Here is a 57,671-nt window from a genome sequence, read left to right as displayed (position 1 = left end):
TTTCAGGGCCATACTGAGCTGAGACGCCTGCGCGCCAGCGCTGTTCAGGGGACAACAGGTTTCACAGCCTAATGCACCAGCATAATATTTTTTCGCCTGGAGGATAGCGGCATTCGCCTGATAGAAACTGCCAAGAAACAACCGGTTGTCGATGTCCGGCAGATGAGGACATCCCGCCGCATGCACCACATGATTGTTGTTATAACCTGACTGTTTATTCACGTAATAGTAGAGAGCCATCGGCGATCCTTGTTGCCAGAGAGGAGGGCAACACAATAAAAATTCACGATAAATTCGATTATAGCGGGAAAAATGCATTTTGTTTGACGTGGATCTGAATCCTCAGGCGGCAGTGTTAGTAACAAGGCCCGCGATGCGCTGCGGGCCTCTATCGTCGCGCAGTAAACGCCGCGTCTCAGAGTTTTTTAATGTGCAGACGCCACGCAACTGCCAGTGCCAGCAGCAGCAGCACGCTGATAAACAGCGTAATCCCGCTCCAGCCAAAGTTATGCCAGAACAGGCCGCCCAGCGTACCCGCCACGCTTGACCCGACGTAGTAGCTGAACAGATAGAGGGAGGAGGCCTGGCCGCGCGCGCGTCGCGCCCGTGGGCCGATCCAGCCGCTGGCTACCGCATGCGCGGCAAAAAAACCGGCGGTAAACAGCATCATGCCCGGCAGGATCAACCAGAGGGAGTTGAACGCCGTGATCAGTAACCCCAGCAGCATGATCGCCGTGGCGCCCAGCATCACCGGACCGCGGCCCAGCCGACCAGTGAGCGCACCCGCTTTCGGCGAACTCCAGGAACCGGTGAGATAGACCACCGACAGCAGCCCGACCACCGCCTGGCTCAGGTGCCAGGGGGCCGCCAGCAAACGGTAGCCGATATAGTTAAACAGGGTGACAAAGGCCCCCATCAGCAGGAAACCTTCGGCAAACAGCCAGGGCAGTCCTGAATCGCGCCAGTGCAGCCGGAAGTTAATCAGCAGATTACGCGGGCGCAGCGCGATAGGGCGAAAATGGCGCGACGGCGGCAGGATTTTCCAGAACATCAGTGCCGCGGCCAGCGAAAAGCCACCAATCACCGCCACCGCAATCCGCCAGGAGAAGAGATCGGTCAGGACGCCGCTCAGCAGGCGTCCGCTCATCCCGCCAATCGAGTTACCGCTGATATAGAGCCCCATGGAAAAGGCGACGACCCGCGTATCCATCTCCTCGCTGAGATAGGTCATACCCACCGCCGCCACCCCGCTCAGTGACAGGCCGGTCAGCGCCCGCATCATCAGAATGCCGTGCCAGCTGCTCATGGTGGCGGAGATCAGCGTACAGATAGCCGCCAGCGTCAGCGCCGTCACCATCACCGATTTACGGCCAATCGCATCAGAGAGCGGTCCGGTAAACAGCAGGCCCAGCGCCATCAGCCCGGTTGAGATGGAGAGCGACAGGCTGCTGGTGGCCGGAGAGATGCCAAACTGCTGTGACAGCACCGGCAAAATCGGCTGTACGCAATAGAGCAGGGCAAAGGTAGCGAGACCCGCGGAGAAGAGGGCCAGGGTTACACGCATAAACTGCGACGTACCCCGGCGGATATAGGAGGGCGCTACCGGGATCTCAGGCGGTACACACTCCTGATCCTCATCGACGGTTCCGGCCTGGACTGAACGACTCACACATTATCCTTAAAAATGGGAAACAGGTCGTCAGCTTAGGAAAGGGCGATTATGATGTCTAATAGATTAATAATCTCAAATGAGACGTTTAACATATGAATATCGAGCTGCGTCATCTGCGCTACTTTATCGCGGTAGCGGAAGAGTTACATTTTGGCCGGGCGGCCCAGCGTCTCAATATCTCTCAGCCACCGCTCAGCCAGCAGATTATCCAGCTGGAAGCGGAAACCGGGGCCAGGCTGTTTAATCGCACCAACCGCAGCGTGCAACTCACCGCGGCCGGTGCGCAGCTGCTCAGTGATGCCCGAACCATTCTGTTGCAGGTTGAACAGGCCGCCGGGCGGGCCGCCCGACTGCATCGCGGTGAGGAGGGCGAACTGCGCTTTGGCTTTACCTCCTCCGTTCCCTTTACCCGCGTGTTCTCCGATGCCTTGTTTCAGTTTCGTCAGCGCTGGCCGCAGGTACATATCCAGATGCAGGAGATCAACACCCGTCAGCAGCTGGCCCCGTTACAGGATGGCCGGCTTGATCTCGGTGTCATGCGCAACACGCCGCTGCCGCCCGATCTGCGTCACCAGCTGCTGCTGAGTGAACCGCTCTATGCGCTGGTGCACCGGGCACATCCGCTGGCCAGCGCCAGCACCATCTCCGTGACCGCGCTGGCGTCAGAACCCTTTGTCTTTTTCGATCCGCAGGGCGGCACCGCCCTCTACAGCGATATTCTGGCGCTGCTGCATCGCTACCAGATTCAGCCCTATATCACTCAGGAAGTGGGTGAGGCGATGACTATTCTGGGGCTGGTGGCGACCGGGCTGGGTGTCTCGATTCTGCCCGCGTCGTTCCGGCGGGCAGAGCTGGCCGATCTGGTCTGGCTGCCGCTGACCGAAAAAGACGCTATCTCTGAGCTGTGGCTGGTCTGGTCCGCCAGACGCGAAATGAATGCGCAGATGATGAATATGATGGCGCTGCTGCGCGCCAGTCAGCGGTAAAGCGTCAGCGACATGCCATCATTGTGTGCGATAAATCACATTTCTAATCAAATATTTGACGCTGTTGCCTGATCTGGCTCACCATGTCACTTCTTTATTTAGAAGCGCGAAAATAACCGGGAGCAGGGTAGTGAATCCGGACAGTCAACCTGGACATATTGACCAGATTAAGCAGACCAATGCGGGTGTCGTTTATCGATTGATTGACCTTCATGGTCCGATTTCGCGTATCGAGCTTTCACGCCGGGCGCAGCTTGCCCCGGCCAGCATTACCAAAATTGTGCGCGAGATGCTGGATGCCCATCTGGTGCAGGAGACGGAATTTCAGGACCCCGGCAGTCGTGGCCGTCCCGCCATCGGTCTGATTCTGGATACCGAAGCCTGGCACTATCTGGCGATCCGCCTGCATCGTGGCGCGATGACCTTTACGCTGCGCGACCTCAGCAGCCGGGCGCTGGTGGAAGATAGCCTGCCGCTGCCCGACGAAGCCGAGCAGCCGCTGCTGACCGCCCTGATCCAGCAGGTCGACGCCTTCTTTATCCGTCATCAGAAAAAGCTGGAACGCCTGACGGCCATCGCCATTACCCTGCCAGGCCTGATCAACGCCGCCTCCGGCGTGGTGCATCGTCTGCCAGGCTATCAGGTGCGTGATATGCCGCTGGGCGACGCGCTGGCGACCCGCACCGGCCTGCCAGTGTTTGTCCAGCATGACATCTCTGCCTGGACTCTGGCGGAGTCGCTGTTTGGCGCCTCTCGCGGCGCGCAGGATGTGATTCAGATTGTCATTGATGAGACGGTGGGCGCGGGCGTCATCAGCGGCGGACAGCTGCTGCATAAGAGTGGCCGGGCGCTGGTAGAGATCGGCCATACCCAGATCGACCCCTATGGTCAGCAGTGTTACTGCGGCAATCATGGCTGTCTGGAGACCGTGGCCAGCACCGGCAGTCTGCTGGCGCTGGCGGCTCAACGTCTGCCGGCGCAGCCCGACAGCCTGCTGAATAACCAGCCGCTGACGCTGGAGTCGCTGTGTGCGGCGGCGCAGGCGGGCGATCGTCTGGCGCGTGACAGTATCGCCAGCGTAGGTCATCACGTTGGCCGCATCCTGGCGATGATGGTCAACATCTTTAATCCGCAACATATTCTTATCGGTTCGCCGCTGAACAGCGCGGCTGACGTGCTGTTTCCGGCGGTCAGTAACACCATCCTGCAACAATCTTTGCCCGCCTACAGCGCGGAAATTCAGCTTGCCCCGGCGGCGTTCAGTGAGCCAGGGACGCTGGGCGGGGCGGCGCTGATTAAAGATGCGCTCTACAATGGCCACCTGTTAGTGAAACTGTTGCAAGGTTAAGCGGGACTAATCTTGCGCTAACGCAATCTGTTCTCATCCTCCATTCCTTAAAATGCCGGTTCGCAGCAAGGTTAATCATCGATTAACCGCAACGGGTTTGAGAGGAGAAGTTGAGTGAACAGACTATTTGTTACCGGCACCGATACCGCAGTCGGCAAAACGGTGGTGTCACGCGCCCTGCTACAAAGTTTTATCCAGATGAAGCTCAGTGCGGTCGGGTACAAGCCCGTGGCACGCTGCGCCGTGAAAACCGCCGAGGGGCTGCGCAATAAAGATGCCCAGGTGCTGCAAAGTGCCTCATCCCTTGACCTGCCTTATCAGGCGGTCAATCCGCTGGTCTTTCAGGAGGAGGAGATCTGCACCCATCCCAGCCAGATTATCCAGTATGAGCTGCTGACGCAGGGCTTAAGCAGCCTGACGCAGCAGGCGGATCGCGTGGTGGTCGAAGGCACCGGCGGCTGGCGCAGTCTGATGAACGACGGGCGTCCGCTCTCCTGCTGGGTAGTCGAGCAGCGGCTGCCGGTGGTGCTGGTGGTGGGCATTCAGGCGGGCTGTATCAGTCACGCGCTGTTGACCGCCGAGGCGATAGAACAGGATGGGCTGCCGCTGGTGGGCTGGGTCGCTAACCGCATCAATCCCGGTCTGGCGCAATACAGCGATATTATCGAAGTGCTGCGCGAAAAAATCAGTGCGCCGCTGCTGGGAGAACTGCCTTATCTGCCGCGCGCCGAGCAACGCGATCTCACGCCTTATATCGATATTTCCCTGCTGACGCCCCAGGCGTTGCACGCTCTGAGTGCAAAGATCGCCTGATGATGAAACAAAAAAAGTCATTATTATCGGTGATGAGCCTAAAGTTTCAGGCTTATCGCCGCCTGCCGCTGACAATTTCCCCTTAAAATTGAACGACCTGACCCGGACAGCCCGCGCCAGCGAGGTTATGGCGCAGAAAATGCATTAACTCCGCTTATCTTCCAGAGCTGGAGTTTCATCATGTCGCACGCCAACCAGAAAGGTTTACTCTACGGGCTTGAGGCTCGCATCGCGCCGGCACCGGCGTTTTTTGCCGCGTTACAGCATCTGCTTGCCAGTGTGGTGGGGATCATCACGCCGCCGCTGATTATTGGCTCGGTGCTGGGATTGCAGGCCTACCTTCCTTATCTGATCAGTATGTCGCTGTTTGTCTCCGGTTTAGGCACCTTTATTCAGGCCAGACGTTTTTATGGCGTTGGCGCGGGCATGATCTGTTTGCAGGGCACCAGTTTCGCCTTCCTCGGCGTGCTTCTGTCGGGCGGCCTGATGGTAAAAGGGCGCGGCGGTTCGCCGGAAGAGATTATGGCGATGCTGTTTGGCTGCAACCTGATGGCGGCGCTGATTCCGATTCTGATCAGCCGCTGCGTCGGTTCGCTGCGTAAAGTGCTGACCCCGGTGGTCACCGGCACAGTGATCGCCCTGATTGGCATCAGTCTGATTAAGGTCAGCATCACCGACTGGGCGGGCGGCCACAACGCCACGGATTTTGGTGCGCCGGGCAATCTGGCGCTGGGTGCGCTGACGCTGCTGGTGATTGTGGCACTTAACCGTTCGCGTAATCGCTGGGCGCGGCTGGTGGCGGTGGTGGCGGGCATCGGTGTCGGTTGCGTGGCCGCTGCGCTGACCGGGCATCTCTCACTGACGATGCCGGCTGAAACCCACGGGCTGGTGCTGCCCGCTTTCTTCCGGTTCGGTTTTGCTTTTGACTGGACGATCTTTCTGCCGATAGCGCTGGTGTCGGTGATTGCGGTGATTGAGGCGGTCGGCGATCTGACAGCCAACTGCATGATCTCAGGAGAAGCGATCAGCGGTAAGCCGTTTCAGCAGCGTTTGCAGGGCGGGCTGGTCGCCGACGGCCTCAGCTGCCTGCTGGCCGCGATCTTTTCCGCCTTTCCAAACACCACCTTCGCGCAGAACAACGGCGTTATTCAGATGACCGGGGTCGCCAGCCGCTATGTCGGGATGCTGCTGGGGGTTATGCTGGCGCTGCTGGGGCTGTTCCCGACGGTGGGCTCGCTGTTGCAGCAGATCCCGCCTCCGGTGCTGGGTGGCGCGACGGTGGTGATGTTTGGCAGCGTGGTGGCCGCCGGTATCCGGGTTATGACACGCACGCCGCTGGGGCGTCGGGAAATGTTGATTGTGGCGATCGCCTTTGGCGTGGGTCTGGGGGTGGAAGCGGTGCCGGAGGTGCTGAAGCAGCTGCCACCGCTGGTTAATTCGCTGTTTGGTCACGCGGTGACCACCGGCGGCATTCTGGCAATGGTGCTGAATCTGGTGCTACCGGATGAGGCACCGGCGGTGGAAGAGGTTGAGGCGGAGACGCTGCCGGAAAGCTGAGAAGCGGGAAGCGTACCAGGGCTGATGTAGCGCTGACAGACGGTAAAAAAGCACAAAGCGATGGGAGCCTGCGCCTGTAGCAAAGCATAGCGGGCCAGGGATGGCCCGCGCTGAGCCCGCCAGGGATGGCGGTTTTGCGTCTTTGCGGAAGGCGCAGGCTCCCTGAGCCACAACGTTATTCACAGACAACAGGGCCGACACAGCCCTTTGGCCTGACCGGATTACGGGTTCAGACGGCGACGGGTACGTCCTGAACTGAGATAATCGGCGATATAATCCTGCGAAATCTCCCCGCTGTAGCGACCCTCTTCATCGACAATCGGCATCCAGACGGTGTTGTGTTCATAGAGTTTTGACAGCACCACGCGCAGGTTCTCTTCCGCCTTGCCGGTTACTTTAAAGGTGTGCAGCCGCTCTTCACAGCGGCCACTGACGTTACGCGCCTCACGCCGCTTCACGAAGCCCAGCGGTTTGCCATCCTCATCGACCACGGTAATTGAGCGCATATCGTTCTCATCCATGGTGCCAAAAGCTTCCTCCAGCGGGGTAGAACGGCGCACGGTAATGGTCGGCTGCTGATCGGTCACGTCACCCGCCTGCACCAGTAGCAGTCGTTTCAGCGTGCGGTCCTGACCGACAAAGGAGCCGACAAACTCATTGGCCGGGGTGGCCAGCAGTTCATCCGGGCTGGCGCACTGCACAATTTTTCCCTGGCCGAAAACGGCGATGCGATCGCCGAGCTTCAGCGCCTCATCAATATCATGGCTTACCAGCATCACGGTTTTCTTCAGCTGGCGCTGCATATCGAGAAACTCGTTCTGGATCACTTCGCGGTTGATCGGGTCGACGGCACCAAACGGCTCATCCATCAGCAGCACCGGCGGATCAGCGGCCAGCGCACGGATCACCCCGATACGCTGCTGCTGACCACCGGACAGTTCACGCGGATAGCGGTGCAGAAATTTAGTCGGGTCCAGCGCCACCATGCTCATCAGCTCGGTGGCTCGCTCGCGGCACTGCTTTTTATCCCAGCCCAGCATACGCGGCACCACGGTAATGTTCTCCTCGATGGTCATATTGGGAAACAGACCAATCTGCTGGATCACATAGCCAATGTTGCGCCGCAGCGTGGTGGTATCCTGGGTGCTGGTGTCTTCGCCATTGATCAGGATGCGGCCACTGGTGGCCGGGATCAGACGGTTAATCATCTTCAGCGTGGTGGTTTTACCGCAGCCGGATGGCCCAAGCAGCACGCACATCTCACCGGCGGGCACATGCAGGCTGACGTTATCGACGGCTTTATTGGTGGTGCCGTTTTTCTGGGTAAAGGTTTTCGTCAGGTTTTCCAGCGTGATCATTATCGAATCCCCTTTGGAGTCAGCGCCTGCTGCAAACGGTGCAGCAGCCAGTCAAGAAAAATAGCCAGCAGACAGATCATCAACGCCCCGGCAATTAACAGTCGGATATCGCTGCCGCTGATGCCATCCAGCAGCAGCTGGCCCAGTCCGCCCGCGCCAATCACCGCGGCAATCGCCATCACGCCCACGTTCATCACCACGGCGGTACGGATGCCGCCGAAAATTACCGGCAGCGCCATCGGGATTTCCACCCAGCGCAGACGCTGCCAGAAAGTCATGCCGATGCCGCGACCCGCTTCACGCAGCCCGTCAGGCAGATTCTCCAGCGCGGTATGGGTGTTGCGCACAATCGGCAGCAGCGAGTAGAGAAACACCGCGCTAATCGCCGGCAGCGCGCCAATACCGTGACCGATCAGCGAAAACAGCGGGATCATCAGGCCAAACAGCGCAATGGTCGGAATCGTCAGTACCACAGTGGCGATTCCGAGAATCGGGCCTGCCAGCCATCTGACCCGCACGATCAGAATGCCGAGCGGCACGCCAATCACAATCGCCAGCCCGACCGCCACCAGCACCAGCCAGCTATGCTGCCAGCTCAGGGTGAGCAGGGTGCTCCAGTTATCCATGATGTAGTGAAGGGTATCCACAGTGCCTCCTTACAGCATGTTTTTGGATTGAAGGAAATCACGCGCCACTTTTTCCGGTGACTGATGGTCAATATCGACCCGCTTGTTCAGTTCGGTGATCGCCTCATCGTTGATCTGCGCCGAGAGCTGATTCAGCGCCGCCGCCAGCCCCGGATGGCTCGCCAGCACATCCTGACGCACCACCGGCGTCACGTTGTAGCTCGGGAAGAAGTGCTTATCATCTTCCAGCACTTTCAGGTCAAAGCCCTTAACCCGGCCATCGGTGGTGTAGATCAGCCCGGCATTGACGAAGCCGTCACGAATAGCGTTATAGACCAGTCCCGGGTCCATCTGGCGGATCTGCGGGCGGTCCAGCGGCATGTTATAGGTCTTCTGTAACGGTTTCAGGCCATCGGAACGACCGGCAAACTCCAGGTCCAGCCCCAGCCGCCAGTTATGGTCCGGGTCGGTTTTGCGGATCTGCTCAAGCTTCGCAACCAGTTGCGACAGGGTGCTGATACCCTCTTTTTCCGCCTGCTCGCGGGTCATGGCAAAGGCGTAGGTGTTGTTCATCGGTGCCGGGTTAAGCCAGACCAGCCCCAGTTTCGCATCCAGTTTCTTCACCGTCTCATACGCCTGTTCTGAAGACATCGGCTGACTGATATGGTTAAAGATAATCAGCGAGGTGCCGGTATATTCCCACACCATATCAATCTGCTTATTCAGCAGGGCGTTACGGGCGATGGTAGTGGCGATGTTGCGTTTCGGCACCACCTCAAAGCCCTTTTTCTGCAACCAGAGCACGGTCATCGCTGACAGAATATGCTGCTCGGTAAAACTCTTGGTCGCCATCACCAGCGGTGTGGCAGCCGTCGCCGTCTGGCTTAGCGCCAGCGTCGCGGTCAGCGCAAGAACGCCTTGTTTAATCCAGCGTGTTAGCATCGCTTTGCTCCTTGTGGTCAGGCCGCTGCATGGGGAGAGAGAAAGCGGCCCAGGGCGGCCAGCAACATATCCAGCACCAGCGCCACCAGGGCGGTAGCCACTGCGCCGAGGATCAGCGTCGGGAAATCATTCAGATAGATGCCGGGAAAAATCAGCTCGCCAAAACTGCTGGCACCAATCAGGAACGCCAGCGGCGCGGTGCCGACATTGATGGCGGTAGCGATGCGGACGCCGGAGAGGATCACTGGCAGGGCGTTAGGCAGTTCCACCTGGCGCAGCCGCTGCATTTTGGTCATGCCGATACCGTTGGCCGCCTCAATCAGCGCGGGAGGGACGGCGCTCAGGCCGGAGAAGGTGTTACGGACGATAGGCAGCAGCGAGGCGAGAAACAGCGCGATCAGCGCCGGACGGTCACCAATCCCGATCACCACCATCGCCAGGGCCAGCACCGCCAGCGGCGGCAGGGTGTTGCCGACGTTAAAAATCTGCATCACATACTCGGCCCAGCGTCGGGCAAACGGGCGGCTGAGCAGGATACCGCTGGGAATACCGACCAGCAGGGCGAACAGCATGGACCAGAATACTAAGAAAAGATGTTGTTGCCCGAGATAGAGCAGATCGACTTTTCGTGCGACCAGCTGGTCCCAGCCGAGGCCCCAGATCAGCACACCGATCACTGCGGCCACAGCAAGCAGTGCCAGACCGGCGCGTCGGGCCAGTGAAGCATTTTGCATAGGAGTGTCTCCCTGATGACGATCTTGTTATCACAACCCTGAACAGTCCGACAGGCACGACCAGAACAGCCGCCGCGCCCAATACCGAAACTGCGATAAAATGTAGATAAAATGACTGTTTATCTACGCTTTTTCAGTGAATACCGAAAAAGATGCTTTAATCCTATAACAGCCCTTTAACAGGTACGCTAGTTTTTAAGCCATTAATCAGTGAGATAGGAACAGGTTAAAACGCTGTTAAAGCCGCGTGAATACTGGCCTGCTGCGACAATAAAAAATTTTCATCGACATCAGGTGACACCGTCACAGATAAGGCGAACAATGCGCACAGGCGGGAAACTGCGCTGGCCGGTTTTCAGCTAGTCTTGCTGATAAAAAAAGGAATCCTATGACTGAAAGCGCTCAACTCCAGACCAGCCATCGCCCCTGGATCTTAATCGCCTGCATGCTGGCAATGTTTATGGCGGCCATTGAGGTCACTATCGTTGCCACCGCCATGCCGACAATCATCGCTGACCTCGGCGGTTTCTCGCAGTTTGGCTGGGTCTTCTCCATCTATCTGTTAACCCAGGCGGTCAGCGTGCCGCTCTACGGGCGGCTGGCGGATCTCTATGGCCGCAAACGGATGTTTTTTATCGGCACCACGATTTTCCTCTGCGGCTCGGTACTCTGCGGCTTTGCCCACACCATGACCTGGCTGATCCTGTTCCGGGCGTTTCAGGGGTTAGGGGCGGGGGCAATCATGCCGCTGAGCTCCACCATCGTGGCGGACATCTACTCTCCACGTGAACGCGCCAGCGTGCAGGGCTGGCTCTCCAGCGTCTGGGGCGTGGCGGCGATCGTCGGGCCGCTGACCGGGGCCTGGCTGGTACAGCACTTCAGCTGGTCGGTGATTTTCTGGGTCAATCTGCCGATAGGGCTGATCAGCATGCTGATGCTGGCGCGCTGGCTGCCCGCGCACACCCAGGATGAGCAGCCTCAGCCGCTTAACCTGGCGGGCAGCGGCTGGCTGATGCTGTGCGTCACCGCCTTACTGGTGGCGCTGTTGCAGGCGGAGCCCCTGGGGTTCTGGCTGGTGCCGTTCCTGCTCTTCTCGCTGTTCGCTGGCTGGCGGCTCAGACGCCACGAACAGCGCGCGGCGGCACCGCTGTTTCCGCTGGTGATCTGGCGTAGTCGACTGATGATGGCGGGCAATGCCGGCAACCTGATCATCGGTGCCGCCATGATGGGAATCAGCGCGTTCCTGCCCACCTGGATTCAGGGGATCGGCGGCGGCTCGCCGTTACAGGCGGGCAGCGCGCTGGCGATGATGTCGATTGGCTGGCCGCTGGCGAGTACCCTGAGCGGGCGTCTGATGCTGCGCACCTCGTACCGCTTCACCGCCCAGCTCGGCGCGCTGCTGCTGATGACCGGCAGTGGATTACTGCTGCTGTTACGGCCGGAAAGCTCGCTCTGGCAGGCGGGCTTTACCGCCTTTGTGATTGGGACTGGTATGGGAATGACCAGCACCACCTTTCTGGTCTCGGTGCAGAATCAGGCGGATTACCAGATTCGCGGCATCTGTACCGCCTCGATCATGTTCAGCCGGATGATTGGCTCGGCGGTGGGCACGGCGATCATGGGGGCGGTGCTGAACCTCAATCTGCAATGGCGACTGCCGCAGGCGCAGGACCCGGTGCAGCAGATTATGTCCGAGCAGAGTCGTCGTCAGCTGTCGCCGGAAACCCTGCAACAGCTGGTGCAGTCGATTGCCGCCTCGCTGCATTGGGTGTTTGTGGTGGCTCTGGTGATTGCGCTGTTTGCGCTGGGTGTGGCGTGGATGATGCCGCGTCAGCGGCCGGAACAGGCGGAATAATCGCGAGGGCGACAGACGTCGCCCTGCGGGATTTACTGCGCGGGCGCGTCCTGAGAGCTTCCCGCACTGTCGGGTACGCTGGCCTCGTCGTCGCGGCCTGAGCGCTTATAAACAATCTTTTGTGTGTCGTTGTCACAATGTCCGACCACCTGACCGCCCGCCTGATCGACCTGATCGTTGGCGACGATGTCGAGACTAAAACCCGATTCGGGCACACCGTTCTGAATAATTTTCTGGCTGATGTCGGCTTTTACCGATTCACAGGATGCCTGCGCCATCAGCGGCAGGGCAAATAACGCCGCGGTTAACAAAACCCTCTGTCGTTTCATCACGTATTCCTTATGTTAGTCGTCGGTCATTACTATAGCTCAATTTTACGGCGTTACTGGGCGACCGGAACGGCGATCGAGGCAGCGCAGTGTGTTTGGCTCCCAGTAGGCGTTGAGATTCATGCTCTGCTCACACTTATCGCGGGTATCAAAAGCGCGATCGGTCTTATCAAACTCTTTCTCCACGCGGGCATTGACCTTGTTGCGCAGCATCCGGGTGTCATTCCACTGCTCTTTATCCTGACGCGCCGCCTCATTGCCCAGCGCGGTGCTGCCATCTTCAATGATCAGTCGGTTGGTATTGGCGGTCGCCGTCAACGCCGTAGCGGACAGCAGGACCAGAAGCACGGCGGGGATCATTTTTTTCATCACAATATCCTTTGGTTAATGCAGGCATCGCCCACAGGGACCGCTGTTGCAGTGGGTTTGCTTAGTATATCATCGCCGTTTCCTGGCTCACCAGCCGTGAGTCATTTGTTTACGTTCGGGAGAGGTAGCCGTGCTGATTAAAACCGCCTTGCTGTTTTTTGTTACCGCACTGGCGGAGATCACCGGCTGCTTTCTGCCGTGGCTGTGGCTGAAAAAGGGTGGATCGCCCTGGCTGTTATTGCCCGCGGCGGCCAGCCTGGCGCTGTTTGTCTGGCTGCTGACGCTGCATCCCGCCGCCAGCGGACGGGTCTATGCGGCCTATGGCGGCGTCTATGTGCTGACCGCGCTGCTCTGGTTGCGGGTAGTGGATGGCGTCAGGTTAAGCGCGTGGGACTGGAGCGGGGCGATTATCGCCTTCAGCGGCATGCTGATTATCGTGCTGGGCTGGGGACGCGGTTAGAGCCAGCCGGGCGGCTGGCTCAGCGGCCACTAAGGCTTGTGTACCTTCAGGCCCGCCAGCGTCTGGCTGACCGGCATCATCTCCAGGGTGTTGATATTGACATGCTTCGGCAGGGTGGCGACCCACCAGACCGCTTCGGTCACATCCTCTGGCGTCAGCGCCGTTGCGCCTTCATAGACCTGTCCCGCTTTGTCGTCGTCGCCTTTAAAACGCACATTTGAGAACTCAGTGCCGCCCACCAGACCCGGCTCAATGTCGGTCACGCGCAGCGCGGTGCCGTGCAGGTCAGTGCGCAGATTGAGGCTGAACTGCCGCACAAAGGCTTTGGTCGCGCCATAGACGTTACCGCCCGCATAGGGCCAGCTGCCGGCGATCGAGCCGATATTGATGATATGACCGACGTTACGCTCCACCATCTGTGGCAGCAGGGCGCGTGTCATATAGACCAGACCTTTGGTGTTGGTGTCGATCATATTCTCCCAGTCGTCCACGTTGGCCCGGTGCGCCGGTTCGATACCCAGCGCCAGACCGGCGTTGTTCACCAGCACGTCAATGTCACGCCACTCCGCCGGCAGCGCGCTTATCGCCTCGTCAATGGCGGCACGGTTACGCACATCAAGCTGCACCGTATAGAGATCTTCGCCCAGCTCATCCTTCAGCGCTTTGAGACGCTCGGCCCGTCGACCGCTGGCAATCACTTTGTGACCCGCTTTAATAAAGCGGCGGGTGATGCACTCACCAAAACCGGCGGTTGCGCCGGTGACAAAAATAATCATCTCACTGTTCCTTATGCCATTTTCGGAGTCGATGGCTTCACCATAGCATTTCATTTCTGCTTCTGCGCGTTGAAAAACCGATTGGCCTGTAAACGGATTTTACCGGGCGGGCTGCCGCACCCTTACAGGGCAGGCTGCACCGTTAATGCGCAGGCGCAGCGCCGCCGTAGCCGTAATTATGCGCACTGACAGGGCGAAGAAGAGATAGCAACCGTTTGCATCGGGTCCGCAAACGGTTGCCAGGCCGATGACTCTTTTTTTTGTTGCGCAACGACCGGGAAAGCAGGCTATCTGAATGAAAAATAAGAATTTATTTTAATTTTCATTCTGGCACGCTGGTTGCAATGCAATGGTAAGACATTTACCTGCACCATAATAAGAAGGCCAGCGGGCTTTCAGAAAGGAATGAGTATGCTTTCAGCCACAGAGACGGCGATTCGCGCCAGCTTTTTTGACTTTACCGCAGTGGTGGATCATCCCGAGGATCTGCCAGCCCAGGCGCGCTATCTTGAAGATGGTGTGCTGCGGCTGCGCGACGGGCGCGTGGTGGGGCTGGATAGCTGGGAGAAGAGCGAGGCGGCGCTGGCTGGCCAGCCGGTTATCGATCTGCGTGGCAAACTGATTGTACCGGGTTTTGTCGATACCCATATTCACTATCCCCAGACCGAGATGATTGGCGCGTTCGGGGAACAGCTGCTGGAGTGGCTCAATCACTACACCTTTCCGGTTGAGGCGCAGTATCACTGTCCCGATCACGCCGCCCGGATGTCCGCCTTTTTCCTGCATCAGCTGCTTGCCAACGGCACCACCAGCGCGCTGGTGTTTGGCACCGTACATCCGCAGTCGGTCGAAGCGCTGTTCAGCGCCGCCGAAGCGCTGAATATGCGCATTATCGCCGGTAAGGTGATGATGGATCGCAACGCGCCCGACAACCTGACAGAAACACCGGAAGAGAGTTACCAGCAGACGCGGGCGCTGATTGAGCGCTGGCATCAGCGTGGACGGCTGAGCTACGCCCTGACGCCACGCTTCGCGCCCACCTCATCCCCGCAATTGCTGGAAAAAGTGCAGCAGCTGCGTCAGGACTTTCCCGACACCTGGCTGCATACCCATCTCAGTGAAAACCCGCAGGAGGTCGCCTGGGTTAAAGAACTCTTCCCGGAGCGTGACGGCTACCTGGATGTGTATCACCACTATCAGCTGACCGGCAAACGCAGCGTGTTTGCCCACTGCCTGCACCTGGAAGAGAACGAGTGGCAGTGCCTGCACGATACCGATTCGGCCATCGCTTTCTGTCCCACCTCCAATCTGTTTCTCGGCAGCGGCCTGTTTAACCTGAAACGCAGCTGGCAGCAGGGGGTGAATATCGGCATCGGCACCGATGTCGGTGCCGGTACCACCTTCAGCATGTTGCAGACGCTGGGCGAAGCCTACAAGGTCGGGCAGCTCCAGCACTACCGGCTCAGCGCCGCCGAAGCCTTCTATCATGCCACGCTGGGCGGCGCGCGCGCGCTGGATCTTGACCAGGCCATCGGCAATTTCAACGTCGGCAAAGAGGCGGATTTCGTGGTACTCGACCCGGCCGTCTCCGCGCTGCAACAGCTGCGCATCGGCAACAGCAAAAATATCTGGGAAAAACTGTTCGTATTAATGACGCTGGGGGACGACCGCAATATTGCCCAGACCTGGGTAGCGGGCCGTCCGGTCTGGCAACGTGACGCAGGGGAGCAAGCCGCATGATCCAGTTTCTGTTAAACAACCAGCTGGTGAGCGAAAACGCGCTGGACCCGAATCTCACCGTACTTAACTACCTGCGCAGCCGGCAGCAGCGCAGCGGCACCAAAGAGGGATGCGCCTCCGGCGACTGTGGTGCCTGTAGCGTCACGCTCGGCAAAGCCGTTGACGGCAGAATGGAGTATGAAACGGTCAACAGCTGCCTGACGCTGGTCTCCGCGTTGCAGGGCAAACAGCTGATCACGGTCGAAGATCTGCGTCATGGCGGCGCGCTGCACCCGGCGCAGCAGGCGATGGTCGACTGCCACGGCTCGCAGTGTGGTTTCTGTACCCCTGGCTTTGTGATGTCGCTGTTCAGCCTGCAAAAATCCGCGGCGGGCTGGGATCGTCATCGGGCGGAGACCGCGCTGGCGGGCAACCTCTGTCGCTGCACCGGCTACCGGCCAATCATGGCCGCCGCCGAGCAGCTCTGCTCACAGCCGGTGGCGGACCTGTTCGATCAGCACGCCGCTGAGGTGGTCGCGCGGCTTGAGGCGCTGGGAAATGAGGAGATGCAGGAGCTGAGCGGGGAAGGACGGCGCTGTTTTCTGCCGAAAACCCCCTCTCAGCTGGCGGAGATCTATCTGGCCCATCCCGACGCCCAGCTGATAGCCGGAGGCACCGACCTCAGCTTGCAGATTACCCAGCAGCACCGGCGTCTGCCGCTGCTTATCGCGCTGGACCAGGTCGCCGCCCTGAAGATCTGTAGCGAATTTGACGACCACTATCTGCTGGGCGCGGGGGCGTCATTGCAGCAGATCAGCGATTTTCTGGCTACGCGCATCCCCGGCGTCAGCGAGATGTTCCAGCGTTTCGCCTCCTTGCAGATCCGCCTTCAGGGCACGCTGGGCGGCAACATTGGCAATGCGTCGCCCATCGGAGACGCCTCGCCGATGCTGCTGGCGCTGAACGCCAGTTTGCTGCTGCAATGCGGTGAGCAGCAGCGCAGCCTGCCGCTGGATCGCTTCTTTACCGGCTATCGCCAGACGGCGCTGCAACCCGGCGAGTTTATCCGCGCGATTCGCATTGACAAGGTGACAGTGTCACCCGACTTTGTCGCCTGGAAGGTTTCTAAACGGCTGGATGATGATATTTCGGCGGTGTTCGCCGCCTTTAATCTGCATATCGAGCAGGGCGTCATCACCCAGGCGCGTGTCGCCTTTGGCGGTATGGCGGCTACGCCGCGGCGTGCGCAGCAGTGCGAACAGGCGCTGACGGGCCAACCGCTGGACGCCGTGACGGTGTCACGCGCAGCCGCCGCGCTGGGTGAGGATTTCCAGCCGCTCTCCGACTTTCGCGCCAGTAGCGACTACCGTCTCAAGGTCGCCCGCAACCTGCTGCGTCGTTTCTTTCATCGCTACCACGGCGAATTAACCTGTATTGAGGTGGCCCGCTATGTCTCATAACCGTCCTGAACTCACAGAAGAGGTGATCAAAGCGCAGTACGCCGCCGATTTACAGAGTGGCGTCGGCCGCAGCAACCGCCATGAAAGCGCTGAAAAGCATGTGTCGGGTGAGGCGCGTTTTATTGACGACAAGCCAGCGTTGCCGGGTCTGCTGCATCTGGTTCCCCGACTGAGCGAACACGCCCATGCCCGCATCCTGCATATCGATGTGCAGCCGTGCTACGCCGTGCCGGGCGTGGTCAGCGTCTTAACCTGGCAGGATGTGCCGGGCGTCAACGATGTCGGACCGCTGGAGCCGGGCGATCCGCTGCTGGCCCATGAAAAGGTGGAGTACCTCGGACAGATTGTGATCGTGGTGGCGGCCGACACCCCGGACGCCGCCCGCCTCGGCGCAGCCGCCGCGCTGATTGAATATGAGGTGCTGGAGCCGCTGCTGGATGTGGAACTGGCGCTGGCACAGGGCAGTTTTGTTCAGGAGCCGCACGTACATCAGCGCGGCGACGTGGAGGCGGCGCTGGCGCGTGCGCCGCATCGGGTCAGCGGCGCGTTTCATATTGGCGGTCAGGAGCACTTTTATCTGGAGACCCAGACAGCGATGGTGATCCCCGGTGAAGATCGGCAGCTCCAGGTCTTTTCCTCGACCCAGAACCCGACCGAAGTGCAGAAACTGGTCGCGGAAGTGATGGGCATCAGCCTCAACCAGGTGACGATTGATATGCGCCGCATGGGCGGTGGCTTTGGCGGCAAAGAGACACAGGCCGCCGGTGTCGCCTGTCTCTGTGCGATTGTGGCGCGTCAGACCGGCCGGGCGGCGAAAATGCGGCTCTCACGGCGCGACGATATGCGTATCACCGGCAAACGCCATCCCTTCTTTGTGCGCTACGAAGCGGGCGTCGAGGAGGATGGGCGGCTGTGCGGCATCAGAATCGACCTGGCCGGGAACTGCGGTTATTCACTGGATCTCAGCGGATCGATTGTCGATCGTGCGATGTTCCACGCCGATAACGCCTATTACCTCGGCGACGCGCTGATTACCGGCTATCGCTGCCGCACTAATACTGCCTCGAACACCGCCTATCGCGGCTTTGGCGGGCCGCAGGGTATGGTGGCGATTGAGCAGATCATGGATCACATCGCCCGTGAACGGGGTCTGGACCCGCTGGCGCTGCGTAAACGCAACTACTACGGCAAGCAGGATCGCAACATCACCCATTACCACCAGCAGGTGGAGGATAACCTGCTGGATGAGATCACTGAACAGCTGGAGCAGAGCAGCGACTATCAGGCGCGCCGCGCGGAGATCACCGCGTTTAACGCCCGCAGCCCGCTGCTGAAACGCGGTCTGGCGCTGACGCCGGTGAAGTTTGGCATCTCCTTTACCTCCAGCTTTCTCAATCAGGCGGGAGCGCTGATCCTGATCTACACCGACGGCACGGTGCAGCTTAACCACGGCGGCACCGAAATGGGCCAGGGACTCAATACCAAGGTGACGCAGATTGTCGCCGAAGTGTTGCAGATTGACGTGGATAAGATTCAGATCACCGCCACCGACACCGGTAAAGTGCCGAACACCTCGCCCACCGCGGCCTCCAGCGGAGCGGACCTCAACGGCAAGGCGGCCCAGAACGCCGCGCAGATCCTGCGCGACCGTATGACCGCCATGCTCTGCCAGCTGCACCAGTGCGACGTCGCGGCGGTCACGTTCCGCAACGGCGTGGTGCGCGCCGCGGATAAACATTACACCTTCGCCGAGGTGGCAAAACTGGCGTGGCTGAATCAGGTGCCGCTCTCCGCCACCGGCTACTATCGGGTGCCGGGCATCCACTATGACCGGCTGGCCGGGCGCGGCAAACCGTTTTACTACTTCGCCTATGGCGCCGCCTGCTGCGAGGTGGTGATCGACACCTTAACCGGTGAATATCGCCTGCTGCGCGCCGATATTCTGCATGACGTGGGCGCGTCGCTGAATCCGGCCATCGACATCGGCCAGGTGGAAGGGGGCTTTGTGCAGGGTGTGGGCTGGCTGACCTGTGAAGAGCTGGTCTGGAGTAACAAGGGCCAACTGCTGACCGATGGCCCGGCCAGTTACAAAATTCCCGCTATCAGCGATGTGCCGGCGGATCTGCGGGTGACGCTGGTGGAGAACCGTAAAAATCCGCAGGATACGGTGTTTCACTCCAAAGCGGTTGGCGAGCCGCCGTTTATGCTGGGGATCGCCGCCTGGTGCGCCCTTCAGGACGCGGTCGCCAGCGTCGCCGACTACCGGCAGCATCCGCTGCTGGATGCGCCCGCCACCCCGGAGCGCATCTTCTGGGGTGTGCAGCGCCTGACGGGAGCAGACCATGATCTATCATGACTGGATAGCGGTACTGCATCAGCTGCGCGAAAAGCGCCAGAGCTGTGTGCTGGTCACTGTGCTCAGCGATCAGGGATCGGTGCCGCGCGACAGCGGCAGCAAGATGATTGTCACCGCCGGGCAGAGCTATCTCACCATTGGCGGCGGCCATCTGGAGTATCAGTGCATCGCTCAGGCCAGGGCGATGCTGCTGAACGGCGTCAGCGCGCCACACACCGAATCCTTCAGCCTGGGCGCGCGGCTCGGGCAGTGCTGCGGCGGCAAAACCACGCTGCTGTTTGAACCGCTGCTTCAGGCGCAGCCGGAGATCTACCTGTTTGGCGCAGGCCATGTCGGGCAGGCGCTGGTGAACCTGCTGTCGACGTTACCCTGTCACATTAACTGGATCGACAGCCGGCCGGGGCAGTTCAGCCGGGTGCCGGAGGGGGTGGTGACGCTCCAGCCGGAGGAGCCGCTCGACTGCGTCGCTCAGGCGGCCGCGGGCAGCTACTTCATCATCATGACCCATCACCATCCGCTCGACTTCGAACTGTGCGAAGCGGTGCTGAAACGCGGCGACTTTCGTTACGCCGGGGTGATCGGTTCTCAGACCAAAAATCAGCGTTTCCGCTACCGGCTGGCGGGCCGGGGCGTGGAGAGCGATCAACTGGCGCGGCTGCGCTGTCCGATCGGCCTGCCGGACGTGAAGGGCAAGCTGCCCGCCGAGATCGCGGTGGCGATTGCCGCGGAAATTATCAGCGTCTATCAGCAGCAGATCGCCTGAGTTGTCGCGTCTGCCGCAACCTGCCAGGATAAGAGTTTGCGATACCCATCAGGAGCGACCCATGAACGCCCGAGCCAATCCCTTCTTTAGCGCCAGCACACTGCCTTATCAGGCTCCCCCGTTTGATCAGATTGACGAGCAGGATTTCCTGCCCGCCTTGCAGGCGGGCATTGAGGAGAAGCGCCGCGAAATCGAGGCGATCGCCACCAGCAGCGAAGAGCCGATCTTTCTCAATACCTATGAAGCGCTGGAGAGGAGCGGCCAGTTGCTCAACCGGGTCAATCTGGTGTTCAGCGCCATGACCTCGGCGCACACCAGCCCTTATCTCCAGCAGGTGGATGAGGAGATTGCGCCGCAGCTCACCGCGCTGAATGATGAGATCATGCTGAACCGTCCGCTGTTTTCCCGGCTCGATACGGTCTGGCAGCAACGCGCCCGGCTGGATGCCGAATCGAAACGGCTGGTCGAGGTGATCTGGCAGCGCTTCCAGCTGGCGGGTGCCAATCTGCCGGAGGCGCAGAAACAGCAGCTTAAAGCGCTGAATCAGGAGGCGGCGCGTCTCAGTACCCGCTTTACCAACCGGCTGCTGGCCGCCACCAAAGCGGGCGGGCTGCTGGTGCAAGAGGCACAGCAGCTGGCAGGCCTGGCACCGGCCGATCTGGCGGTGGCGCAGGCCGCAGCGCAGGCGCGCGGGCTGGAGAATAGCTGGCTGCTGGTGTTGCAGAACACCACGCAACAGCCGGCGCTGCAAAGCCTGAGCGACCGCGCTACCCGCGAAGCGCTGTTTCAGGCCAGCATTACCCGCAGTGAAAAAGGCGATGAGAATGACACCCGGGAGCTGGTGTTACGGCTGGCCCAGGTGCGAGCGGAGCAGGCCAGGCTGCTGGGATTCGCCAGCTACGCTGAGTGGAAATTGCAGGATCAGATGGCGCAAACCCCGGACGCCGCCTTAGCCTTTATGCGCAACATCGTACCCGCCGCCCGCGCCCGTGCGGAGCGTGAAGCGGCCGATATTCAGCAGGCGATCGATCAGCAGCAGGGCAACTTCAGCCTGCGCGCCTGGGACTGGCAGTTCTATGCGGAACAGGTGCGGCGCGACCGCTACGATCTGGATGAGAGCCAGATCAAACCCTACTTTGAGCTTCATTCGGTGCTGGAGCACGGCGTTTTTTGGGCAGCCAGCCAGCTCTACGGCATCCGCTTCGCGGCGCGCCAGGATCTGCCGGTTTACCATCCCGATGTGCAGGTGTATGAGATTTTCGACGCGGACCAGACGCCGCTGGCGCTGTTCTACACCGACTTCTTTAAGCGCGACAGCAAGGGCGGCGGGGCGTGGATGAGTAACTTCGTCAACCAGTCAACGCTGCTCGACAGCAAGCCGGTGATCTACAACGTCTGTAACTTCACTAAGCCACCGGCCGGGGAAGCAGCGCTGCTGAGCTGGGATGAGGTGATCACCCTGTTTCATGAGTTCGGCCACACGCTGCACGGGCTGTTTGCCAGCCAGCGCTATCCGAGCCTGTCGGGCACCGAAACCCCGCGCGACTTTGTTGAGTTTCCGTCGCAGATCAATGAGCATTGGGCCAGCGAGCCAGCAGTGTTCCGCCACTACGCCCGTCACTACCAGAGCGGCGAGCCGATGCCCGACGCGCTGCATGAGAAGATCGTCCGGGCCGGGAAATTCAACAAAGGCTATGAGATGAGCGAACTGCTGGCCGCCGCCCTGCTGGATCTGCACTGGCACAGCCTGAGCGGTGATAGCGCTCCGCAAAGCGTTGATGCGTTTGAGCAGCAGGCGCTGGAAAGCGATAATCTGGCGCTGTTAGCGGTGCCGCCGCGCTATCGCTCCAGCTATTTCCAGCATATCTGGGGCGGCGGCTATGCCGCAGGCTATTACGCCTACATCTGGACCCAGATGCTGGCGGATGATGGCTATCAGTGGTTTGCTGAACGGGGCGGGCTGACGCGGGAGAATGGCGAGATCTTCCGGCAGAAAATTCTGTCGCGCGGCAACAGCAGCGATCTCAAAACGCTGTATGAAAGCTGGCGCGGTGCGGCACCGCAGCTGGAGCCGATGCTGAAAAACCGCGGCCTGGCGGAGTAGGCCGGTCGCCCTTACGCCGGGCCAATGCGCTATCGCAGCGGCCCGGCGTGAGCCTGTTTAGCCCAGCGGGCCACCTTCAATGGTTTCGCACATCCCGGCCAGCACCCGCTCACCGGTTTCGCTTTTCAGCGACTGATACCATTCCGCGGTCACCGCCGGGTCACGGGCGTGGGTCACATCGCAGCGCTTGCGCGCTTTCAGCACCAGATCCCTGACGCGCTCCACCCGGCGCGCCTGGTAGCGCAGCAGCGCATCTTCAATCCCCAGCGAATGGGCGGCCAGCGTTGCGGCCAGCACAATCGCGTCTTCCATCGCCGCACAGCCGCCCTGACCAATATCGGGCGTGGTGCTGTGAGCCGCGTCGCCGAGCAGCGCGACCCGGCCTTTAACAAAGCGGCTGAACGGTTCAATGTCGTGGATCTCAACCCGATTGGTGGTGTCGGGATTGATGGCGGCGATCAGCTGCTGCACCGGCGCTGCCCAGCCGTGAAAATAGTGGGTCAGATCGGCCTTCAGCGTGCTGCGATCCTGCGGCAACCCTTTCGGCAGCGGCACATCAAAGAAAAAGTAGAAGCGGTTGTTGCTGACCGGCATCAGTGACACCCGCTTGCCATCTCCGACAAAGGTGGTCCACTGATCGGCGGGCGCGATACTTTCATCAATGGTGACCAGGCCATTCCAGTTAACGTAACCGGCATAGCGCCGCTCCAGCCTCTGTTCCAGCACATAGTCACGGATCACCGAGTGGGTGCCGTCGGCACCAATCAGCAGATCGCCGTGGGCCTGGCTGTTATCAGAGAAGGTAGCGATGACGCCATGCTCATGCTGTTCAACCTGAATCACCCGCTTACCGAAGTTGACTCGCTCACGGCCAAAGGTATCGATCAGCAGCGCCTGTAACTCGGCGCGCGCCACCGGATAGGGAAACTCGCCCACCTGCTGCACCAGCGGTGCCAGGCTGAAGCGGGTAAGTGGCGTGCCGGTGGTGGCATCGTGATAGGCCATAAAAGCCATATTGCCACCCAGCTCGCGCAGCGCGGCTTTCATACCCAGTGCATTCAGGCACTTTACGCCGTTCGGCCAGATCGAAATCGCAGCACCGACCGGCTTCATCTCCCGCACCGCTTCGTAGACCTCAACCTCAATCCCGGCCTTCTCCAGCGCAATGGCGCTGCTCATCCCGCCAATACCGCCACCAATCACGATCGCTTTCATAGGTTTCTCCTGTCTGCATAACCCGATCGTTGCAACTTTCGTACCAGACGGGCGGCTGTGGAGGGATACGAAGCAATAGTCAGACTAATCAGCGTGATAAACCGGCAAATCTGTCGCCGCAGAGCGTGCGAAGCCGCCGTTTTGCACCTTTATAAGGCAGCGTGGTGGATTAAAAAGGTGCGACTGACCCTTTTGTTTCATGGCAGTGGTCGTTAATCCATCAGTTTCGACCCCGCTCAGCGGCTTTTTGAAGAAGGTTGCTGTTAGTTTAAAAGTTATAAACAAATTAGCCGCCCGCAGTTGCTATCTTTTTTAACAAAATATCAAACTTTATCACTTTAACTGGCGCGTTTTTTTCCGGTGAAAGGGCGGGCATATTAAACAACCGGTTAGCATTGGGGAATTAATCCTGTTTGTTAATTCAGAAGGTAAAATTTTACGTCTGGACGGAAAAGCGGCTTTTCATCCACACAGCAATCATTAATAAAATTGACCGATAAGCCTTCCGGCCGCTTTTTAGGATATTGCGCAGAGCGGCAGCCGGTTATCGCGTGATATATAACACCCCGGATATAAGGACTCTGGAAGACGCGCATGAAAATCGGAATCACCAATAATCACTATCCCGAGCAACGCAATATTTTAGTTAACCCGGAAAACAACTATATCAATCTGAAAAAGAGCAATCTTTTCTATTTTATTAACCCGTTTCGGACCCGGCTGCTGAAAAAAAATAAGTCATTTATCTTTTTACCGCTGCCATTCTCCAAAGCCTCGCAGACCGATGTACTGCATCTGTTTAATGAAGTGGCCATTACCCGCCAGAAATGGGTCGCCTCTTTTGAAACCGAGCTGCCGCGCGTCCTGCCGGTGCCTGGCGTGGCGAAGCAGGATAACCCGGAGCTGAAACGTCTTATTCCCCGTCTGCTGAAAGATAACTGTCTCGGCCTGATTGCTATCTCGGACGCCACGCTGAACATTCAGATGAAACTGTTTCGCTCCAGTGAAGTGGCGCAGCAGATCCGGCGTAAAACCGTGGTTATGCATCCGCCACAGCCGCTGTTTGTCCAGCATAAAGCGCCACGTCAGCCCGGCACCCTGAAGCTGGTGTTTGCCGGTAATGAGTTCTACCGTAAAGGCGGAGCCGAAGTGGTGCTGGCGATCAGCGAGCTGATTGAGGAGCGCAAACTTGAGGAGTCGCAGCTGGATGTGCAGCTGATTGGCGAACTGACCAAACGCCACAACGTCGCTCATCGGCAGTTTCAGGATGATGAGGCTTTCTGTCGCGGTATTGAGAGCCGCATCGGGCGCTATCGCTGCTTTACCCACCACGCCCGGATGGATAACGGCGCGCTGATGACGCTGTTCCGCAACAGCGACGCCGGATTACTGCCGACCTGGCAGGAGACCTACGGCTTCTCGGTCCTGGAGATGCAGGCCAACGGCTGTCCGGTGATCACCAGCAACGTGCGTGCCTTACCGGAGATCAACCCCGCCAGCGCCGGCTGGGTGATTGCGGGAGAGCTGAACGAGGATCGTGAATACAGCATCACCTCGCCGCAGCAGAAAGAGCAGCTGCGTCAGACGCTGGTAGCGGGGATTAAAGCCACGCTGCTCGCCATCCTGGAGCGGCCGGAGATGCTACAGGAGAAGGGGGAGGCGGCCATTCTGCGGATTAAAGAGCAGCATGACACCGCGCGTTATATCGCCCGGCTGAACGATATTTACCGTCGTGGTGTGATTAACAGCACTCAACATCCCCCGGTTGTCTCAATTTAGTAAGATTTCGCAGACGGCGCGCGCCAGACTGGCCATACTTAAGGCTGCGCCTCACTGGAGATCTGTTATGAAACTTATCATCACGCTGCTGCTGTCCGGGTTACTGGGCAGCAGCGCCTTCGCTCAGCCCGCACCGCTTTTCCCGGCACGTGCGCCGCTGGCAAAGTTCACGCCCGTCGCCGACCGCTGCGATCTCGCCACCTGTCAGACTAACTGCTATGTTGAGCGCTCCCGCTGCAACAGCCAGAACGGTGGCGCATGCAGTTCCGAAGCGCAGATCTGCGTGCAGGCCTGCGCCAGCCAATGCAAATAATCCGATTCAGTGAATAAATCTCTGGTTTATAATGAAAAAGTCTTTGTTTTATCTGGTTTTACTCTCTCTTTCCGCCCGCTGTGTCGCCGCTGATTTATCGTCACAGCAGGTCACTTCTCTGGTTAAAGCCGCGGTTGAACCGCTGATGGAGCAGCAGGCAATCCCCGGCATGTCGGTGGCGGTGCTCTATAAAGGCCGGGCGCAGTTTGTGAATTTTGGCGTGGCCGATCTTGAGTCACGCCGCCGCGTGACGGAAAACACCCTGTTTGAACTCGGATCGGTGAGCAAAACCTTTACCGGTACGCTGGCCGGGGTGCTGATTCGCAACGGTGCGCTGCGCCTCAATGACCCGGTTACAAAATACTGGCCGCAGCTGACCGGCGCGCAGTGGCGTCCGCTGCGCATGCTGCATCTGGCGACCTATACCGCCGGGGGGCTGCCGCTGCAACTGCCGGATGAGGTGACCGATCAGGCGTCACTGCTGCGCTACTATCAGCAGTGGCAGCCGCAGGCCGCGCCGGGCACGCTGCGGCAATACTCGAACGCCAGCATCGGTCTGTTTGGCGCGCTGATGGTCAAGGGCGACTACGAGCAGGCGATGGAGCGTAACGTGTTTCAGCCGCTGCACCTGACGCGCACCTATATCACCGTCCCCGCCCCGATGATGCTCAATTACGCCTGGGGCTACAAAGAGGGGAAGCCGGTGCGGGTTTCACCCGGCATGCTGGATGCGCCAGCCTACGGCGTGAAGTCGACCGCGCGCGATATGCTCACCTTTATGCAGGCGAATGCTGACCCGAATCGTCTGTCGGCGGGCAACGCCGTGCTGCGTAATGCGATCCGCACTGCGCAGTCGCGCTACGTTAAGAGCCGCACCTTTTACCAGGGGCTGGGCTGGGAGATCTACGACTGGCCGGTCAGCGTCGCCACTCTGGCTGAGGACAGCAGCAGCGAGGTGGCGCTGAAGCCGCAGCCCGCGACCCTGCTGACGCCGGTCCGGCCTTCGCAAAGCGCCAGCTGGGTGCATAAAACCGGCGCGACCAACGGTTTCGGGGCCTATATCGCCTTTATTCCTGAGCAGAATAGCGGCATCGTGATGCTGGCGAATAAAAATTACCCCAATCCGCTGCGGATCAAAGTCGCCAGGCAGATCATCGACGCCTTGCAGCAGTAGCCGGGGCCAGGCGGCGGAGTTTGCGTCGGCTGGATAACGCGGCCGGGATTGGTATCCGCTGTTCATTTGCGCTAAAATAAAAATCAAATGAACAGGAGGGCCACCATGTCTATCGCCATCTACACGCCCGGTCCGCATCGCCACGACCCGTCGTTGCTGCACGCCCTGAATCTGCCGGAGACCCTTTCCGACGCGCATCAGCGTATCGCGCTGGGGTTCAGCAGCGGGGTGCTGAAACGGACCGCGTCGCTCTCCGCCTTTGATGAAGCCTGGCTGTGCCGTCTGGCGGGCATCGATCGCACCACCTACAATCGCAAAGTGAAAGATCCGCAGCAGACTTTTTCACCCGACCAGAGCGGGCGGATCTATATGCTGATCCGCGTGCTCTCCGCCGCCAGCAAACTGTTCCGCGACGATCGCCAGCGTCTGGCGCAGTGGCTGGAAACGCCCGCCAAAGCGCTGGGCGGCAGAAAACCGGCGGAGATGACCACTACGGTCGCCGGGGCTGAGGCGGTGATTAACCTGATTGGGCAGCTTGAACATGGCGTGATCACCTGATGGCGGTACGCTTTTACCGGCTGGTGAAAAGTGAATATGCGACGACTGCCTTTGATGGTTTTGGTGCCCGCACCTACGGCGGGCGCTGGAATTCGGTGGGTACGGTCTGCGTCTATGTGGGATCGAGCCGGGCGCTCTGCGTGCTGGAGGCGCTGGTTCATCTGACCATTCAGGATCTGGCGCATGACTACACCATGCTGTCGATCAGCGTGCCCGAAGCCCTGATTACCGAGTTAGCGCTGGCGGCGCTGCCTGAGAACTGGCAGGCCGATCCCGCGCCTGCTTCGACGCGGGAAATTGGCGACGGCTGGCTGGCCAGCCCGGATAACGGCCTGATACTCAAAGTACCGAGTACCCTGACCGGTGAATGGAATGCGCTGTTTAATCCGCGCCATCCGGCGGCGGACGCGGTGATCCGCGCGGCCGTGGCCGAGCCGTTTTTCTTCGACCCGCGCTTCAGGCGGCAATAGGGCGGTGCTGCCCAGGCCCGTCAGGCTGAGTCGGGAAGCGCCTGTGCCGCACAGATCAGCGCCAGATGACTCAGCCCCTGCGGCATATTGCCGCGCCAGCTCTGGCTGCGTACGTCATACATCTCATTGAAAATATCGACGTTGCCCTGACCATCCAGCGTTTTCAGGATCGCCTGCATCGCCTCTTCCGCCTGGCGGGTTTCGCCCATCTCCGCCCAGGCCTCCACCAGCCAGAAGGCGCAGGCGAGAAAGGTACTCTCTTCCTCTCTGACGCCGCTGTAGCGGTAGAGCATGGCGCTGCCGTCACCCAGTTGCTGCTGGATAGCACGGTAGGTGGAGAGCATCCGCTGCCGGTTTACCGCGCTGCCGTAGCCATGCACCAGTCCCAGCGCGGCGTCGAGACGATCCTCACTGCCGGCGTAAAACAGATACGCCTGCTGTTGTTCTGACCAGCAGTGTGACTCAATCCAGTCGCGGATACGGTCGCGCTCCCGCTGCCAGCGTGCCAGCCAGGTCGGTTCAATATGCTTGCTTTCCGCCAAGGCCACCGCCCGATCCAGCGCCATCCAGCAGGCCATTTTGGAGTGGGTGTAGTGTTGCAGTTCCGGCAGCTCCCAGATGCCACAATCTTTCTGCCGCCAGTGATCGGCGCAGCAGTTGGCCAGCTCACCCAGCATGCGCGAGGTGGTAATATCCAGCACGTGGCCCGCCTCGATAAAGTGCTGGGCAGTGACCAGCATGTCGCCATACATACTGAGCTGAAGCTGATCGCGGGCGTTATTGCCGACCCGCACCGGCTGAGAGTGCTGATAGCCGCTTAACACCGGATAGCGCTCGCTGGGCACTTCATCGCCATTCAGGGCATAGCAGGCGCGCAGCCTGACGCCGTGGCGAATAATGGTCTGCGACAGCCAGGAGAAGGCCGCTTTACAATCTTCCAGCGCGCCCAGGTAGACAAAAGCTTTAATGATCAGACAGGCGTCGCGCACCCAGGCGTAACGGTAGTCATAATTTTTCTCGCCGCCGATCCCCTCCGGCAGTGAGGTGGTTGCGGCGGCGGCCAGCGCCCCGGTTGGGGAGTACCAGAGAAACTTCAGGGAGAGGGCAGAGCGCCTGACCAGCGCCGGGTAGCGGCCACGATAGCTCAGGCTCTCCACCCAGCTGGTCCAGCCGGTGTGGCTGGTCTCGATCCGCTGATCGATCGCTTCCAGCGGCGGCACCGCCAGCGGTTCGTTTTCGGTGATCAGCAGCGCGCAGAGCGAACGCGACCCGGCGGCGGTGCGCAGCGTGGCGCAGACCTGCTCATCATCCAGCCGGGTAATCTGAATATCCTCGCTGGTACGGAACATCGCCATAATATCGGCAATATGAAACACCCGGCCTTTTTCATTGTTGGCCACCCAGGGGGAACGGGTTTCGGCCGCGGTACCGAAGCGCAGGGTGATCGCTAATTCCACCTCGCCGCTCACGCCTTCGATGCGGCGCGCCAGTTCACACCACGGCAGGCGGCCCGCCAGGGTACTGTTGATCGATTCGGTCAGCAGCACCGTGCCGCTGTCGGTTTCAAAACGGGTTTCCAGCACGTTGCTGTTGTCGCGGTAGCGGCGTGATACCTGATAAGCGCCGCGCGGCACGATCTGAAAATAGCCGCCAATATCGGCGTCGAGCAGACGATCAAACAGCGGCTTAGCATCCAGATTGGGGGCGCACCACCAGTCGATCGAACCATCCGGTGCGATTAACGCCACCGAGCGTCCCTCACCGATGGCCGCATAATCCCCGAGGCCGGCGAACCCCGCCTCTCTGACGGGCGAATGAAAAGTCTGGTTTTCCATGGTCGGCATCCTTGTTTGCTGCTGCCAGCGCAGGGTGGCGCGATAAAAGCGGGACAAAAAAGTGGCCGCATTATGCGGCCACCAGGTCGGAAGGATCAGAGCGTGCCGGTGCCGCCATCAGAGCACCAGACCTGACCGGAAGAGTAGCTGCTCTCGGTTGAGGCCAGGGTAACGTAGAGTGGGGCGATCTCCACCGGCTGACCCGGACGGCCCAGCGGTGCATCGGCACCAAACTGCTTCACTTTCTCCATCGGCTGTCCGCCGCTGGATTGCAGCGGTGTCCAGTATGGACCCGGCGCGACCGCGTTGACCCGGATACCTTCGCCACCCAGCTGCTTCGCCAGGGATTTGGTAAAGGCGACGATCGACGCTTTGGTCTGCGCGTAGTCGAGCAGAATATCGCTGGGTTTAAACGCCTGTACTGAACTGGTGTTAATAATAGAGGCACCGCGTGGCAGATATTCCAGCGCCGCTTTGGTGATCCAGAACATCGCATAAACGTTGGTTTTAAACGTCGCGTCAAAATCTTCAGTACTCAGGGTACGGATGGACTCATTAAATTGCTGACGACCGGCGTTATTTACCAGAATATCCAGACCACCTAATTTCTCCGCCGCCTGTTTTACCAGCTGCTGACAAAATTCTTCTGAACGAATGTCGCCGGGAATAGCGAAAACTTTACGGCCTTCCGCTTCGATTAATTTAATCACTTCATCGGCATCGGGCTGCTCTTCCGGCAGGTAGTTAATCACCACATCGGCCCCTTCACGGGCATAGGCGATAGCCACCGCACGGCCGATACCGGAGTCGCCGCCGGTGATCAGCGCTTTGCGGCCGGTCAGGCGACCGGTGCCGCGGTAGCTGGTTTCACCGTGGTCAGGAACCGGGATCATTTTGCTGGCCAGGCCTGGCGCCTGCTGGGGCTGATCCTCAAAAGGAGGCTTAGGAAATTGATCCAGATCGAGCGTCTTGTTTGTTGGTGTTGTCATTGTTTGCTCCTTGAACAGGGTTATCTGAGACATTAAGCCTGGCACAAATGTGATATTTGTCACATCTGACTGCTGATTCATTGAGCAGATAAAACCAGATTAAATAATTAACGCTGATAAAGCGTAGACAGGAAAGCGCGATTATGGGGCGCTGGCGGGAATTATTTTTCGGCAACGGGAGCCGCTATTTAAAGCGAAGCGCAACGCCGGAAAGCGGCTATTTAGCGAGGCACTCAGCTGGCGAGATTAAATTACCCGAAAAAATGAAAACGGACCGGTACGAAATAGATCCGCACCGGCAGCAGAGAGCCGCTACCCGCCGCGTACCGAACTGCGCCAGACCACGTCTGGCTGGTAGAGGCGCTGCTCCGGCTGCTGTTCCGATTTCGGCCGCAGCGTATCCTGTTGCGCTTTCGTCTCCACCAGCCAGCGGATGGCATCGCGGGCAAACTGCTCCACCGGCTGTGCAAAGGTGGTGAGGTTATAAGAGGACCAGCCCGACTGGGGAATATTGTCATGGCCAATGATGCAGAGATCTTCCGGGATGCGCAGCGCAAAGCGGTGGCGCGCCTCATCCATAAAGCCGCAGGCGAGCAGGTCGGTGGCGCAGTACACCGCGTCGGGACGGATGTCGCGGGTCAGCAGGCGCTGCGCCAGTATCTGGCCGCTTTCGTAGGAGGTGGAACCAAAGCGCTCCACCTGCGCCGCGACGCCCGCTTTTTCTGCCGCCGCCAGAAAATCGCGTTCGCGCTTCAGCAGGCTGGAGGTACCCGCCAGCGAATTGACAAAGGCGATGCGGCTGCAACCGGCGCGCACAAAAGCTTTCACCGCCATCTCCGCTGATGGCCGGGCGTCAAGGCTGATATTGAGGGTGCCGGGCAGGGACTCATCACGGTTGATCAGCACCAGCTGCTGGCCATGTTTGTAGCAGAGGCAGGTGATGGCGCTGTCGGGCATCCCGGAGAGAATAATCGAGGCGTCGGCGCGAAAATTGATTGCCTGTTGCAGCGCCGCGGAGACGCTGGCGTCAGAGCGGTCGGTGTTGATCAGCATCGCGACTTTTCCCGCCTCCTGTAGATACTGCGTCATCCAGCGCACCAGGCTGGCGCGGTAGGGCGTATCCACCTCCGAGGCGATCAGACAGACGATGCCGCTGCGATTACGCACCAGGCCGCGCGCCAGATGATTGACGTGATACCCCAGCTCTTCCGCCGCCTTCATTACCCGTGCGCGGGTCGCGTCCGAAACGCTGGCACCGGGGGTAAAAGTACGCGACACCGCAGAGCGTGAGACGCCCGCCCGGTCTGCCACATCCTGCGCACTCACTACCGCCTTAAGCTGCTGCATGATTTCTCCTCGTCCCATCGTTATCCGCACTGAGTCTGCCTGAAATTGCAAAGCTGTGCAAAAGATTCGCAGCTGCAAATGTTTCAAATTTGTGACAGAGCCTGTCAATTGCGTAACAACCAAATTGACAGGCCAGTTGCTGCGCCGTACTAATTTGCACACACGTGCAAAACTGGCGCACTCAGGCGTCATCCCGCCTTTAAGGAGAACATCATGCGTTATTCCTCACTGCTCGCTGCGGTTATTGTCAGTTGCCCGGTCATCCCTTTCGCTGCCTCGGCAGCGGGCAGTCTCAACATGATCTGCTCGGCAGATGTGGTGGTGTGTGAGCAGATGACCCATCTTTTCAGCCAGTCTCATCCCGATATTAAACTCAGTATGGTGCGGCTCTCTGCCGGTGAAGCCTATGCCCGTATCCGCAGTGAAGCGCGTAATCCGCGCACCGATATCTGGTGGGCCGGCACCGGCGATCCCCATATGCAGGCGGCGGAAGAGGGATTAACCCAGCCCTATCAGTCGCCGCTGCTCGATCAGCAGCAGCCCTGGTCACAGAAAGTGGCGCAGATCTCCGGCTATCGCACCGTTGGCGTCTACGCCGGTGCGCTGGGCTGGGGCTATAACACTAAGCTGCTGGCGGAGAAAAAGCAGAAAGTCCCGGCCTGCTGGGCCGATCTGCTCGACCCTGGCTTTAAAGGTGAGATTCAGATCGCCAATCCCAACTCCTCAGGCACCGCCTATAACACTCTGGCGACCCTGGTGCAGATCATGGGCGAAGATGAAGCCTTTGCTTATCTGAAAAAGCTCAACGCCAATATCTCGCAGTATACCAAGTCGGGCTCTGCGCCGGTTAAAGCGGCGGCGCGCGGGGAGACCACCATCGGCATTGTCTTTATGCATGACGCGGTGGCGATGCAGGTGGAAGGGTTCCCGATTAAGGCCGTCGCGCCCTGTGAAGGCACCGGCTATGAGATTGGCTCAATGTCGATTATCAAAGGCGCACGCAACCTCGCCAGTGCCAAAGCCTGGTATGACTGGGCGCTGAGTGCGGCGGCGCAGTCCCATATGAAAGAGGCGAAATCGTTCCAGCTGCCCTCTAACCGTCAGGCGGAAATCTCTGAGTATGCGCCGCGCTTTGAGAACATCAGGCTGATCGATTATGACTTCAAAACCTACGGCGATTCGGCAAAACGCAAAGCGCTGCTCGGCCGCTGGGATAAAGAGATTGGTGCCAGCGCGCAGTAGGGTGGTTTTCCGCCCGGCGGGTGTCGCCGGGTCCATGCGGTAACGCGGTGGCATCAGCCTGGGGTCCGCTTCTCTGATCGAGGTGATTCATGAATGCGCACAATCGTCGTTTAACCGGCGCGCTGGTCACGGGCGCGGTGGCGCTGCTGTTGCTGCCCTGGTATAGCCTGGAGCAGGGCTTCTTCGCCGGTGACTGGCTGCTCAGCTTATGGCGTGATGAGAACACGGCCCCGGCGCTGTGGCAGCTCGGCCAGCATCGCTGGCTGCTGGTCGCGGTGGTGCTGTGGCTGCTCGCCGCCGCCTGTCTGTTTCTGCCTGCGGGCCGTCGCCGCAGCGGTCTGCTGCTGCTGTTCAGCCTCTGCGGCATCTTGTTTCTGATTGTGGAAGGGCATGCGATTGGTTTCAGTGGCTGGAACTGGCTCTGGCTGGAGAGGCTCTATGGGCCGCTTGACCAGGGACAGCCGGCGATGGGGGCCGGGGCGTTGCTGCTGCTGACGGTCTTTCTGCTGATTTTTGCCTTTGCGCTGGCGGAGCGCGGCGTGCTGAAAGGGGACGCCTTTGTGGTGGCGTCGATTGTGCTGCTGGTGGCGCTGGTCACCACTTTTGTCCTCTATCCGGTACTGAGCCTGTTTGTCGCCTCGGTGCAGGACATGGATGGCAGTTTCAGACCCGATGGTTTGATTGCCAATATGCAGGACCCGGCGATCTGGAGTCTCTCCTGTCTGACCGGCGGCAACTGCGGCACCGCCTGGCGCACGCTGGGGCTGGCGCTGATGACCGCCAGCGGCTCAACGCTGCTGGGATTAGCCTTTGCGCTGGCGGCGACGCGCACCCCACTGCCGTGCAAAAAGGCGCTGCGGATGCTGACCATTCTGCCGATTATCACGCCGCCGTTTGTCATCGGGCTGGCGCTGATCCTGCTGTTCGGTCGCTCCGGTGTGGTGACAGTGTCACTGGCTACGCTGTTCGGCATTGAACCGGGCCGCTGGCTCTATGGCCTGACCGGCATCTGGATTGCCCAGGTGCTCTCGTTTACCCCCATCGCTTTCCTGGTGCTGATTGGGGTTGTCGAGGGCGTCAGTCCCTCGCTGGAAGAGGCCTCTCAGACCCTGCGCGCCAGCCGCTGGCGCACCTTCTCCCGCATTTCACTGCCGCTGATGGCGCCGGGGCTGGCCAACGCCTTTCTGATCAGCTTTATCGAAAGCATGGCGGACTTCGGCAATCCGATGGTGCTGGGTGGCAGTCACGGCGTGCTTTCGACCGAAATCTTCTTCTCTGTGGTCGGCGCGCAAAACGATCCGAGCCGCGCGGCGGTGCTGGCGATGATCCTGCTGGGCTTTACGCTGGCTGCCTTTCTGGTGCAGCGCCTCTGGCTCGCCGGGAAAAGTTTCGCCACCGTCACCGGTAAAGGCGACGGCGGACGGCACGGGATGCTGCCGCGCCCGGTACGTTACGGCGTCTATGGCATGGTGATCCCGTGGGGACTCTTTACCCTGGTGATCTACGGCATGATTATGGTGGGCGGTTTTGTTCACTCCTGGGGACTGGATAACAGCCTGACGCTGGATCACTACCTGCGTGCCTTCAGCGTCAGCGTCACTCAGGGGCAGCTGGTCTGGAGCGGCGTCGCCTGGAACTCCTTCTGGACCACGCTGGAGATTGCGCTGATCGCCGCACCGCTTACCGCTGTGGTCGGGCTGCTGACCGCCTGGCTGATTGTGCGGCAGAAGTTTGCCGGGCGTCAGACCTTTGAGTTTATGCTGATGCTGAGCTTTGCCATTCCCGGCACGGTGATTGGCGTGAGCTACGTGATGGCCTACAACCTGCCGCCGCTGGAGATCACCGGCACCGCCCTGATCCTCATCGCCTGCTTTGTGTTCCGTAACATGCCGGTCGGCGTGCGTGGCGGCATCGCAGCGATGAGCCAGCTCGATAAAAGCCTCGATGAAGCGTCACTGACGCTGGGCGCCAACAGCTTCCGCACGCTGCGCAAAGTGGTGCTGCCGCTGCTGAAACCGGCGATCAGCGCCGCGCTGGTTTACGCCTTTGTGCGCGCCATTACCTCTATCAGCGCGGTGATTTTCCTGGTCAGCGCCCAGTACAACATGGCGACCTCCTACATCGTCGGGCTGGTGGAGAATGGTGAGTATGGCGTGGCCATCGCCTATTCCTCCGTCCTGATCGTGGTGATGCTGCTGATTATTGCGCTTTTCCAGCTGCTGGTGGGCGAACGTCGCCTGCGCCGCGTTACCCGACCGGTGGCGACCGCCGCCGTTTCCTCTGCATCCACCCTGACTCAGGAGAGAGCCCTATGACGACGATAAACGCCGGATCGGTGGTATTTGAACATGTAGCCAAACGTTTTGCCGGGTTTACCGCGCTGCCGGATCTCTCCCTGACCGTTGAACCCGGCACGCTGGTGACGCTGCTGGGGCCGTCCGGCTGCGGCAAAACCACCACGCTGCGGCTGCTGGCCGGGCTGGAACATCCCACCTCCGGCCGGATCCTGATTGGTGGCAAAGATGTGACCCATCTGCCTGCCAATGAGCGTGACGTGGCGATGGTGTTTCAGTCCTACGCACTGTTTCCCCATATGAACGCCCTCGACAATGTGCTCTATGGGCTGCTGGCGTCGGGAATGAATAAACGCGAAGCGCAGGATCGGGCGCGTGAAGGACTGAAGCTGGTGGGGCTGGAGAGTCAGGGGCAGCGGCTGCCGTCGGAACTCTCCGGTGGTCAGCAGCAGCGTATCGCGGTGGCGCGCGCGCTGGTGCTGGAACCGCAGGTGCTGCTGCTCGATGAGCCGTTGTCGAATCTGGATGAGCGTCTGCGGCGGCGGGTACGCACCGACATTCGCGACCTGCAACAGCGGCTGGGCTTTACCGCGGTCTATGTCACCCATGACCAGGAGGAGGCGCTGGCGGTCTCCGATAAGATTATTGTCATGAAAGAGGGCGATATTGCTCAGCAGGGCGCGCCGGAAACCCTCTACCATTCGCCGGCGTCGGTGTTTATCGCGGACTTTATGGGCGAGGCGAACATTCTGCCCTGTGAAGTCGAACAGGCGGATGCCAGCGAGGCGCTGATCCGTCTCGGCAGCCAGCGCTTCCGTGTCCGGGGTGGCGGTGCCAGAACCGGCAGCGCGCAGCTGGCGGTACGGCCGCGGTTTATCACGCTTTCCGGTGACGGAGAAGGGGCGTTGCAGGGCGAGATCGTCCATAGCATCTGGCTCGGCGACCATATCGAATATGAAGTCGCCACGGCGCTGGGGTCGCTGTTTATTATCGATCCGCAGATGGAACAGCGACTGCCGCTGGCGGCGACGGTCGGCGTTAACTTTAACCCGCAGGGGCTTGCCCTGATTGCCCGTTCAGCTGTTTAACTCAAGGAGTTCGCATGGAACCGCATGATGAAATAATCTCTCGCCTGGCGTTAGCGGAAGCCGTGGCCCGTGAAGGAGGCGCGACCGCGCTCTCTTACTTTCACCGCCGCGAGACGCTGGTGGTGGAAACCAAATATGATTTGCAGGATGTGGTGTCGATTGCCGATCGTGAAGTGGAGCAGCAGATTGCCGCCTGTATCCGCGAAGCGTTTCCCGACGATGGCTTCCTGGGAGAGGAGTCGGGATTGCAGTCGGGGCGTACAGCCTATACCTGGGTGGTTGACCCGATTGATGGCACCAGCCCGTTTCTTAACGGCATGCCCAACTGGTGTGTCTCGGTTGCCGTGCTGCGGGGTGACGAGCCGGTCATCGGGGTGATTTTCGCGCCGACCTTTGAAGAGTGCTATGTGGCGGCGCAGGGTGAGGGCGCGACCCTTAACGGCCGCCGGTTGCAGCTCGACGCATCGCGCACCCTACAGAATCACGTCACTGGCTTTGGGGCAAACAGCTACGTCACCCCGCAGCAGGTGGGCGAGATTGTCGCGGCGCTGCTGGCGGCTGGCGGTAACTTTATCCGCATCGGTTCAGGCGCACTGATGCTGGCGTGGGTCGCCGCCGGACGGGTAGTGGGGTACTACGAACCTTACATGCACGCCTGGGATTGCCTCGCCGGTTACTGCCTGGTGAAAGAGGCGGGCGGCTGGGTCCACCCGTTCGATACCTCTGGCGAACGCATCACCAAAGGCGCGCAGGTGCTGGCGGTCGCGCCGGGTGCGGAGGCCGATCTGCGCCGCATCGCCGGATTGTGACCCTGTCACGATGCTGAGCGGGAAATGTAAAAATCAGCGTCGTGGCTGTCCGCTTGCAGGGTTTTCGTCAGGTAGTGTCGCTGCATTCCGGCTTGTGGAAAGTCGGGCAGGGACATTTGCTGCTGATACCCCTGTTTCAGATAAAACGGCAGCGCCTGGAAGCTAAAGGTATCCACCAGCGCCTGCTGACATCCCAGGGTCAGTGCCTGCTGTTCTGCTCGCTGCAACAGGGCACGCCCTAAACCGGTACCGTGCTCTCCCTCCGCGACCCACAGATAGTCGATACACAACCAGTTCCCTTTACGTGCGGCGATCACGCCGCCCGACAGTCTGCCGTCCGCTTGATGGTGTAACACCGCCAGTGGCCCCCAGTTTTCCTGATGGATGAACCGGCGGTTGTAACTGCCCAGCCCGGCGAATAACGCCTGGCGGTCGTGCTCGGCTATCTGCTGCGTCACGGTAAAACCGCTCTCTGATCCCATGCTTTTCTCCTGTCAGGCTACGTCTTTAATGGCTTTATACCCGGAAAGGGATAATAGACTATTTATCCGCTATGGGGTATAAAATATAATTTATCCCTTTTAGGGTATAAAATCTGTTTTATCCTCTTTCGGGGATAGAGTGAGTGCGCTATGCTGACCCGGAGTGAACGTTCAGGGAGCAGGTTCGATGATCTACAGCCCGCTACAGCTGGCAAACCAGCTAAAACTTATCCGCCAGCGTAATGGCTGGACCCAGAGTGAACTGGCGAAAAAGGTCGGTCTGAAACAGGCGACCATTTCCCATTTTGAAAATGCCCCGGACAACACCTCGCTGGCGACGCTGTTTAAGCTGTTGCAGTCGCTGGAGCTGGGCCTTGAGGTGCGGGAGAAAACCGCCGCCGCGCCGACGCCGCTCAATGACGAGGATGACTGGTAATGCAAAAGCTGATTGCCTGGATGAATGGCGAGCGGGTTGGGGTACTGACCCGCCAGCGCAACGGGGCGCACGAATTCCAGTACGACCGGGAGTGGCTGAGCAGTCCGCTGGCGCGGCCGTTGTCGCTGTCGATGCCGCTACAGGTGCCGCCAGTCACCTCCCACGCGGTGATTAACTTCTTCGATAATCTGCTGCCCGATAGCCCGTTGATTCGTGACCGGATTGTGGCGCGCTACCAGATAAAATCCCGGCAGCCGTTTGACCTGTTGCAGGAAGTGGGACGTGACAGCGTCGGCGCAACCATGCTGTTGCCGCCCGAGATGCCGCTGCCGCCGTTAGCGGTGCGTTATGAGCTGTTAGACGAGGCGAGACTGGAGAGTGTGCTCTCCGCCTATCAGTCCGATATTCCGCTCGGTATGCTGCGCGAAGAGACTGACTTCCGCATATCGGTGGCGGGGGCGCAGGAGAAAACCGCGCTGCTGCTGACCGACAAAGGCTGGAGCATACCGGCGGGTGCCACGCCCACCTCCCATATCATTAAGCTGCCGATCGGCGAGATTAAACAGCCCAGCGCCACGCTGGATATGCGTGAAAGCGTGGAGAATGAGTATCTCTGTCTGGCGCTGGCCAGAGCGCTGGGTATCGATGTACCCCAGGCGACCATCATCCGCGCCGGGGAGATGCGCGCCCTGGCGGTAGAGCGCTTTGACCGGCGCTGGTCACGGGACGGAACCCGGCTGATTCGTCTGCCGCAGGAGGATTGTTGCCAGGCGCTGGGGCTGCCATCCTCGACCAAATATGAGTCGGACGGCGGACCGGGCATTGCGGAGATCATGCAGTTACTGATGGGATCGAGCAACGCCATCGAAGATCGTTATCGCTTTATGATGTTTCAGGTTTTTCAGTGGCTGATTGGTGCCACCGACGGGCACGCCAAAAACTTCTCACTGTTTATTGAGCGCGGCGGCAGTTATCGCCTGACACCGTTCTACGATGTGATCTCCGCCTATCCGGTGCTGGGCGGCACCGGTCTGAATAAGCGCGCGCTGAAGCTGGCGATGGGGCTGCGGGCGACCAAAGGCAAAAAAGTGGAGATCGATAAAATCTTCCCGCGCCATTTTATCGCCACGGCTAAGCAGGTCAGCTTTGATAGCGCCGCGCTGCAACAGATCTTCGACTTCTTTATCCGTGCTTTTCCAAAGGCGGTCACGACGGTACGCGATGCGCTGCCTGAGGATTTTCCGCAGCACATCGCCGACGCGATTTTCAGCCATTCGCTGATTATGCTGGAGCGTTTAAGGCACCAGGATTGAGTCGGGCAGGGAGCGGACGGACAGATCGCCGCGCCCTTTTCGGACCGCTCAGAATCCTGGGCGCACAGGTAAAGAGCGGGTTAATCAGCCGTTTCAGGGCGGTAATAATTTGTAAAATATAACTGAGAGTAAAAGGCAGGCGCTTCTGTCAGGATACGCGCCTCAGAACCTTGCCGGTCGTTCGCATTCGATGAAATGGTTTACCCAAAACGCGGTTTTGTTTGCCTGCAAAACCTCGCTTGCCGCGTTTATTGCCCTCGCTGTCGCCCTGATGCTTAATTTCGAAAAACCCGCCTGGGCGCTGACCACCGTGTTTGTCACCTCGCAGCTCTATGCGGCTTCCACCGTCTCGAAATCGCTGTTTCGTCTGCTGGGTACGCTGCTCGGCGGTCTGTTTATTCTGCTGATCTATCCCGAAACGGTGCAGTCACCGCTGCTGTTCAGCCTCTGCGTTTCGCTCTGGGTCACAGTTTGTCTTTATCTCTCGCTGCATGACCGCACGCCGAAGAGCTATATCTTTATGCTGGCCGGCTACAGCGCGGCGATTATGGGCTTTCCCGATGTGGATACGCCGTCGGCGATTATCAACACGGTGATTTCAAGGATCGAGGAGATTACGCTCGGGATCCTGTGCAGCACGCTGGTTCACCGGCTGATCTTTCCGGTTTCGATGCACCATCTGCTGGGGCAGAGCGTCAATCTCTGGTTTCAGAACGCCCGTAAGCTGTGTGATGAGCTGGTCAGCGGCAGGGCGAAGAACAAGTCTCTGGAGCGGGAGGATATTCTGATTCAGATGGCCAGCTATCCGCTGAGTGTTGAAACGCTGCTGACCCATTGCGTCTATGAGGGTGAGGCGGCGCGTAACGTTATTCGTCTGGTCAGCGTGCAGTATCAGCATCTGACCTATCTGCTGCCGACGCTGACCGCGATTGAGTCACGGCTGGGGCTGCTGGCGGAGTTGAACATCCGCTTTCCGCGCGCGGTGTCCGACGTGTTTGAGCAGTTTCTGCTGTGGCTGCATCACGATCGGGTCAATGATATTGACGGGCTGCGGGAAGCGATAAGTGCCGCCCAGCTGACGCTGGAGCGGGACTGGCGCGGCGGTCTGCTGGCGACTGAAGAGAGCCTGCTGTTGATTGGGTTGCTGGAGCGGCTGGCTAACTTTGTGCGCATTGCCGATGCCTATGAGAATGTCAGCGCCCGCGCCGGCGATCTCTATAGTCATGGTGATGGCGCGGCGATTCGTAATATCCGTGACCACCGGCATATCGATAAAGGGCTGCTGCGGCTCTCGGCGCTAACGGCTTTTCTGGCGACCTTTCTCTCCAGCCTGTTCTGGATAGGCAGCGGCTGGGCCGACGGGGCGAACGCGCCGTTAATGGCGGCTATCATCAGCTCCTTTTTTGCCGCGGTCGACTCGCCCGTCACGCCGATGAAGCTGTTCGTAAAAGGGGTACTGATTGCGCTGGTGGTCAGTTTGTTTTACATCGCTTTTTTGATCCCGCAGGCGAATACCTTGCAGGCACTGATGATTTGCCTGCTGCCGGGGCTGATGCTGCTGAGCCTGGTTATCGCTAATCCGGCCACCAACCTGATTGGTCTCAGCGTGGCGATTCAGATCCCCGGTTTTATCGGCCTGAGCCATCACTATGTCCCGAACCTGATTGTTACCCTGAATGCGGCGATCTCCTCGCTGGTGGGGATTATGTTTGCGGTGGTGCTGACGGCGCTGATCCGCAATAAGCGTCCGTCATGGATTGCCAGAAGAGCGGTGCTGCGGGGGCTGCGTGACCTGTTGAGTTTTATCAAAAGGGTAGAGCGCAACTCCGCCACGCTGTTATCCCGACAGCAGTTTATTGCGCGGATGCTCGACCGGGTTAACATCATTCTGCCGCGTAAACGGCTCGATCCGGTGCCGGATATTGTGGTGGGGGGCTATCTGATTAGCGAAACCTGGCTCGGGGCCAACTGTTATGACTTTTATGCGCGCTATCGCGAGGTGCTGGAGTCGCATCGGATTGATAGCGGGCAGATGTTTCATGAGCTGGCGCTCTATCTGAAGCGCAAGATGAAGGCGCTACAGTTAGCACCGCATCAGGATTTGCTGGAGGAGCTGGACCTGTTGCTGCTGCGGCTGGAGAGCGTCGCCCGCGAGCAGAGTGAAGCTGTCGCGCCATTAATTCATCTGTTTAATATCCGGGTGACGCTGTTTCCGCAGCAGCGCTGGCCGGGATAGAAGAGATGTAATAAGAAGGGAGATTATTTAAGTTACCGCTCCATTTTAGTTACATCATACAATATGTCTTTTTAAAAATAATCATCAAACACTGTGCCTGCTTATCTGCCTTAGCAGTAAGAGAGGGCGAGACAGGCATGAGCCTGGCGCGCGGCAATAGCGCCCGCCATTGCCGCGTTTTAACCTTTCTGCGGGAACGACAGGCTCATTGCCGTCAGAAAAAGAGCAGGGCATGAAGACCGCAGCATTCAGCGGGTCACGGGGGGTTGAAGCTGATAGATCCAGGCGCTGACCTGCTGATTATCGCGGGTATTGACCTGAACCGGCACACGATCGTAACCCTCTTCAAACTCATCGAGCATCGGCCAGTGGGCATCCAGCTGGTCGGAAATAAACAGATACCCCGGCACATCAGGGCCTTGCTCATTCAGCACGATACCAGGAAAATCGGCCGCGGCGCCCCAGCCACGCTCATAAAAGGTGCCGTTCACCGAACCGGCCAGCCACTCTCCGCCAATATTTTCCAGGATATGGGCATTCTCACGGCCCGGGCAGAGCGTGCCATAAACAAACAGGCGTTTCATTTTTTCTCGTTTGATAAGTTGCAGGCTGAAGCTGGCAACTTTAACGTGGCTGAAAGGGATTGTCTTGCGGAACCACCTCTTCAGCATCTGAAACCGGCGGGCGCAGGTAAATTCTGCGTAACACAAGGCACACCAGATAAGCAGAATTCATGTAGCGACGTCATTGATTGCCGCAAAAGGGCACTTGTATGTGATTTCTGCCTGTCAGCAGATGTCCTCACTGAAAGGTTGTGGTGTAGTTAACCGGCACCCCCTGATCATTGATCACCGCATAGTTAACTGACTCTCCGGGTTTCAGCATGGTGTCACTGTCAATGTAAGCATCAGATTGGGGAGTGAGCGTCAGACTTTTTATTGATTGCTGACCTTCAGAGTAGAGATTCATGCTCATGAACCACGGAGTAGGATTGGTTATGGCGATTTTATTTCCTTTTACCGCGAAACGAAGTTTTTCAGCATCGGTGGTCAGCGGGGGATTAAGTCCCGCAGGCCGGATAAAGATTTTTAGCCGGATTCGCAGCGGTAACACCACTTTACGTTCAGCCTCATTCAGCTCTTTTTTCAGCGCAGGGATCTGATAAATATTTAACCAGTAGAGGCTCTCTTTGTCCGCGGGCAGCGCCTGCCGTGAGGTGAGAACCAGACGCAACGATCGCATTTCTCCCGGAAACATTTTTACAACCGGCGGAATAGCAATGACCGGCGTGATGCTGGCGTCAGGTGAAAGAGTCAGGTCGCCGTCATCTGTCCAGATTTGCAGATAGGTTTCGTTTTCGCCGCTGTTGACGACGTTAACAGACTGAGCCAGATCCGATTGATTGAAAACGATCCGGGTTTTATCCACATTGACCACCGCCCGGACGCTGAATGAGAGCAGGACGGCAGATAACACGACGACGTTACTGAAAACTGACCACAACCTGTAACTGCGCATTAACTGTTCCTGCTGTAATAGTTTGTCCGCTGAGCGCTTCAAGAGAAGCGGTGAAATCACCACTGTAAATATCGGTGCCTCCTGAGGAGATTTGCGACGTCAATTCTTTATAGCCATACCAGCCTCGACTGTTGCCGGTGCCAGTCTGGGTTCTGTCAGGCAGTAAATTAAGCGCCGTATTATGGCTGTCATAAATCTTTATCCCGACGCCGGAGGCGGCAACGCTGCTGCCATAGTGGGTATCCAGCAGCCAGGTTAAACCACCGCCGGCGGTAGTCAGCCCCAGATTTCTTGCCTGCGTTACCGCATTTGACTGGTTGACGAGAAAACCCATGGCTACGTTTGCTGAGGTAAACGTCGAGGTACTGGTGCTGGAGATTGCACCCGACTCGCACTGGATGGTGATATGAAAAGGTGCCTGACTTTTCCCACCTGCGGCAAGAGTATTCACGCTGACGGTGGGTAGCAGCACCACCGAAGGATAATCCTGAACTTCGCACAGCGCGCCACGCACGTAGGTGACATTTGAGAAGGTGCTCCAGGCGGCGGGCCAGTTACGGTAAAACCCATACCAGTAAACGAGGCTATCCTGGCCCACGTTCAGATTATTGGTATCCAGCCCCGGCCCTTTAAAAGCAATATATCCGCGAGGCTGTGTCCAGGTGTCCACATAGCGACTGCTGTTGCTGGCGTAATAGCGGGTAGAGTCTATTTTAAACATTTCATACAGCACATTGCTGAAGGCACTGGCCGGAATATAGATATAGGTGCCATCGGAATACCAGTCACTGGCGGTCAGCTGGCGGGCTTTCCAGTAGCGGCTGTAATATTCGCCGGTTTTCAGATTGGTCAGCCTGACGGCGACATTTGCAGCGACATCATAATAGGCGCCGTCGACTTCAGAAGTCACATATTGACCAGCAAACGGGCTGTCGCCATTGGTGGCATACATCTCATACAGACTGCCTGCATCAGCCTGGTCGCAGCGGTATAGAATCTGGTTAGCAGAGTAGGGAACATTGCTGGCCGATGACAGAAAGCTACCCACCGAACTGGCCAGCAGCGTGCCTGAGGGCTGGAAGGTCTTTCCGCTATTAATGCTGATAACAGATGGCAGGCCCACATTTCCTGAGCAGGTGTCGCAGGCTCCGGTCCAGTAGGCGGCGGTATAGCCTGCTGCAATCGCGCGCTGAGACAACGAAGATGTGGCGGTGACAACGCTGCAAGTAGCCCAGGCGGGCACATTAAGCAGCAATAAAAAGACAGACAGGAATAACTTATTGATTCTCACACGATTAACCCTTGTGGCAGACAGCATCCAGGCGAACAATATTTTCATTCACGCGACCGGTTATTTGATAATTAACAAAACAGGTTTTATTGCCCTTATCTTCCCAGCTGACTTTTAAGGTGCCAGAGTCATGCGGGACACGTGCATATAACTGCCCGCCCTGGCCGACAATCCCTATTACGGTATTATCAGCATCACGGACCTCGGTCCCCATTGGCGGGATTTCATGATCTTCATTTTTGAGCGCAATTAAGACGGCCTTACCCTGCAACGTGGCAAAATTAATCTGCGTAACGGAACCGGCATAGGGCACAACGCGCTGGCTTCCGCCGCTTAATTCGGCATCAGCATTCATATAGCGGGTATCGAGACTGACGGTGTTAGCCTGGTAAGGGGTCAGCGACGGCAGGATAGCGTAGCCAAAATGATCAATGACGGCACCCTGACCATTACGTACGCTGGCTCCCTGGGCTCCATCCGCATGGATAAGCGCAAAGGTATCGCTGGTATAAGGTCCGACAGTGACGCCGCCGCGATGGATCAGCAACGTACCTGAAAGCCCTAATCCCGCCTGGCGATAGTTATCCCCCTGACCATAATTCACTCTGATCCCGCCTGCCCGGGTATTCTGCTGAACATTTCCGCCAAACGAGACAGGGTGGCCACCGTTATTTTGTGAATTTTCAGTTCCACCATACAGCGACCAGGATCGCTGGTTGTTCTCGCCTGACGAGCCGGTGAGTGAGACGATCGAATTATTTGTCTCTTTAGCGTGGTTGTAGTTATAGGCCACTGAGGCAGTGTGATTGCCCCAGTTCAGCGGAACCGAGACATTCAGCGAAACGGTATTTTCGGTATACCTCTCGCGGTATAAATTATTATCGTCGTCCAGATTCAGTCCAAAACGATCATAATTCCAGGTGGTACGCTGGCGCGCCACATTAAGACTGTAACTGATGTTATTCCAGCTGTTGTTATAACCTGACTGAAGCTGAGTAATACGCGACCGGTTATTATAGTAATCCGCCGTACTGGCGCTCAGGCTGATTAAGCCATAACCAGCCATTGACTGACTCAGCGTTACAGAAAAATTATTACGCTGATGCAGCGTATCTGAATAGTAACGGATGCCACTGTCCTGTTGGCGTCGAACGCCCAGCACATCCTGAAGGTCACGATAACCGCTGGTTGAGTAACGATAGGCGGCCAGCACCAGGTTGGTTCCGGTAGCAAAAGTTTTACTGTAGCTCAGCTCGGCGCGCCATCCGCTGGCACTGCTATTGCCAACCTTTGCGTCAGAAAAGGTAGTGTTTAATCCCACCGCGCCAGCCGCCGAGGTCCAGACACCGCCAAGCAGCCAGGCCTGATAATCCTGAGCCAGCCGCGATCCAGCCGTAGCGGTCAGTCGGTTACTGATGCCGTGTTGCAACAGCCCTTCAAAGAAAGTGTTATTCACAGCGTAGAACTGCCGCACCCGACCCAGAGCAATGGAGTAATGCCAGTTTCCCGGCCTGACCGAATCGGGAACAGAGGCATAGGGAACGGTAAACGAGGACGATTTCCCGGTGGATTCTATAATCTCAACATCGAGATCGCCCTGGCCGAGGGTGTGAGTCAAATCGTTAATGACAAAGGGGCCGGGCGCAACGCTGGTCTCATAAATAACGCGATTCATTTGCCTGACGATAACACGGGCACTGGAGGAGGCCACGCCACGAATTTCGGGCGCATAGCCACGCCGGCTTTGCGGACGCATTCTTTCATCGGTCGTGAGCTTGACGCCATTATAAGAAAGCGTGCCAAACTGCGAACTTTCTGTATAGCTCTCTCCCAGGGTCAGCAGACTGTTCAGCGGCTGAATGGGACGCTGAAGCCAGCTTCGGACCATTGTATAGCGAACGTCGCTGCCGGTGACGTTATTGTCGATAAACCGCAGGTTGCCCTGATGGCGCAGCTGCCAGTTATCAATATTGGTGCCGGCCGTGACGCCACTCCAGAGATACTGGTATCTGTAACCGGAATCGCCGTTTTCCGTCCAGTTATATTGAGTGTTATGCCGGATGAAAAGGGCGGAGATCCCTTTGTCCCACTCGGCGACAGGAATATTTCCCCGAGGCAGATGAATTAATTCCGCGTCCGGGATAGTAAATTGCAGTCGCAGTGAAGGCTGATCAAATTGCCAGCGGGCTGCGGATGACCAGTGACGCAAGGGCTGACAGCCTCCGCTGGCTGATGATTTATTCAGAGACTTAAGACTTAATAATTGAGCCACCGTCAGGGGGAGACAGGGTTCTATCGGCTGACCTTTCCCGGCGGCCACAAAGGTCAGCGTGACGCCACTTTTAACCAACTTATTGTTGACATAGAGATCGACATAATAGTTGCCAGGGGCAATAGTCTGATGGTTAAACTGTTCAATATTCCGGCCAAAGGCGGAACCTTTAAACAGCGAAGGATCGAAATAGTACCCATCAGCGTGTCCATACGTTGAAAAAGTGAAGGATGCACAGACAGGCAAAAAAAAGATGCGGAGATCACCTGCCCGCAATCGGAAAGTCTTCACTGACTTTTGCCCCCTGATCATTCATCGCTGAAACAGAAATCACGCTATTAGCGGATAAAGAGTGTGTTGACGATGGGCATCTGACTATTTTTTGAGAAAAGGGCGCAATCATATCAGCGGCACAGGCTGTTTTTTTGCCTGCTGTTTTTATCGCAACCTCGGTAAGTGAGAGATACCAGGGTTGAGTGTTATTGATTTCAACGCCCTCTTTGCGAACTGTGATTTTTATATCCTTGAAAACATTTACCGGCTGACCAATCGCTTTGGGACGATAAAAGAGTTTCATGCGGTTACGTAGCATTAAAAAAATAGCATTACGTCCTGATTCCGTCTGAATATTACCCGGCGGAATTTGCAGAGAGTTGAACCAGTAAAGCGTCTCGCGATCCTGCGGCAATGAGACCTCAGGCAGAAGTCGGATTTTTAAAAGCTGGCCGGTCAGCGGCTGAATCCGAAACAGTGGGGGGGTAAGAATGAAAGGTACATCACTCTTATCATCGGGTTGTGAATTGATATTGCCATTATCAAGCCATGCCTGCATGACATAAGGGATACTATCGTTGTTCTTTAACTGAACATCGACGGAAAGAGCATTGCCCGGATAAATAATCCGGCTACCAAGAATAGTGACGCTCGCCTGGACTTTATCCGCAATAAACGTCATCAACAAAATCAGGATTACCCGTCTTAATGGGAAAAGCATAATACGCGAATACATGTCGGCTATCTCAAGCGTGGCGTGCGTAGCTGGCCAGCCAGATACGCACGTAAAATATTACTGGTAAGTCACGGCATATTGCAGTGATGCGGTCACCGTACCGGCAGTTGGCGTGCCTGAGGCGTAATAACGGGCAGAGTAGGTGGCCGAACCCGAGGTTTCACCCGCCTGAAGCGTCAGGTCACCGCTGCCGGTATAGCCACTGGTCAGATTAACCACCGCATCTTTCGGATCGAGGATTTGTACCTCAACGTTTTTGGCGGTGCCGGTGTTAGATAAGTTACCGGCAGCGCTAACGTTATTCCCCACAAACACCGTCGAGATTTGGGTGGTCGCGGTGCTGTCCCCGGTACATCCGCTGACGCCCAGGGTAAAGGTAGTGTCACCCGCAGTGGCACCAGAGGCGGCAAGGTCCGACGTACTGACGGTGGGTAGCAGAACGACCGGGGAAGCATTGTTACCATTGACAGAAACAGAGCAGGTTTCAGTGGTCACTTCTCCCTGGAAGTTGATGGTGTTATCAGAGGCGGCAAATACGCTGGCTGACACCAGTCCGGCACTGATTAATACAGCCAGATTAAGCGTTCTGAATGTGGTGTTCATTTAATACTCCTTTATCATAATTATGCGGAAAACAACTGATTGAGACTAATGCCCATTTTCCGGCGAATGGCATCTTTGATGTTATAAACGCGCTTGATTTCCAGCCCCATTTCTCTGGCAATAATCGGCAGTGAGAGTCCGTTCACCGCCAGATCAAGGAACCTGACTTCATCCTGTTTAAGTGCGTTCACTTTTTTTCTGACGTCGCCTTTCACGCCGAAATAACAGCCCTGAATTTGCCTGTTTATCTCCTCCAGGGACTGGTCGGTATAAATTACAGTCTGGATTCGCAGATCCTCCTTTTGCCAGTACGCCGCCAGCGGCTCCATATGGCGATCACTGACGATAATCAGCATTAAGCCGGTATTTTTTAAATACTCAATCCAGTTACTGTTGGTAAAATACCTGACGTTTCCTCTGGAGAAGTCCACGAATACGCATCCTCTGCAAAAGAGGCTTTCATATTTTCCAGCGACCATGCCAAGTATGGATGAAGCGAAAAAATGATTCCCTCCCGGCCAGGTGGTGATTTTTTGCAATGGACATCGGTTATAAATGTCTGATGCGCGATGGGTGAGTTCACAGCCATATTTACAACTGGCGCAGCGAATTTCCTCTCTGGTTATCTTTATCATAATGTTTTAGCGTTGTTGCGAGAGTTGTGATTATTTTATCGATAAAAATCTCCGCGTTTCAAGGCGATGAAAATTACCTGCTATTTTCTTTATTCGGATTTTTCTTAAGTAGCCACCTCCAGGGTTGGGAGTAATATTGGTTGAAAATTCGGGACAAAAACGGCGAATATCCTCTCAGTAACGCAGAGAGACCAGGATTTTCTCGATTTCGTTAGGAATATTTCGCAAATTACGCCAATTTGATCAATAAAAATTCCGCACTCAAAGCTAAATGTGCGTAAATTTTAGTCGCTAATGGTTGCTCTATATAACGGCCAGCCCGACTGACATTTACAAGTAGTTTTTTAATTACCCGGATGCCGCTAACTTCTTTATTTTCTCATGACGCTCTGGATATTTAATTTTTCAATTAAAAAATTAGCAAAAATGCCTGCTGTTAACGCTCCGTTTAATTAAGAATAATCCTGGTAACAAAGATGTTAATAGACGACCCTGCTGAAAATGTTGATCCAGATCAATTAGTTAGCGCATGATGAGATCACCATTTTCCGCTGTGTAATTAAAAGATCAGCTATCTATATTTATTTTTTTACCGGGTTTTTAGATTCAGGTTTTGTATGCTAATAATCTTTCTTACCGCTTTAAATTTTACGTTTCGCTTTTTTATCTGATTACATAAAACAGCAGAGGGTGGTTTGATGACAGACCAGAGCAGGGGCGTGACATCACATTTTGCGTAGTGCTGAAAGTGCTAAAAACGACCGAATGGTGCAGGCACTCCTTTTCCCGGCACAAGGTAAATCCTCACTGCGCGAGGGTGATAGTCTTGCAATCGCAATGCGAATAGTCATATGCACTCGGCTGACCAACAGAGAAAACGGACTCAGCTTTGCCCGATAATTCCGGGAGTTAACTGGCAGGCAGCTGAGCGAAAAAAGCGTCGTTGCACCTGGGTGGCATTTACGGGTGTTAGCGTGGCAGACAAAGAAGAGGAATAAAAAAGGGGTGTGCATAGACGTCTCTACAGCATTTTTGTGGCCGTCAGTCCTGATCAATGCGCCAGTTTTCACGTAGCGACGTCACTGTTAAGTGAGCAAAGCACTTACAGCGTTAAACGGTCCGCGTGCGCAACGGCTCCAGCCAAACGCAGAAGGTATGAAGCCAGCGCTGCATCGTCAGCCTGCAAATCTCTGACATCAGCGTTGTTGCTGAGGATAGCGCGTAGCGTCACTGAAGATGATTCTGCACGAGAAGTCAGGCTGAATGACGGCGCATCACAGCAGGTCAGTCCCGGAAAGCGTCAGCGACAGTAAAAGGGTCATGCAGACGTCATTATGGTTTCTGACAGATTTTGCTGTAACGAGGAAAACAGCCAGGATCAGCACCAGACGATGACCAGCCCAGATAACAGACCCGCAGACTCCCGGTGATAATCAAAATGCGCATAATGTATATTATGTTAAATACGATCTCAGATTACCTCCGCCAGACCGCCACCTTTGTTCCCTGCCGAGTTCTGATGCCCAGTCATCTCCAGTCTGGCTGATTCTGTGCGCTGACTACATAACATCTAATCGATCACGACGACTGATACACACGAAACTGCCAGGCAAATTCCCTTGCTGCCTTCACCTGCCCTAATCCGTCATGCGCTTATCAGCTACACATGCGCAGAACCTTCCATTGCTCCCGCGCATCTGTATCACAAATTATTCCGCTGCTGGCGCTGCCGCCTTATCAATCGCCTGCTGCAACATCGACTCCACCGCGCCGCCAGGGAAAACAGTCACCTTATCGGCTGTTGCGCCCGACGCAGGCATCACGATGATCCCTGGCGTGCCCTGAAAGCCCACATTTTTTGCCAGAATGTCCGTCCGTGACAGAATTGTCAGCATATCGCTCTCTTTGCCTTTTAACTTTGTCTTACCGGCGGCTGCGGTAATATCTTTCTGCGTCAGCGCACCCTCAGTATGGCCAGTGGCAAACAGCGCATTATGATAATTCATATAGGCATCTCCGCCTTTCTGCTGCCAGATGCGTAAGCCGGTTTCCGCCGCGTTGAAGGAAGGTTTCCAGCGTGCGCCGAAGATTGGCCACTCCTGGAAAACAAATCGTACCTGCGGGTTATTTTTCATTAATGACTGCATCACCACCGCCTGTCGGGCGCAGACGATGCACTGATAATCAAAAAACTCAACCAACACCACGCTGGCATCCGCCGGACCGATGGACGGCACTGACTTATCATTCAGCAGCGCATCCTGATGCTGAAGCGCCGCCGCGGTCATCGCTGTTATTTGCTCATCGTACTGAATCTGCTGTAATTTCTGGTCAACCTCAATCAGCAACTCCGGGTGTTTTAACAGATAGGCTTTCACTACTTCACCTATTCTGGCTTCCTGTTGCGGTGTAAACAGCGCTTCCGCATCTGGGGATGGTGCCTGCGCCGCCTTACTGACTGCTTCCGCATCATTTGCCTGCTGCACCGGCGTCACCGCAGGCTGAGCAACGTGCGGGTCAGAGGAGGATGCCGCACTGTTTGTCGCTTCAGGCGCTGGCGATTGTGGCGCGGCGGCTGATGGCGTGGCTGGCGCGGAACTTACCGGTGGTTCCGTGGCGGATTGCGGCTGCGATCCTGTCGCGGGTGGCGGAGTCAGCGCCGGGGCTGATGGAGCCAGAGCGGGATTCCCCTGCGCTGCTGTTCCGCTGGGTGACTGCGTGGATGCGGTATTAACAACACCGTTGCCACCTGCGGAATCCGCGGCTATTGCGCCCGGCACTGCGGAAGCCCCGGCCAGCAACATCACAGCCAGCGCCAGGTTATTCATTTTCATTGGTTTTTTAATCCTTGATTAATTGATCGCTGACGGCGGAGAGCGCGTATAATCGCCCCACTCTCCGTCGTCATAAGCGTCTGTGGCGGCGTCAGATTAAACGGCAGAAATGACAAAAGCGTCGCGCTGAATCAGCCGCCGCCAGGCCCGGCTATTTTTCAGTAGCGAGCCGGGTAAGTCGTTGACGGACGTCATTTAATGCAGCGTTAAGCCCCTGCTTTGGCTCTGCGCGGAGGTGGTCAATCTGTTTTGCTAAGCCCTCCCCGCACATTAGTCACAAAGATATAATGTATTAGAGCTATTGTATGATGTAACTAAATTGGTGGCTTAGCCAGCCTCAGAAATTTCACATTTTCCGCCGCGGATTGTCGCTTCCGCGCTAATCCCTCTACTCTCTGCGCTGTCACCTCTTTCTACTCAGTCAATAAAGGAAACATTGATGAAAACTTCATACGCTCTGATTGCCACATTACTGATGACCTCTGGCGCGTCTGCCATCGCCGCCCAGCCTGCCGCGGCGAAGAACCCGTTAAGCGTGCATGTCCTTAACCTGCAAACCGGTCAGCCAACGGCGGGCATTGAAGTTGAACTGGATCAGAAACAGCAGGATAACTGGGTAAAACTGGCGTCCGGGGTCACCGATAACAATGGCCGTATCAGCGCCCTGTTCCCGCAGGATAAAACCACCAGCGCCGGCAGCTATCGCGTGGTGTTTAAAACCGGTGATTTTTATAAGAAAACTAACCAGAAAACCTTCTTCCCGGAGATCCCGGTGGAGTTCAACATGGACGCCAGCGGTGAGCACTATCACATCCCTCTGCTGCTGAGCCCGTTTGGCTATTCCACCTATCGCGGTAACTGATCCCAGCCCCGCCCGGCACCCTCTCAGGTGCCGGATTCACTTCCCAGCGCCAGCTTTTCCGCAAAATTCGCCACCAGCCAGTCAATAAACAGACGTAAGCGGTGCGAAACATGACGGCTTTGCGGATAGACCACATGAAACGGATAACCGGCGGGCCGCCAGTCGCGCAGAATTTCCACCATTTCGCCCTGCCGCAGTAGCGGATGAAGCGCATAACTAAAAGTCTGGATTATTCCCAGCCCCGCCACCCCGGCCGCCAGATGCGCGTTACTTTCATTAACCCCAAAACGGTGAGCCGGTTTAATCTCAACCTTCATCCCTTCCCGTTCATAACGAAACAGAAATGGTCTGCCGCTCTGTGGCGAGAGATAGCTCACCAGCCGGTGGCCGTTTCGCAGCTCGTCAGGATAGGCAGGCACGCCATATGCCTTAAGATAGGCTGGCGTGGCGCAGGTTATCAGCGTGCCGTAGCCCAGCAGACGGGCAACCAGCGACGAGTCCGATAAGGGTCCACCGCGGATAACACAGTCAACGTTATCACCAATCAGATCGACCGGACGATCGGAGACTCCCAGTTCCATCGTGATGTCAGGATAGCGCTGACAAAAGTCAGGCAGCAGCGGGATCAGCACCTCTCTGGCCGTGGAGCCGCCAATATCCACCCGCAACCGCCCACGCGGCCTGCTGCGAACGGCGCTGAAGCAGGCATCAATATCCTCAAGATCGTGCAGGATACGCAGCGCCTTTTCATAATATTCCTGCCCTTCCTGGGTGACGGTTACCCGTCGGGTGCTGCGCTGCAATAGCCGGATCGCCAGATGCGCTTCCAGCTGCTGAACCAGCTTACTCAGCGTCGCCTTTGGCATATTCAGTGAGTCAGCGGCGCGGGTAAAACTGCCGCTCTCCACGACCCGGGCAAAAGCCCGGATAGCCAGAAGTTGATCCATTGCCTTCCTCTTATTATCCACCCACAGAGATAGTCATTTTCATTTTAGCGTATTTATCCGCCAATCCCGCCCCCTTAAAGTAGCCATCAGCCCGCCAAGCCTGGGGCAACACCTTCACTCACCTATTTCTGGAGAAGCAAAGATGAACGCACCATTGACAGGAAAAATTGCATTGGTTACTGGCGGCACCAGCGGAATTGGGCTGGCGAGCGCGCGTGAACTGGCAGCCCAGGGCGCCCGGCTCTTTATCACTGGCCGACGCCAGACAGAGCTGGATGCCGCCGTTGCGGCAATTGGCGGTAACGTCAGCGGAATTCGGGCAGATGCGTCACGGCCACACGAGCTGGATGAGGTTTACGCCTGTATCGCCGCGCAGGCGGGTCATCTCGATATTTTGTTCGCCAATGCCGGGGGCGGCGATATGCTGCCACTGGGAGCGATCACCGAAGAGCATTTTGACCGCATCTTTGGCACTAACGTACGCGGTGTGCTGTTTACCGTGCAGAAAGCACTGCCGCTGCTGGTTGATGGCGCCTCGGTGATCCTGACCGGTTCGACCGCCGCTACGCAGGGCACCGCCGCCTTTAGCGTTTACAGCGCCAGTAAAGCCGCGGTGCGTAACTTTGCCCGCTCATGGGCGCTGGATCTCAAAGATCGGGAGATCCGGGTCAACGTTGTCAGTCCGGGTCCGGTCCGCACGCCAGGCCTGGGCGATCTGGTGAGTGAGGAGCAGCGTCAGGGGCTGTTTGATACGCTGGCGGCTCAGATACCGCTTGGTCGTCTGGGCGAACCTGAAGAGGTGGCCAGAGTAGTGGCGTTTCTCGCCTCCGACGGGGCCAGTTTTATTAATGGGGCCGAGCTGTTTGTGGATGGCGGTATGGCGCAGGTCTGAAGGCAACGGCATCAGCCTGGTTGATCCCGGCGGCGACAATGCCGATCGTCGCCGCTGGCTGACGTCGGATCACCGCCCCACTCTCCCCGCAGTCACAAATTGTCACCTGCCAGCCCCGCAGGCTGGCCAATCCCCCGCTATAGTTATTGCCTGTCACGTTAGTCATAAAACCATGGAGATAACATGAGCCAACTTTTTTCCCCGGTCTCACTGGGTGAACTCACGCTGGAGAACCGCATTGTGATTGCACCAATGTGCCAGTACTCCGCTGAGGCGGGCAGCGCGACCGCCTGGCACCGGATCCATCTGGGCCAGCTCTCTTTTTCCGGCGCGGGCCTGATGATTATCGAAGCCACTGCGGTCGAAGATATTGGTCGCATCTCGCCCGGCGATCTCGGTTTGTGGAATGATGACAATGAAGCGGCGCTGAAAACGGTACTGGAAGATGTCCGCCGCTACTCCTCTATCCCTGTTGGCATCCAGCTTGGTCATGCCGGACGTAAAGCGTCATGCGCGGTGCCGTGGGAAGGCGGCAAACAGATTGCACCGGATGCCGAAGGTGGCTGGCAGACCATCGCCCCTTCCGCCCTGAGTTACAGCGCGGATGAAGTGAAACCGCTAGCGATGAGTACTGGCGATCTGGCGCGGGTAAAACAGGCGTTTGTGGATAGCGCCCTGCGGGCGGTGCGTCTTGGCATTGCGCTGATTGAAGTGCATGCCGCCCACGGCTATCTGCTGCATCAGTTCCTCTCGCCGCTGTCGAACCAGCGCGACGATGAGTATGGCGGTTCGCTGGAAAACCGGATGCGCTTCCCGCTTGAGGTCTTCCAGGCGGTGCGCGATGCCGTGCCTGCTTCACTGCCGGTGGGCGTGCGTATCTCCGCGACCGACTGGGTGGAAGGCGGCTGGGAAATCAAACAGTCGATCGCGTTCTCTCGCGAGCTGGAAGCACTGAACTGCGCCTATATTCATGTCTCCAGCGGCGGCCTCTCTGAAGATCAGCAAATCAGCGTCGGACCTAATTATCAGGTGCCGTTTGCCCGTGATATTCGTCAGGAGGTGTCGATGCCGGTGATTGCGGTCGGTTTAATCACCGAGCCGCAGCAGGCAGAAGATCTGCTGCAACAGGGCGAAGCGGATCTGGTGGCGCTGGCGCGTGGCATTCTCTATGACCCACGCTGGCCGTGGCACGCCGCCGCCGCGCTGGATGGTAAGGTGCGGGTGCCGCCACAGTATCTGCGTTCAGAGCCGCATGATGTGAAAGGCATTCTGACCGAAGATAGCTAAACCGGACCCGGCAGGCCGCGCGGCTGGCGGTCTGCCGGAACTGAAGAGTAAAAAGCGATCAACCGCGATCGTAGCAGGCCTGCAAAGCAAGATGCGGACCGGTCAGGGGCCGCTGGCTGACGGGAAACTGCTGCGCCACCGGCGTCATCGAACTCTGCGCCAGCGCCACCTGCACCGCCCCCTGCTGATAAGCCTGCTGCACCGCGGCGTTAATCAGATCGAAATAGCGCGCCGTCTCCCCCGCCCTGAATGCCGCCCAGGCCTGCGCCACCAGCCACACCTCAACCTCACTGCCCGGCTGACAGAAAAGTTCCCGCGTCGCCGCCAGCGTTGACTCCGCCGCACACAGCGCCACGGTCGGACCCGCCTGTTGCTGTAACGCGCTGGCCAGCATCCTGTCGGTACGCATGACCCGATCTGACGGGTGAGTAAAATCATCGGCAACCGGAGCCAGCGTCGAGCAGGTAATCAGTAGCGCATCAAACTGCGGCCGCAGCGACCTGATCAAACCAGCAATACGCTCACGCAACTCCGCCCTCATCCCTCCGCTACGCTCCGCCTCTGCCAGCAGCGCTGGCATCACCAGATGGTTCAGCGGCGGCTTCGCCTGAGTCAGAGACGCCGCCGCGTCGTCAAAGATGGCGATATTACTGGCCGCCGTGTGTAAGCAGAGGATATTCATGCAGCTTCTCCGGGATGAGAGGTCAGCGTTCAGTATGCCAGGCTCTGTTCTGGATAACCACTGCCCCCCTGAAACGCGCAACACGCCTGACGGGTTTATCTCTGGCCGGTTTCATTTTGCAAGCGGATGTGAATATCACGCTGCCTGAAACGGCGCGGTTTCGCTTGTGACACCGCCGGTCAGCCGTCGCGCTCCCTCACTCCGGCATCCCCTCTACCGCCCGGAGCGCTAAATGCATTCCCTTTTCTATCATCTACACTTTGACGGGTGTTCACAGGGTGATGCTTTGTGCATCGCCAGGCAATAAAAGGATGACAACATGACTGAACAAGCAGGCCAGAATCACGCCTGGTTACTGGCTTCACGCCCGCACGGCGAGCCGACCAAAGAGAATTTCCGCCATGTGGCGCAGCCGATCCCGGAACTCAACGAGGGTGAAGTGCTGCTGAAAACCATCTACCTGTCGCTCGACCCCTACATGCGTGGCCGGATGGATGAGGGCAAATCCTACGCGGCGCCGGCGGAGCTGGATCAGCCAATGGTGGGCGGCACCGTCTGCCAGGTGGCCGCGTCAAAGCATGGCGACTACCAGACCGGTGAGTGGGTGCTGTCCCAAAGCGGCTGGCAGGAGTATGCGATTTCAGATGGCAAAGAGCTGGCGAAGCTGGGCAACGATCTGCCGCATCCGTCATGGGCGCTGGGCATCCTGGGTATGCCGGGCTTTACCGCCTACATGGGCCTGATGGATATTGGCCAGCCCAAGGCGGGAGAAACCCTGGTGGTGGCCGCGGCAACCGGTCCGGTGGGTGCCACCGTCGGTCAGTTAGGTAAACAGCAGGGCTGCCGCGTGGTCGGCGTCGCCGGTGGTGAAGAGAAGTGCCGTTACGCGGTGGATACGCTGGGCTTTGACGCCTGTCTCGATCACCACAGCGCCGACTTTGAAGAGCAGATGAAAAACGCCTGCCCGGATGGCATCGATATTTATTTCGAAAACGTGGGTGGCAAAGTGTTTGACGCGGTCTTCCCGCTGCT

Annotated in this window: 52 protein-coding genes (2 of these 52 running past the window's edge); 28 read left to right on the top strand and 24 right to left on the bottom strand. The window is 57.9% G+C overall.

The window, feature by feature from the left end; genetic code table 11:
* Positions 1-240 carry the 5' portion of a hypothetical protein gene (locus ACCW71_RS03530; RefSeq protein WP_436369687.1) on the bottom strand. 21 nt of this gene lie to the left of the window's left edge, so only the first 240 of its 261 coding nucleotides appear in the window; it begins with the start codon at positions 238-240; its stop codon lies beyond the left edge, outside the window.
* A 175-nt stretch (positions 241-415) separates the two neighbouring features.
* Positions 416-1,669 carry an MFS transporter gene (locus ACCW71_RS03525; protein ID WP_436369686.1) on the bottom strand — a complete coding sequence of 418 codons (1,254 nt, stop codon included), beginning with the start codon at positions 1,667-1,669 and terminating at the stop codon, positions 416-418.
* Between the two features lie 95 nt (positions 1,670-1,764).
* Here ACCW71_RS03525 and ACCW71_RS03520 point away from each other — a divergent pair, with 95 nt between their 5' ends.
* The 4 genes from ACCW71_RS03520 to ACCW71_RS03505 all read left to right on the top strand — a co-directional run bounded on the left by ACCW71_RS03520 (position 1,765) and on the right by ACCW71_RS03505 (position 6,376).
* Entirely contained in the window at positions 1,765-2,658 is an 894-nt protein-coding gene (locus ACCW71_RS03520; RefSeq protein WP_436369685.1) for a LysR family transcriptional regulator, read from the top strand.
* 130 nt (positions 2,659-2,788) lie between these two features.
* Positions 2,789-4,006, top strand: coding sequence for a sugar metabolism global transcriptional regulator Mlc (mlc, locus tag ACCW71_RS03515; RefSeq protein WP_436369684.1), 1,218 nt, complete (start codon positions 2,789-2,791; stop codon positions 4,004-4,006).
* A gap of 114 nt (positions 4,007-4,120) precedes the next feature.
* Positions 4,121-4,819, top strand: a complete 699-nt coding sequence (gene bioD, locus ACCW71_RS03510; protein ID WP_436369683.1) for a dethiobiotin synthase — start codon at positions 4,121-4,123, stop codon at positions 4,817-4,819.
* 180 nt (positions 4,820-4,999) lie between these two features.
* Positions 5,000-6,376 carry a nucleobase:cation symporter-2 family protein gene (locus ACCW71_RS03505; RefSeq protein ID WP_436369682.1) on the top strand — a complete coding sequence of 459 codons (1,377 nt, stop codon included), beginning with the start codon at positions 5,000-5,002 and terminating at the stop codon, positions 6,374-6,376.
* A 221-nt stretch (positions 6,377-6,597) separates the two neighbouring features.
* On the opposite strand, the gene osmV is transcribed toward ACCW71_RS03505, so the two are convergent.
* Genes osmV through ACCW71_RS03485 form a run of 4 tightly spaced genes read right to left on the bottom strand, consistent with a single transcriptional unit; the run spans position 6,598 to position 10,036 of the window.
* On the bottom strand, positions 6,598-7,734 hold the full coding sequence (gene osmV / locus ACCW71_RS03500; protein ID WP_436369681.1) for an osmoprotectant ABC transporter ATP-binding protein OsmV: 1,137 nt from the start codon (positions 7,732-7,734) through the stop codon (positions 6,598-6,600).
* The gene (osmW, locus tag ACCW71_RS03495) at positions 7,734-8,381 is read right to left on the bottom strand and encodes an osmoprotectant ABC transporter permease OsmW (protein WP_436369680.1); all 648 of its coding nucleotides are present in this window, start codon (positions 8,379-8,381) and stop codon (positions 7,734-7,736) included. The genes osmV and osmW overlap by 1 nt, the downstream gene beginning before the upstream one ends.
* A 9-nt stretch (positions 8,382-8,390) precedes the next feature.
* Complete coding sequence (locus ACCW71_RS03490; RefSeq protein WP_436369679.1) at positions 8,391-9,302, bottom strand: glycine betaine ABC transporter substrate-binding protein; 912 nt, start codon at positions 9,300-9,302, stop codon at positions 8,391-8,393.
* A 17-nt stretch (positions 9,303-9,319) separates the two neighbouring features.
* Entirely contained in the window at positions 9,320-10,036 is a 717-nt protein-coding gene (locus ACCW71_RS03485) for an ABC transporter permease (RefSeq protein ID WP_436369677.1), read from the bottom strand.
* A gap of 388 nt (positions 10,037-10,424) precedes the next feature.
* Here ACCW71_RS03485 and ACCW71_RS03480 point away from each other — a divergent pair, with 388 nt between their 5' ends.
* A complete protein-coding gene (locus ACCW71_RS03480; protein WP_436369675.1) occupies positions 10,425-11,891 on the top strand; it encodes an MDR family MFS transporter in 1,467 nt (488 codons plus the stop codon).
* Between the two features lie 32 nt (positions 11,892-11,923).
* Here the strand turns inward: ACCW71_RS03480 and ACCW71_RS03475 are convergent, their stop codons facing one another.
* Positions 11,924-12,220: a DUF1161 domain-containing protein gene (locus tag ACCW71_RS03475; RefSeq protein WP_436369673.1), complete on the bottom strand. Its 297-nt coding sequence runs from the start codon at positions 12,218-12,220 to the stop codon at positions 11,924-11,926.
* A gap of 45 nt (positions 12,221-12,265) precedes the next feature.
* A complete protein-coding gene (locus ACCW71_RS03470) occupies positions 12,266-12,589 on the bottom strand; it encodes a DUF1283 family protein (RefSeq protein ID WP_436369671.1) in 324 nt (107 codons plus the stop codon).
* A gap of 133 nt (positions 12,590-12,722) precedes the next feature.
* Between ACCW71_RS03470 and ACCW71_RS03465 the strand changes: the two genes are divergently transcribed.
* Positions 12,723-13,049, top strand: coding sequence for a YnfA family protein (locus ACCW71_RS03465; RefSeq protein WP_436369720.1), 327 nt, complete (start codon positions 12,723-12,725; stop codon positions 13,047-13,049).
* A 29-nt stretch (positions 13,050-13,078) separates the two neighbouring features.
* On the opposite strand, the gene ydfG is transcribed toward ACCW71_RS03465, so the two are convergent.
* Entirely contained in the window at positions 13,079-13,825 is a 747-nt protein-coding gene (gene ydfG, locus ACCW71_RS03460; RefSeq protein ID WP_436369670.1) for a bifunctional NADP-dependent 3-hydroxy acid dehydrogenase/3-hydroxypropionate dehydrogenase YdfG, read from the bottom strand.
* 411 nt (positions 13,826-14,236) lie between these two features.
* Between ydfG and guaD the strand changes: the two genes are divergently transcribed.
* The 5 genes from guaD to dcp all read left to right on the top strand — a co-directional run bounded on the left by guaD (position 14,237) and on the right by dcp (position 22,227).
* A complete protein-coding gene (guaD, locus tag ACCW71_RS03455) occupies positions 14,237-15,565 on the top strand; it encodes a guanine deaminase (RefSeq protein ID WP_436369668.1) in 1,329 nt (442 codons plus the stop codon).
* A complete protein-coding gene (xdhA, locus tag ACCW71_RS03450; protein WP_436369666.1) occupies positions 15,562-17,004 on the top strand; it encodes a xanthine dehydrogenase small subunit in 1,443 nt (480 codons plus the stop codon). Before guaD ends, xdhA begins: the two co-directional genes overlap by 4 nt.
* Positions 16,994-19,360: a xanthine dehydrogenase molybdopterin binding subunit gene (xdhB, locus tag ACCW71_RS03445; protein WP_436369665.1), complete on the top strand. Its 2,367-nt coding sequence runs from the start codon at positions 16,994-16,996 to the stop codon at positions 19,358-19,360. The genes xdhA and xdhB overlap by 11 nt, the downstream gene beginning before the upstream one ends.
* Positions 19,347-20,123 carry a xanthine dehydrogenase accessory protein XdhC gene (gene xdhC / locus ACCW71_RS03440; RefSeq protein WP_436369663.1) on the top strand — a complete coding sequence of 259 codons (777 nt, stop codon included), beginning with the start codon at positions 19,347-19,349 and terminating at the stop codon, positions 20,121-20,123. The genes xdhB and xdhC overlap by 14 nt, the downstream gene beginning before the upstream one ends.
* 61 nt (positions 20,124-20,184) lie before the next feature.
* A complete protein-coding gene (gene dcp / locus ACCW71_RS03435) occupies positions 20,185-22,227 on the top strand; it encodes a peptidyl-dipeptidase Dcp (RefSeq protein ID WP_436369662.1) in 2,043 nt (680 codons plus the stop codon).
* 57 nt (positions 22,228-22,284) lie between these two features.
* Here dcp and hpxO read toward each other — a convergent pair whose 3' ends face one another.
* Positions 22,285-23,442, bottom strand: a complete 1,158-nt coding sequence (hpxO, locus tag ACCW71_RS03430) for an FAD-dependent urate hydroxylase HpxO (protein ID WP_436369660.1) — start codon at positions 23,440-23,442, stop codon at positions 22,285-22,287.
* A gap of 594 nt (positions 23,443-24,036) precedes the next feature.
* Between hpxO and ACCW71_RS03425 the strand changes: the two genes are divergently transcribed.
* From ACCW71_RS03425 to ACCW71_RS03405, 5 genes are all read left to right on the top strand, one after another.
* Positions 24,037-25,221, top strand: coding sequence for a glycosyltransferase family 4 protein (locus ACCW71_RS03425; RefSeq protein WP_436369658.1), 1,185 nt, complete (start codon positions 24,037-24,039; stop codon positions 25,219-25,221).
* Positions 25,222-25,288: 67 nt separating this feature from the next.
* Positions 25,289-25,534 (top strand): hypothetical protein, encoded by a 246-nt coding sequence (locus ACCW71_RS03420; protein ID WP_436369656.1) that lies wholly within the window; start codon positions 25,289-25,291, stop codon positions 25,532-25,534.
* A 31-nt stretch (positions 25,535-25,565) separates the two neighbouring features.
* On the top strand, positions 25,566-26,708 hold the full coding sequence (gene ampC, locus ACCW71_RS03415; protein WP_436369654.1) for a class C beta-lactamase: 1,143 nt from the start codon (positions 25,566-25,568) through the stop codon (positions 26,706-26,708).
* A gap of 105 nt (positions 26,709-26,813) precedes the next feature.
* Positions 26,814-27,266, top strand: a complete 453-nt coding sequence (gene parS / locus ACCW71_RS03410; protein WP_436369652.1) for a type II RES/Xre toxin-antitoxin system antitoxin — start codon at positions 26,814-26,816, stop codon at positions 27,264-27,266.
* Positions 27,266-27,736, top strand: coding sequence for an RES family NAD+ phosphorylase (locus ACCW71_RS03405; protein ID WP_436369650.1), 471 nt, complete (start codon positions 27,266-27,268; stop codon positions 27,734-27,736). The genes parS and ACCW71_RS03405 overlap by 1 nt, the downstream gene beginning before the upstream one ends.
* Positions 27,737-27,756: 20 nt before the next feature.
* Here ACCW71_RS03405 and ACCW71_RS03400 read toward each other — a convergent pair whose 3' ends face one another.
* From ACCW71_RS03400 to ACCW71_RS03390, 3 genes are all read right to left on the bottom strand, one after another.
* Positions 27,757-29,571 (bottom strand): glycoside hydrolase family 15 protein, encoded by a 1,815-nt coding sequence (locus ACCW71_RS03400; protein ID WP_436369649.1) that lies wholly within the window; start codon positions 29,569-29,571, stop codon positions 27,757-27,759.
* 95 nt (positions 29,572-29,666) lie between these two features.
* Positions 29,667-30,560: an SDR family oxidoreductase gene (locus ACCW71_RS03395; protein ID WP_436369647.1), complete on the bottom strand. Its 894-nt coding sequence runs from the start codon at positions 30,558-30,560 to the stop codon at positions 29,667-29,669.
* A gap of 312 nt (positions 30,561-30,872) precedes the next feature.
* Positions 30,873-31,907 carry a LacI family DNA-binding transcriptional regulator gene (locus ACCW71_RS03390; RefSeq protein WP_436369645.1) on the bottom strand — a complete coding sequence of 345 codons (1,035 nt, stop codon included), beginning with the start codon at positions 31,905-31,907 and terminating at the stop codon, positions 30,873-30,875.
* A gap of 213 nt (positions 31,908-32,120) precedes the next feature.
* On the opposite strand from ACCW71_RS03390, the gene ACCW71_RS03385 reads away from it, so the two are divergent.
* The 4 genes from ACCW71_RS03385 (at position 32,121) to ACCW71_RS03370 (ending at position 37,340) form a co-directional block, all read left to right on the top strand.
* The gene (locus tag ACCW71_RS03385) at positions 32,121-33,149 is read left to right on the top strand and encodes an ABC transporter substrate-binding protein (RefSeq protein WP_436369644.1); all 1,029 of its coding nucleotides are present in this window, start codon (positions 32,121-32,123) and stop codon (positions 33,147-33,149) included.
* An 89-nt stretch (positions 33,150-33,238) separates the two neighbouring features.
* Complete coding sequence (locus ACCW71_RS03380) at positions 33,239-35,464, top strand: ABC transporter permease (RefSeq protein WP_436369642.1); 2,226 nt, start codon at positions 33,239-33,241, stop codon at positions 35,462-35,464.
* On the top strand, positions 35,461-36,531 hold the full coding sequence (locus ACCW71_RS03375; RefSeq protein WP_436369640.1) for an ABC transporter ATP-binding protein: 1,071 nt from the start codon (positions 35,461-35,463) through the stop codon (positions 36,529-36,531). Before ACCW71_RS03380 ends, ACCW71_RS03375 begins: the two co-directional genes overlap by 4 nt.
* A gap of 14 nt (positions 36,532-36,545) precedes the next feature.
* A complete protein-coding gene (locus ACCW71_RS03370) occupies positions 36,546-37,340 on the top strand; it encodes an inositol monophosphatase family protein (RefSeq protein WP_436369638.1) in 795 nt (264 codons plus the stop codon).
* 5 nt (positions 37,341-37,345) lie between these two features.
* On the opposite strand, the gene ACCW71_RS03365 is transcribed toward ACCW71_RS03370, so the two are convergent.
* Positions 37,346-37,822, bottom strand: coding sequence for a GNAT family N-acetyltransferase (locus ACCW71_RS03365; RefSeq protein WP_436369636.1), 477 nt, complete (start codon positions 37,820-37,822; stop codon positions 37,346-37,348).
* 187 nt (positions 37,823-38,009) lie between these two features.
* Between ACCW71_RS03365 and hipB the strand changes: the two genes are divergently transcribed.
* From hipB to ACCW71_RS03350, 3 genes are all read left to right on the top strand, one after another.
* Positions 38,010-38,258, top strand: coding sequence for a type II toxin-antitoxin system antitoxin HipB (hipB, locus tag ACCW71_RS03360; protein WP_436369634.1), 249 nt, complete (start codon positions 38,010-38,012; stop codon positions 38,256-38,258).
* On the top strand, positions 38,258-39,571 hold the full coding sequence (locus ACCW71_RS03355; RefSeq protein WP_436369632.1) for a type II toxin-antitoxin system HipA family toxin: 1,314 nt from the start codon (positions 38,258-38,260) through the stop codon (positions 39,569-39,571). The genes hipB and ACCW71_RS03355 overlap by 1 nt, the downstream gene beginning before the upstream one ends.
* A gap of 190 nt (positions 39,572-39,761) precedes the next feature.
* Positions 39,762-41,807, top strand: a complete 2,046-nt coding sequence (locus ACCW71_RS03350) for an FUSC family protein (protein WP_436369630.1) — start codon at positions 39,762-39,764, stop codon at positions 41,805-41,807.
* Between the two features lie 248 nt (positions 41,808-42,055).
* Here ACCW71_RS03350 and ACCW71_RS03345 read toward each other — a convergent pair whose 3' ends face one another.
* The 8 genes from ACCW71_RS03345 to ACCW71_RS03310 all read right to left on the bottom strand — a co-directional run bounded on the left by ACCW71_RS03345 (position 42,056) and on the right by ACCW71_RS03310 (position 51,621).
* Positions 42,056-42,391, bottom strand: coding sequence for a gamma-glutamylcyclotransferase family protein (locus tag ACCW71_RS03345; protein WP_436369629.1), 336 nt, complete (start codon positions 42,389-42,391; stop codon positions 42,056-42,058).
* A gap of 217 nt (positions 42,392-42,608) precedes the next feature.
* Positions 42,609-43,325 carry a fimbrial assembly chaperone gene (locus ACCW71_RS03340; protein ID WP_436369627.1) on the bottom strand — a complete coding sequence of 239 codons (717 nt, stop codon included), beginning with the start codon at positions 43,323-43,325 and terminating at the stop codon, positions 42,609-42,611.
* Positions 43,291-44,664 carry a fimbrial usher protein StbD gene (gene stbD, locus ACCW71_RS03335; protein ID WP_436369625.1) on the bottom strand — a complete coding sequence of 458 codons (1,374 nt, stop codon included), beginning with the start codon at positions 44,662-44,664 and terminating at the stop codon, positions 43,291-43,293. Before stbD ends, ACCW71_RS03340 begins: the two co-directional genes overlap by 35 nt.
* Positions 44,621-47,200 (bottom strand): fimbrial outer membrane usher protein, encoded by a 2,580-nt coding sequence (locus ACCW71_RS03330; protein WP_436369623.1) that lies wholly within the window; start codon positions 47,198-47,200, stop codon positions 44,621-44,623. The genes stbD and ACCW71_RS03330 overlap by 44 nt, the downstream gene beginning before the upstream one ends.
* Positions 47,151-47,843, bottom strand: a complete 693-nt coding sequence (locus ACCW71_RS03325; protein WP_436369621.1) for a fimbria/pilus periplasmic chaperone — start codon at positions 47,841-47,843, stop codon at positions 47,151-47,153. Before ACCW71_RS03325 ends, ACCW71_RS03330 begins: the two co-directional genes overlap by 50 nt.
* A 111-nt stretch (positions 47,844-47,954) precedes the next feature.
* Positions 47,955-48,500 (bottom strand): fimbrial protein, encoded by a 546-nt coding sequence (locus tag ACCW71_RS03320; protein WP_436369619.1) that lies wholly within the window; start codon positions 48,498-48,500, stop codon positions 47,955-47,957.
* 20 nt (positions 48,501-48,520) lie between these two features.
* Entirely contained in the window at positions 48,521-49,039 is a 519-nt protein-coding gene (locus ACCW71_RS03315) for a LuxR family transcriptional regulator (protein WP_436369618.1), read from the bottom strand.
* A gap of 1,805 nt (positions 49,040-50,844) precedes the next feature.
* Positions 50,845-51,621 (bottom strand): thioredoxin domain-containing protein, encoded by a 777-nt coding sequence (locus ACCW71_RS03310; protein ID WP_436369617.1) that lies wholly within the window; start codon positions 51,619-51,621, stop codon positions 50,845-50,847.
* 41 nt (positions 51,622-51,662) lie between these two features.
* Between ACCW71_RS03310 and ACCW71_RS03305 the strand changes: the two genes are divergently transcribed.
* On the top strand, positions 51,663-51,869 hold the full coding sequence (locus ACCW71_RS03305) for a hypothetical protein (protein ID WP_436369616.1): 207 nt from the start codon (positions 51,663-51,665) through the stop codon (positions 51,867-51,869).
* A gap of 539 nt (positions 51,870-52,408) precedes the next feature.
* Positions 52,409-52,831, top strand: a complete 423-nt coding sequence (gene uraH, locus ACCW71_RS03300) for a hydroxyisourate hydrolase (protein WP_436369614.1) — start codon at positions 52,409-52,411, stop codon at positions 52,829-52,831.
* A gap of 23 nt (positions 52,832-52,854) precedes the next feature.
* On the opposite strand, the gene ACCW71_RS03295 is transcribed toward uraH, so the two are convergent.
* On the bottom strand, positions 52,855-53,778 hold the full coding sequence (locus ACCW71_RS03295; protein ID WP_436369612.1) for a LysR family transcriptional regulator: 924 nt from the start codon (positions 53,776-53,778) through the stop codon (positions 52,855-52,857).
* A 142-nt stretch (positions 53,779-53,920) separates the two neighbouring features.
* Between ACCW71_RS03295 and ACCW71_RS03290 the strand changes: the two genes are divergently transcribed.
* Positions 53,921-54,670 carry an SDR family NAD(P)-dependent oxidoreductase gene (locus tag ACCW71_RS03290; protein WP_436369611.1) on the top strand — a complete coding sequence of 250 codons (750 nt, stop codon included), beginning with the start codon at positions 53,921-53,923 and terminating at the stop codon, positions 54,668-54,670.
* 183 nt (positions 54,671-54,853) lie between these two features.
* Complete coding sequence (locus ACCW71_RS03285) at positions 54,854-55,957, top strand: NADH:flavin oxidoreductase/NADH oxidase (protein WP_436369610.1); 1,104 nt, start codon at positions 54,854-54,856, stop codon at positions 55,955-55,957.
* 58 nt (positions 55,958-56,015) lie between these two features.
* On the opposite strand, the gene ACCW71_RS03280 is transcribed toward ACCW71_RS03285, so the two are convergent.
* Positions 56,016-56,537 (bottom strand): glutamate racemase, encoded by a 522-nt coding sequence (locus tag ACCW71_RS03280; RefSeq protein WP_436369719.1) that lies wholly within the window; start codon positions 56,535-56,537, stop codon positions 56,016-56,018.
* 421 nt (positions 56,538-56,958) lie between these two features.
* Between ACCW71_RS03280 and ACCW71_RS03275 the strand changes: the two genes are divergently transcribed.
* Positions 56,959-57,671: the 5' portion of an NADP-dependent oxidoreductase gene (locus ACCW71_RS03275; protein ID WP_436369608.1), read on the top strand. 316 nt of this gene lie beyond the right edge of the window; 713 of the gene's 1,029 nt are visible here — the first part of the coding sequence; its start codon is at positions 56,959-56,961; its stop codon lies beyond the right edge, outside the window.

Origin of the sequence: Pantoea sp. C2G6, assembly GCF_051336815.1 — a bacterium.
Classification (GTDB): Bacteria; Pseudomonadota; Gammaproteobacteria; order Enterobacterales; family Enterobacteriaceae; genus Pantoea.
Note: the sequence above shows the minus strand (reverse complement) of the source record. Positions and strands in the feature narration are given on the sequence as shown.

Coding starts and splice junctions, on each gene's coding strand:
- ACCW71_RS03305 (WP_436369616.1), top strand. CDS start 51,663: ATGCCGCACTGTTTGTCGCTTCAGGCGCTGGCGATTGTGGCGCGGCGG.
- ACCW71_RS03485 (WP_436369677.1), bottom strand. CDS start 10,036: ATGCAAAATGCTTCACTGGCCCGACGCGCCGGTCTGGCACTGCTTGCT.
- ACCW71_RS03475 (WP_436369673.1), bottom strand. CDS start 12,220: ATGAAACGACAGAGGGTTTTGTTAACCGCGGCGTTATTTGCCCTGCCG.
- ampC (WP_436369654.1), top strand. CDS start 25,566: ATGAAAAAGTCTTTGTTTTATCTGGTTTTACTCTCTCTTTCCGCCCGC.
- ACCW71_RS03390 (WP_436369645.1), bottom strand. CDS start 31,907: ATGCAGCAGCTTAAGGCGGTAGTGAGTGCGCAGGATGTGGCAGACCGG.
- ACCW71_RS03340 (WP_436369627.1), bottom strand. CDS start 43,325: ATGCGCAGTTACAGGTTGTGGTCAGTTTTCAGTAACGTCGTCGTGTTA.
- ACCW71_RS03375 (WP_436369640.1), top strand. CDS start 35,461: ATGACGACGATAAACGCCGGATCGGTGGTATTTGAACATGTAGCCAAA.
- ACCW71_RS03350 (WP_436369630.1), top strand. CDS start 39,762: ATGAAATGGTTTACCCAAAACGCGGTTTTGTTTGCCTGCAAAACCTCG.
- dcp (WP_436369662.1), top strand. CDS start 20,185: ATGAACGCCCGAGCCAATCCCTTCTTTAGCGCCAGCACACTGCCTTAT.
- ACCW71_RS03285 (WP_436369610.1), top strand. CDS start 54,854: ATGAGCCAACTTTTTTCCCCGGTCTCACTGGGTGAACTCACGCTGGAG.
- ACCW71_RS03330 (WP_436369623.1), bottom strand. CDS start 47,200: ATGATCAGGGGGCAAAAGTCAGTGAAGACTTTCCGATTGCGGGCAGGT.
- ACCW71_RS03520 (WP_436369685.1), top strand. CDS start 1,765: ATGAATATCGAGCTGCGTCATCTGCGCTACTTTATCGCGGTAGCGGAA.
- ACCW71_RS03490 (WP_436369679.1), bottom strand. CDS start 9,302: ATGCTAACACGCTGGATTAAACAAGGCGTTCTTGCGCTGACCGCGACG.
- hpxO (WP_436369660.1), bottom strand. CDS start 23,442: ATGAAAGCGATCGTGATTGGTGGCGGTATTGGCGGGATGAGCAGCGCC.
- ACCW71_RS03295 (WP_436369612.1), bottom strand. CDS start 53,778: ATGGATCAACTTCTGGCTATCCGGGCTTTTGCCCGGGTCGTGGAGAGC.
- ACCW71_RS03395 (WP_436369647.1), bottom strand. CDS start 30,560: ATGACAACACCAACAAACAAGACGCTCGATCTGGATCAATTTCCTAAG.
- ACCW71_RS03365 (WP_436369636.1), bottom strand. CDS start 37,822: ATGGGATCAGAGAGCGGTTTTACCGTGACGCAGCAGATAGCCGAGCAC.
- ACCW71_RS03380 (WP_436369642.1), top strand. CDS start 33,239: ATGAATGCGCACAATCGTCGTTTAACCGGCGCGCTGGTCACGGGCGCG.
- ACCW71_RS03505 (WP_436369682.1), top strand. CDS start 5,000: ATGTCGCACGCCAACCAGAAAGGTTTACTCTACGGGCTTGAGGCTCGC.
- ACCW71_RS03420 (WP_436369656.1), top strand. CDS start 25,289: ATGAAACTTATCATCACGCTGCTGCTGTCCGGGTTACTGGGCAGCAGC.
- hipB (WP_436369634.1), top strand. CDS start 38,010: ATGATCTACAGCCCGCTACAGCTGGCAAACCAGCTAAAACTTATCCGC.
- ACCW71_RS03370 (WP_436369638.1), top strand. CDS start 36,546: ATGGAACCGCATGATGAAATAATCTCTCGCCTGGCGTTAGCGGAAGCC.
- ACCW71_RS03385 (WP_436369644.1), top strand. CDS start 32,121: ATGCGTTATTCCTCACTGCTCGCTGCGGTTATTGTCAGTTGCCCGGTC.
- stbD (WP_436369625.1), bottom strand. CDS start 44,664: ATGAAAATATTGTTCGCCTGGATGCTGTCTGCCACAAGGGTTAATCGT.
- xdhB (WP_436369665.1), top strand. CDS start 16,994: ATGTCTCATAACCGTCCTGAACTCACAGAAGAGGTGATCAAAGCGCAG.
- ACCW71_RS03480 (WP_436369675.1), top strand. CDS start 10,425: ATGACTGAAAGCGCTCAACTCCAGACCAGCCATCGCCCCTGGATCTTA.
- ACCW71_RS03400 (WP_436369649.1), bottom strand. CDS start 29,571: ATGGAAAACCAGACTTTTCATTCGCCCGTCAGAGAGGCGGGGTTCGCC.
- ACCW71_RS03280 (WP_436369719.1), bottom strand. CDS start 56,537: ATGCCAGCGCTGCTGGCAGAGGCGGAGCGTAGCGGAGGGATGAGGGCG.
- ACCW71_RS03355 (WP_436369632.1), top strand. CDS start 38,258: ATGCAAAAGCTGATTGCCTGGATGAATGGCGAGCGGGTTGGGGTACTG.
- parS (WP_436369652.1), top strand. CDS start 26,814: ATGTCTATCGCCATCTACACGCCCGGTCCGCATCGCCACGACCCGTCG.
- xdhA (WP_436369666.1), top strand. CDS start 15,562: ATGATCCAGTTTCTGTTAAACAACCAGCTGGTGAGCGAAAACGCGCTG.
- uraH (WP_436369614.1), top strand. CDS start 52,409: ATGAAAACTTCATACGCTCTGATTGCCACATTACTGATGACCTCTGGC.
- ACCW71_RS03470 (WP_436369671.1), bottom strand. CDS start 12,589: ATGAAAAAAATGATCCCCGCCGTGCTTCTGGTCCTGCTGTCCGCTACG.
- osmV (WP_436369681.1), bottom strand. CDS start 7,734: ATGATCACGCTGGAAAACCTGACGAAAACCTTTACCCAGAAAAACGGC.
- ydfG (WP_436369670.1), bottom strand. CDS start 13,825: ATGATTATTTTTGTCACCGGCGCAACCGCCGGTTTTGGTGAGTGCATC.
- ACCW71_RS03345 (WP_436369629.1), bottom strand. CDS start 42,391: ATGAAACGCCTGTTTGTTTATGGCACGCTCTGCCCGGGCCGTGAGAAT.
- ACCW71_RS03425 (WP_436369658.1), top strand. CDS start 24,037: ATGAAAATCGGAATCACCAATAATCACTATCCCGAGCAACGCAATATT.
- ACCW71_RS03325 (WP_436369621.1), bottom strand. CDS start 47,843: ATGACGTTTATTGCGGATAAAGTCCAGGCGAGCGTCACTATTCTTGGT.
- guaD (WP_436369668.1), top strand. CDS start 14,237: ATGCTTTCAGCCACAGAGACGGCGATTCGCGCCAGCTTTTTTGACTTT.
- ACCW71_RS03290 (WP_436369611.1), top strand. CDS start 53,921: ATGAACGCACCATTGACAGGAAAAATTGCATTGGTTACTGGCGGCACC.
- xdhC (WP_436369663.1), top strand. CDS start 19,347: ATGATCTATCATGACTGGATAGCGGTACTGCATCAGCTGCGCGAAAAG.
- ACCW71_RS03320 (WP_436369619.1), bottom strand. CDS start 48,500: ATGAACACCACATTCAGAACGCTTAATCTGGCTGTATTAATCAGTGCC.
- ACCW71_RS03405 (WP_436369650.1), top strand. CDS start 27,266: ATGGCGGTACGCTTTTACCGGCTGGTGAAAAGTGAATATGCGACGACT.